This window comes from Streptomyces sp. CC0208 (assembly GCF_003443735.1).
GTDB classification, from domain to species: domain Bacteria; phylum Actinomycetota; class Actinomycetes; order Streptomycetales; family Streptomycetaceae; genus Streptomyces; species Streptomyces sviceus.
Window position 1 is genome coordinate 7986757 of the sequence record NZ_CP031969.1, and the last position, 57671, is coordinate 8044427.

Genomic DNA, 57671 nt, shown 5'->3' on the forward strand with positions numbered 1-57671 from the left:
TCGAGGTTGACGTACTGGTACCCGGCGTCCTTGAGGCCCTTGTCGACGAAGATGTCCGCGATCCCCTTGACCATGGACTCGTTGAACTCGGCGCGGCAGTGGGTGGAGTTCCAGTTGTTGAAGCCCATGGGCGGGGTGAGGGCCAGGCCGTCGGCCAGGGCGGGTGAGCCCGTGCCCTCCTCGCCCGCGACGGCGGGAGCCGCCCCGGGCACCGCGAACGCCAGCACCGTGAGTGCGGCGACCATCCTTCGGCGGGTCGTGCGGGTCGTGCGGGTGTGAAGGTGACGCATCATTACGTTCCTCCGAACCAGCGGAAGGTGCGATGACGACATGTACGCGTCATCATGTGGGCGTTTACGTTAGAACGTGTTGGACTCTGGTGGAAGGGAGCGGCACGGGCAGGGCAGCGTGACCCATTCCGTCCGGTGCCGTTGATCAGGTCATGAAGAAGCGCAGCATGCTCGCCATCGCCTCCCTCGCCACCGGCTTCGTCGTCGCGGCGGTCACTCCCTCGCACGCCCTGGGCGAGGAACTCGACCACCTCGACGTCGACAAGACCCTCAGCTCCCTCGATCACACCGTCGCCGACGAGAGCCTGGACGGCCTGGACGGGACCGCCCTCGGGTAGGGCGGCTGAGAGGATCGCACGGCTCCGGCCGCGGGGACCCGGCGGTGGCCGCATCCGGCGAGGCGGTCACGGCGGCCACTGCGCGCCGGGACGGTCGCGGACCTCCTCGCGGCAGTGGTCGTACGAGGAAAGGGCACGTGCGGCGGCGGGCCGCCCGGACCCCACGAACGGCGGCTCCGCACCACCGGCATCGGCGTGCAGGGCCAGGGCGCCGGGCATCCGCACGGCACCGGCGGCACCGGGGCCCCTCCGACGAGGGGCCCCGGTGCCGTGTTTGTGCGCCCTCATCTGCGGCTGGTTTCCGTGGCAGGGTGGAACGGGCAAGCCACAGGGGGCCAAACAGAAGAGGGGGAGTCCGTGATCGTCTGGATCAACGGCGCGTTCGGTGCGGGGAAGACCACCACCGCACGGGAACTGATCGAACTGATCCCGAACAGCACGCTCTTCGACCCCGAGGACATCGGCGCGGCGGTCGTGCGTCTGTTGCCGCCCAAGCACCTCGCCGAGGTCGGCGACTTCCAGGACCTGCCGATCTGGCGCCGACTGGTCATCGACACGGCGGCCGCGATGCTCGCCGAGCTGGGCGGGACCCTCGTGGTCCCGATGACCCTGCTGCGCCAGGAGTACCGCGACGAGATCTTCGGCGGTCTCGCCGCCCGCCGGATCGCTGTCCACCACATTCTCCTCGCTCCGGCGGAAACGATCCTGCGTGAGCGAATAGCCGGGCGGGAGACCCCGCCGACCCTTCCGCTCGGCGGAGTGGGGCAGGGGCACTGGGCGTACGACCACATCGAGCCCTACCGGGCCGCCCTCGCCTCCTGGCTCGCCGCCGACGCCCACCTGATCGACACCGGTGCGCTCACCCCGTACGAGACGGCCGCCCGCATCGCCGAGGACCTCGGCGCCGGGACGGTGCCCGTGTGCGACATCGTGCAGACCCCCGAGCCCACCGCCGAGACCGTGGCCGCCGGGGTCCTCCTCTTCGACGAGCAGGACCGCGTGCTGCTCGTCGACCCCACCTACAAAGCGGGCTGGGAGTTCCCCGGCGGTGTCGTGGAACGCGGTGAGGCGCCCGCGCGGGCCGGGATGCGCGAGGTCGCCGAGGAGACCGGCATCCGACTGGACGACGTACCGCGGCTCCTCGTCGTCGACTGGGAACCGCCCGCTCCGCCCGGATACGGCGGACTGCGCCTGCTCTTCGACGGCGGGCGGCTCGACTCCACCCGGGCGCAGGCGGTTCTGCTGCCGGGCCCCGAACTGCGCGGCTGGTGTTTCGCCAGCGAGGAGGAGGCCGCGGAGCTGCTGCCGCCGGTGCGCTACGAGCGGTTGAGGTGGGCGCTGCGGGCCCGGGAGCGCGGGGCGGCGCTGTACTTGGAAGCCGGAATTCCGATCGGTTGAGCTCCGGGGTCGGGCCCCGTCGGCACGCACCGCCGACGGGGCTTCGCCATGTTCGAGGCATGTTCGGTTCAGGCAAGCGGAGTGCGAGAACCCGCCAAGGGAATCGTCGCGCTCCCTCCATGGCAGAGCTAACGAAACTTCCCGCCCTCGTCAACCTTTGGCAAGGAGCGCAAACAATCCCCTTTTCGGTCATTTTCCGCCTTGACCGGCCTCTCGGCGTGTTGCGACAGTCCGCTCAGTTTGACGGCGCCGACAACGGCCGGCGACCGAAGCCTTTTCCCAGGAACAGCCCCATGACGAGACCCCGCCCGTCGGCGCCGATGAACCCCCCGCGCCGGCCCCAGCACATCACCGGGACGTCCGCACGATGACCACGCAACAGCAGCCGATGCCCGCCGACACCGGCACCACGCAAGCCGGTCGAACGTCGCCGGACCCGCGGAGCGACGGCACGGTCATCACCGGGCGCTCGCCCGCCCGGATGGCCTGGCGGCGCATCAGACGGGACAAGGTCACCCTGGCCGCGTTCGTGATCACGGTGCTCTTCATCCTGATCGCGCTGCTGGCCCCGGTCCTGACGGCGATCACCGGCTGGGGGCCGATCGCCCCCGACGGCAAGGCGATCGACCCGGACACCGGCAACTTCCCGCGCGGGGCGCTGGGCGGCGTCAGTCTCACCCACCTGCTGGGGGTCGAACCGGGCACGGGCTACGACCTGTTCGCCCGGATCGTCTACGGCCTGCGCACCTCGCTGTTCGTCGGCTTCGCCTCGGCCGTGCTGTCCACCGTCGTGGGTGTCGTGGCCGGCCTCGCGGCGGGGTACTCCGGCGGCTGGGTCGACTCCGTGCTGTCGCGGGTCATGGACGTGATGCTGGCCTTCCCGCAGCTGCTGTTCATCATCGCGCTCACCCCGGTCATCCAGAACGCGATGCAGACCAACAGCCACGGCGGCACCGACGAGAACCTGCGGCTGCTGGTCCTCGTCCTGAACATCGCGGTGTTCGCCTGGGCCTACACCGCCCGGCTGGTACGCGGACAGGTCCTGTCGCTGCGGGAGCGGGAGTTCGTCGACGCCGCGCGGATCATGAGCGCCGGGCGGTGGCACATCCTCTTCCGGCAGCTGCTGCCGAACCTGTGGGCGCCGGTCCTGATCTCCTTCGCGCTGGCCGTCCCGCAGAACATCACCACCGAGGCGGCCCTGTCCTACCTCGGCGTGGGTGTCATCCCGCCCAACCCGGACTGGGGCGCGCTCCTTTCGGACGCCTCCCAGTTCTTCCTCCAGGACCCCATGTACCTGTTCGTCCCCGGAGTCCTGCTGCTGATGCTCGTCCTGGCGCTGAACCTCCTCGGCGACGGCGTCCGGGACGCCCTGGATCCCCGCGCGGCCCGCGGCTGACGCGGTCCCCTCAACACCGGTGCGAGCGGCCCCACTTGAGCCGTCGTCGCCGAGCCGTAGAAGAACGGAGTGTTACCTCATGACGCGCAGAAGGCGCTCGATCGCGCTCGCGGCCACCGCCGTGGCGATCGCCCTGGGGGCCACCGCATGCGGGGGCTCCTCCAGCACCACCGGCAGCGGTTCCCCGACCAAGGGCGGCACGCTGACCGTCCTCGACCACGCCGACTTCGACCACCTCGACCCCCAGCGCGTCTACACGACCGAGGGTTCGAGCATGGACCAGGAGCTCGTGCGCACCCTGACCGGCTGGGACGAGACCGGCTCCCAGCCGAGGCTCGTCGGCGACCTGGCCACCGACACCGGAACGCCCAGCAAGGGCGACACGGTGTGGACCTTCCACCTGCGCAAGGGCGTCACCTGGCAGGACGGCAAGGCGGTCACCGCGCAGGACGTCAAGTACGGCGTCGAGCGGTTCTTCTCGCCCGACATCAACGGCGGCCCGCCGTACGCCAGTCAGTGGCTGGTCGGCGGCTCCTCCTACAAGGGCCCCTACTCGGGCAAGGAGCTCGCCTCCATCCAGACGCCGGACGCGTCCACGATCGTGTTCCATCTCGACCAGCCCGTCACCGACTTCAACCAGGCGACCGCCATGCCCGGCTGGTCCGCGGTGCCCAAGGCGCACGACACCGGCTCCACCTACGACACGCACGTCTGGTCCGACGGGCCGTACATGATCAAGTCGTACACCAAGAACAAGGAACTCGTCCTCGCCAAGAACACCGACTGGAAGCAGTCGACCGACCCGATCCGGCAGCAGAACGTCAACGAGATCGACGTGAAGCTCGGCCAGGACCAGTCGGCGATCGACCAGCAGATCAAGTCCGACGCCGGAACCGCCCAGACCTCGATCATGCAGTGGCCGATCGCGGGCTCCGACCTGACGACGATCGCCGGCGACCCGTCCCTGAAGTCGCGCCTCTACAACATCCCGGCCCCGGGCATCAACTACCTCGCGATCAACACCACCCGGGTCAAGGACCTCAAGGTCCGCCAGGCGATCGAGGACGCGATCGACAAGACCACCGCGCGCGGCGCGTTCGGCGGCAAGGCGTACGGCGGCTACGCGAGCACGATGCTCAGCCCCGGCATCGGCGGCTACCAGAAGTTCAACCTGTACAGCTCCAACCCCGCCGGTGACTTGGCCAAGGCCACGGCGCTCATGAAGCAGGCCGGCAACCCCAGGCTCACCATGTCGCTGGCGGTCGAGAACACCACCACCGAGGAGCACTTCGCCGACGCCGTGAAGACCTCGCTGGGCAAGATCGGCATCACGGTCAACATCACGCCGATCGACGCGGCGAACTACTTCAGCACCATCGACAACGTGAAGAACCAGTACGACCTCACCTGGGGCGACTGGATCGCCGACTGGCCGAACGCCTCCACCGTGCTGCCCGTGCTGTTCGACGGACGGCAGATCGCGAAGCTGCCGCAGTCCAACCAGGACCTGTCGTACCTCAACGACCCCGCGGTCAACGCGCAGATCGACAAGATCGCCAAGATGACCGACATCAAGCAGGCCGACGCCGCCTACGGTGCCCTGGACGAGCAGATCATGAAGGACGCCGCCGTGGTCCCGCTGATGTACATGAACTTCAGCGAACTGGCGGGCTCCAAGGTCGGCGGGGTCATCTCGGACCCCATTCTCGCCGAGCCCAGCCTGGTCCACGCCTACGTCAAGAGCTGACGCACCCTTCCCCGGCCCGCCGGCGGTCCCCGGCCGGCGGGCTCCCCCTCTCACGTCAGGGTCCAGCACGACATGCTTCGTTACCTCATCCGGCGCCTGCTGGCAGCGGCGGCGATCCTGCTGGTGATCACCGTGATCACCTTCTTCATCTTCTTCGCGCTGCCGTCCGACCCCGCGCTCCTGGCCTGCGGAAAGACCTGCTCGCCGTCCCGGCTGGCCGAGATCAAGCATTCGCTCGGGCTCGACCAGAGCTTCCTCACCCAGTTCTGGGAGTTCTTCAAGGGACTCTTCGTCGGCCGGGACTTCGGCGACCAGAGCGTGCGCGTGCACTGCGGCGCGCCCTGCCTCGGCATCTCCTTCCAGACCGACACCCCCGTCCTCAGCACCCTGCTGGGCGACTTCCCCGCGGACCTGTCGCTGGGCCTCGGCGCCGCGGTGTTCTTCCTGATCCTGGGCGTCGGCCTCGGCACGCTCGCCGCGGTCCGCCGGGGGAGGGCGGCCGACAAGGCGGCGGTCGGACTCGCCCTGCTCGGTGTCTCCGTGCAGATCTACTTCGTCGGACTGCTGCTGCTCTACCTGTTCGTCGACAAGTGGCAGATCCTGCCCGCCTCCGGCTACACCCCCATCACCCAGGACCCGGGCGCCTGGTTCCAGGGACTGATCCTGCCGTGGACCACCCTGGTCATCGTCTACCTCGCCCTGTACACCCGGCTCACCCGCTCCTCCATGCTGGAGGTCTTCGCCGAGGACTACATGCGCACCGCCCGGGCCAAGGGGCTGTCCACCGGCAAGGTCGTCCTCAAGCACGGGCTGCGGGCCGCGATCACCCCGATCATCACCATCTTCGGCATGGACGTCGGCTCGCTGATCGGCGGCTCCGCGGTCATCACCGAGTCGGTGTTCGGCATCAACGGCATCGGCAAGCTCGCGGTCGACTCGGTGCAGAACTCCGACCTGCCGGTCATCCTCGGCACCACGCTCTTCGCGGCCACCTTCGTCGTGCTCGCCAACGTGGTCGTCGACGTGGTCTACGGCCTCGTCGACCCCCGTGTCCGCCTCGTCTGAGCCACTCACCGCAAGGAAACCCCGTGTCCCTCCTGACCTCACCGCAACCGGCGGCCGCCGATCCCGCGGCCGCCCCCTTCCTCGACGTACGGGACCTGCGGGTGCACTTCCCGACCGAGGACGGGATCGTCAAGTCCGTCGACGGCGTCTCCTTCACCCTGGAGAAGGGCAGCACCCTCGGCATCGTCGGCGAGTCCGGCTCGGGGAAGTCGGTCACCTCACTCGCCCTGCTCGGACTGCACAAGGGCACGCGTGCCGAGGTCTCGGGCGAGATCCGGCTGGACGGCAGGGAGTTGGTCTCCCTGCCCGAGCACGACATGCGCACGCTGCGCGGCCGTACGGTCTCCATGATCTTCCAGGATCCGCTGTCCGCCCTGCACCCCTACTTCACCGTCGGCGCCCAGATCGCCGAGGCCTACCGGGTCCACCACAAGGTCTCCAAGAAGGAGGCCCGGGACCGGGCCGTGGAGATGCTGAAGCGGGTCGGCATCCCGCAGCCCGAGCGCCGGGTGCGGGACTACCCGCACCAGTTCTCCGGCGGTATGCGGCAGCGCGCGATGATCGCCATGGCGCTGGTCTGCGACCCCGAGCTGCTCATCGCCGACGAGCCGACCACGGCCCTCGACGTCACCGTGCAGGCGCAGATCCTGGACCTGATCCGCGATCTCCAGGAGGAGTTCGGCTCCGCCGTCGTCCTCATCACCCACGACCTCGGCGTGGTGGCCGACATCGCCGACGACATCCTGGTGATGTACGGCGGCCGCCGCATCGAGTACGGCACCGTGCACGACGTCCTCAAGGAGCCCCAGCATCCCTACACCTGGGGCCTGTTGGAGTCGATGCCGCAGATCACCGGGGACGTCGAGCGGCGGCTGAACCCGATCGCCGGGTCGCCGCCCAGCCTCATCAACCCTCCCGGAGGCTGCGCCTTCCACCCCCGCTGCACCTACAAGGGCTGGGTGCCCGGGGGGCGTTGTGCGGTGGAGCGGCCCGAGCTGGTGTCCGTCCCCGGCACCGGCCGGCATCTCGCCGCCTGCCACCTCACCCCGGAGACCAGGCAAGAGATCCGCGTGCGTACGGCCGCCGGGGCGGCGCAGTGACCGCGGCGGACGAACAGGAGCAGCCCGTGAGCACCACCGAGCCCACCGCCGGGGAGCACCTGCTCGAAGTCACCGGCCTCACCAAGCACTTCCCGATCCGGCACGGCATCGTCTTCCAGCGGCAGATCGGGGCCGTGCACGCCGTCGACGGCATCGACTTCACCGTCGGCGCCGGGCAGTCGCTCGGCCTGGTCGGCGAGTCCGGCTGCGGCAAGTCGACGACCGGCCGGCTGGTGACCCGGCTGCTGGAACCCACGGCCGGAAAGGTGGTGTTCGACGGCGACGACATCACTCACACCCCGGAGAACCGGATGAAGGAGGCCCGCCGGAACCTCCAGATGATCTTCCAGGACCCGTACTCCTCGCTCAACCCCCGGCACACGGTCGGCACGATCGTGGAGACACCGATGCGGCTCAACGGCATCAACCCGCCGCAGGGCCACAAGAAGCGTGCCCAGGAACTGCTGGAGACCGTCGGTCTCAGCCCCGAGCACTACAACCGCTACCCGAACGAGTTCTCCGGCGGTCAGCGTCAGCGCATCGGCATAGCCCGCGCGCTCGCGCTCAGGCCCAAACTCATCGTGGCCGACGAGCCGGTGTCGGCCCTGGACGTGTCCATCCAGGCGCAGATCGTCAACCTGCTCCAGGACCTCCAGCGGGAGTTCGGGATCGCGTTCGTCTTCATCGCCCATGACCTCGCGGTCGTACGGCACTTCTGCGAGCGGGTCGCGGTGATGTACCTCGGCAAGATCGTCGAGGTCGCCGACCGGCAGACGCTGTACACGAGGCCGCGGCACCCCTACACCCACGCCCTGCTGTCCGCGGTTCCCGAGGCCGACCCGGACGGGACCCGGCGGCGCGAGCGCATCCGGCTCGCCGGGGACGTGCCCTCACCGGTCGACCCGCCCTCCGGCTGCCGCTTCCGGACCCGCTGCTGGAAGGCGCAGGAGCGGTGTGCGAGGGAGGAGCCGCCTCTGGTGCGCCTGGCGGGCAACGGGGACGGCCATCTGACCGCCTGTCACTTTCCGGAGGAGCCGAGTGTCGAGGCCCGGGAGGAGGACATCGTGCTCGATCCGGCGCTGACGGCTTCGGGGGACAGCGCGTCGACTTCGTCGTGAGGGTACGGGGTGAGCCTGCTCTCCTGTTCCAGGCGCCGGTTGAAGTCCCCGACGACAGCTGCCAGTCGGGCGTGGCGTGAGATGAGCGCGGCGGCCGCCCCGGGGATTCCCTCGGGGCGTTTGCCGTCGGCGCACGCCCGGACGAACTCCTCGCGCTCGTCCCGGGCGAGGCCGTACTGGTCGACGACCAGCCAGTGGACGAGGTAGGAGAGGGCGTAGGCGCGGTCGTAGTGCCGGTGGCTGTCGTAGAAGTCGCGTTCCGGGGGAGCGAGTTCGAAGCGGCCCGACAGAGCGAGCCCGAAGTCGGCCAGGTAGAGCTGTTGTCCGTCGGTGAGGATGTTGCGGAAGTGGGCGTCGAAGTGGACGAGTTGCTGCTTCCGAAGGAAGTCGGTCAGCGTTTCGAGGCCGTGTTCCACGACGGCACAGGCCGAGTCGGCGCCATCCGAACGAAGCTGTTCGTGGAACCAGTCGTGGAGGGTGCGAGGCCGGTACTCCAGAAACAGTGCCAGGCTGGTGGACGCGGCGCCCAGGGCCTCGATGCGCTCCCGCCCGCCGCCCCAGTAGGCCACCGCCCGCTCCACATCGGCGAGTTCCTCGGGAAGCGGCTGACGCGCGTCGGGCAGGACACGCCAGTGGTGCAGCAGTGGAAAGCCCGAGAAGGTGTCGGCGCGTACCCAGTTGGTCGTCATTTCGTGGACGGCCAGTTCGCGCCAGGCGCCGAAGCCGGGGCTGCCGATCGCGCCGACGCCGTAGTGACAGTGGGCCGGCAGGTCGAAGATGTTCGCGGTGGACCGGACGTGGTCCGGGTGGAGTTCGGTGTCGGTGAGCGGCACCCGCTTCACGAACACCGTGACGCCGTCCACCTCCAGCAGTGTGGCCCGACCGCCGATCCCGTTGCCGGCGGGCGCGCCGGACGCCATGAGCTTCGCGAGGTCGCGGTCGCTCAGGAGAGCGAGGGCGGTGGCGGTGTCGGCGTGGCTGCCGAGACGATCGGGGGAGACCATGGCCCCATGATGGGTCCTCCGTGGCCGCAGCACGTGACGCTCGCTCCGACGGCCGCCAACTGAGCGAAGGAGTACAGCATTTGGGCCCGGTCGACGTTGAACACCCCGGGCATCACCTTGCCGTCCACCGGCGACGCGGCCACCGAGTCCCCGGTGAACAGCACCCCGTGCTCGGCCAGATGCAGGGCCACACTGCCCGGCGTGTGACCGGGGACGTGCAGGACCCGCGCCCCGCCGCCGAAGTCGAGCTGATCGCCGTCGCGCAGCTCGGTGACCTCGGACGGCCTCGTGAACCCGCCCTGCGGCAGGTGCCGTAGCGCTTCCGCGTGCAGCGGGCGCTCCCAGTCCTCGAACACCGGTGGCGGGCCCGGTACTTCGCCTCGCACCGCGGGCGCGTCCAGCCGGTGCGCCAGTACCTCGGCGCCGGTCATGGCGGCCAACTCGCCCGCCCCGCCCACGTGGTCCTCGTGGAAGTGGGTCAGCACGATCCGTCGTAGGCGCCCCGGTACGCGAGCGGCGATCCGCGCCGCGGAACCCGCAGGACCGGCGTCGATCAGGGTCGACTCGTCGCCGTCGCGCCACAGATAGGCCTGGCCGACCGGGAAGCGCAGGAGGCGGAGGCGGGGGAGCAGTTCGATGACGTCCATGGGGCGACCGTAGAAAGGCCCCCGTCCGGGGACGAGGGCCTTCTGCCGACAGCAGAGCCGTCGGATCAGCTCGCCGCGTAGTTGCGCAGGAACAGGGCCTCGGCCACCGAAAGGCGCTCCAGCTCCTGCGGGGAGACGCTCTCGTTCACGGCGTGGATCTGGGCCTCCGGCTCGCTCAGGCCGATGAGGAGGATCTCGGCGTGCGGGTAGAGGGCCGCGAGGGTGTTGCACAGGGGGATGGAGCCGCCCTGGCCGGCGTACTGCATCTCCTGGCCCGGGTACGCCACCGTCATCGCGTCGGCCATCGCCGCGTACGCCGGGCTGGCGGTGTCCGCGCGGAACGGCTGCCCCTGGCCGATCTGCTCGGTGCGCACCCGCGCACCCCACGGCGTGTGCGTCTCCAGGTGCGCCTGGAGCAGCTTGGTCGCCTCGGCCGCGTCGATGCCCGGCGGCACCCGCAGGCTGACCAGCGCGCGGGCGCTCGCCTGCACGGACGGGGTGGCGCCGACGACCGGCGGGCAGTCGATGCCGAGGACCGTCACGGCCGGGCGGGCCCAGATGCGGTCGGCGACCGTGCCGTCACCGATCAGCTCGACGCCGTCCAGGACCTTGGCGTCCGCCCGGAACTGCTCCTCGTCGTACTGGAGGCCGTCCCAGGAGGCGTCCGGCGTGAGCCCGTCGATCGTGGTCGTGCCGTCCTTCCCGCGCAGCGAGTCCAGTACCCGGATCAGCGCGGCCAGCGCGTCGGGGGCGGCGCCGCCGAACTGGCCCGAGTGGAGGTTGCCCGCGAGGGTGTCGACCTGGACGCGCAGCATGGTCATGCCACGCAGGGTGGTGGTGACCGTCGGCAGGCCGACGCGGAAGTTGCCCGCGTCGCCGATGACGATGGTGTCCGCCTCCAGGAGTGCGGGATGTGCCTCGGCGTACCGCTCCAGGCCCCCGGTGCTCTGCTCCTCCGAGCCCTCGGCGATGAACTTGACGTGGACCGGCACCCCGCCGTTCGCCTTCAGTGCGCGCAGGGCGAGCAGGTGCATGATCACACCGCCCTTGCAGTCGGCGGCCCCGCGCCCGTACCAGCGGCCGTCGCGCTCGGTGAGCTCGAAGGGCGGGGTCGTCCAGCCGGCCTCGTCCAGCGGCGGCTGCACGTCGTAGTGGGCGTACAGCAGGACGGTCTTCGCTCCCTCCGGGCCGGGCAGGTAGCCGTACACGGACTGGGTGCCGTCCGGGGTGTCGAGCAGTGCCACGTCCTGGAACCCCTCGGCGGTGAGCGCGTCCGCGACCCAGCGGGCGGCGGCCTCGCTCTCGCTCTTCGGGAACTGGTCGAAGTCCGCCACCGACTTGAAGGCCACCAGTTCGGTGAGCTCCGCCCGCGCCCTCGGCATCAGCGAGGCGACGGTCTCGGCGACCGGATTCGACGACATGGGCACGCTCCTGGTGGGTGCGACGTTGTACCTGTGAGTGCCGTAGATCCTCCCACAGTGGTCTGTGGGCGGGCCCGCCGTAGGATGCGGGAGACAGGTGCGGCAACGGCTTGATCGGGAGCAGCAGACCATCGTGAGCAGCGAGAACTCTTCGGCGGACGACTCTTCGGCGGACGGCGTGCAGGACGACGCGCAGCGGGTGTGGGACGTCGTCGTGGTGGGGGCGGGCCCCGCGGGCGCCTCGGCCGCCTACGCGGCGGCGGTCGCGGGACGGCGTGTGCTGTTGCTGGAGAAAGCCGAGCTGCCGCGCTACAAGACGTGCGGCGGCGGCATCATCGGTCCCTCGCGGGACGCGTTGCCGCCCGGCTTCGAGCTGCCGTTCCGGGACCGGGTGCACGCGGTCACGTTCTCGAACAACGGCCGCTTCACGCGGACCCGGCGCTCCAAGCAGATGCTGTTCGGGCTGATCAACCGGCCCGAGTTCGACCAGCAGCTCGTCGAGCACGCCCAGAAGGCGGGCGCCGAACTGCGCACCGGCGTCACCGTGCAGCGCGTCGAGCAGCACGGCTCGGCGGTGCCCGACCGGCGTACGGTCGCCGTGCTCCTCCAGGGCGGCGAGACGGTGCTCGCGCGGGCGGTCGTCGGTGCCGACGGCAGCGCCAGCCGGATAGGCGCGCATGTCGGGGTGAAGCTCGACCAGGTGGACCTCGGCCTGGAGGCGGAGATCCCGGTGCCGGAGACCGTCGCCGAGGACTGGAAGGGGCGGGTGCTCATCGACTGGGGCCCGATGCCCGGCAGTTACGGCTGGGTCTTCCCCAAGGGGGACACCCTGACGGTCGGGGTGATCTCGGCGCGAGGTGAAGGCGCGGCCACCAAGCGGTACTTGGAGGACTTCGTCGGGCGCCTCGGCCTCGCCGGGTTCGAACCGAGCATCTCCTCCGGCCACCTGACCCGCTGCCGTGCCGACGACTCGCCGCTCTCACGCGGGCGGGTGCTGGTGTGCGGTGACGCGGCGGGGCTCCTGGAGCCGTGGACCCGCGAGGGCATCTCCTTCGCGCTGCGTTCCGGGCGGCTCGCGGGGGAGTGGGCGGTCAGGATAGGGGAGGCACATGACGCGGTGGACGCCCGGCGCCAGGCGCTGAACTACGCGTTCGCCGTCAAGGCGGGTCTCGGCGTCGAGATGAGCGTCGGCAAGCGGATGCTGACGGCGTTCGAGCGCCGCCCCGGCCTGTTCCACGCGGCGCTGACGGGTTTCCGGCCCGCGTGGAACGCGTTCCGGGAGATCACCCAGGGCGCGACCTCGCTGGGCGAGCTGGTCCGGGGCCGGCCGATGGCCCAGCGGGCGCTGGCCGCGCTGGACCCGCGTCCCGCCGGGGCCCCCGAGGGCGGGGAGGTCAGCTCTTGACCGTGATGCGGAAGACGGGGTGGTCGGGCGCGATGCGGCGCAGGTCGGCGTCGGGGGAGTCGGGGCCGACTCCCTTGAAGAAGACGCCGACCTCGGCCTTCCAGCGCTTGAGGTAGGCGCGCAGGAGCGGGACCTTGTCGTCGTCGCCCACCTCGGTCGCGGTGAAGGCCTCCACGCGTTTGCCGAGGTGCAGTTCGCCGCCGCCGGCCGCGCGCATGTTGTGCGTCCACTGGACATGGCCGCGTGGCGCCACCAGGTACTGCCGGCCGTCCACCGTCAGCAGGTTCACCGGGGTGGTCCGCCACTCGCCGCTCTTGCGGCCGCGCACGGCCAGGACACGGGAGCCCCAGACGCTGAGACCACGGCGGGTGAGCCAGGCCACCATGCGGTTGAAGACGTTGACCGTGAACCAGCCGGGCTTCTGGACGTGCGTGGACACGACGACCCCCCTTGTTTGAGAGAGCGGTGCTCTCGCTTTCGGTGCGACCAGTCTGCACGGATCGGCGACCCAAAGCAAGAGCGGTGCTCTCGAATGTGTGCACTGCTCTGCTTCTGTGGAACACTGATCCGCATGAGCACCGCACAAGGCGCCCGGGCCCGCGCCCGGATCGAAGTCACCGCCGCCATCAAGGACGAGGCGCGCCGGCAGCTCGCGGCGGGGGGCGCGGCGAAGCTCTCGCTGCGGGCCGTGGCACGCGAGCTGGGGATGGTCTCGTCGGCGCTGTACCGCTACTTCCCGAGCCGCGACGACCTGCTCACCGCGTTGATCATCGACGCGTACGACTCCCTGGGGGAGAGCGCGGAACGGGCGCACGAGCCTGTCGCGCAGGCGGCCCCGCAGGAGCGCTGGGTCGCGGTGTGCGAGGCGGTCCGCCGCTGGGCGCTCGGCCATCCGCACGAGTACGCCCTGATCTACGGCTCTCCCGTCCCCGGCTACACCGCACCGCAGACCACCGTCCCGCCCGCCGCCCGCGTCGGCCTCCTCCTGATCGGCATCGTCCGCGACGCCCACTCCGGTCCGGGCGGCCTGGCGGAGCTGCCCGCAGTGCCCGAAGACCTGCACGGCGAGGCCGACCGCATCGCCGCCGACCTCGCCCCGGACCTCCCGGCCCCCGCGGCCGCGGCTCTCGTGGCGGCCTGGGCCCAGCTCTTCGGCCTGGTCGGCTTCGAACTCTTCGGCCAGTTCCACCGGGTGGTGGAGGAGCGGGAACCGTTCTTCCGGCATGCGGTACGGCAGCTGGGGCGAGGCGTGGGGCTCCGGTAGGAGGCATCCGGGGAGGCGGTGACAGGACCGGGTCCCGCTGCCACTGTCGTACTTCGCCGGGAGTAGGCGTGATCACCACGCTCGGGGGACGTCCTGGCCCGGCCGGGGCGTCTAGCGTGGCTGTCATGGACGGTGAGCAGGGCGTGCGCGGGGGAGGTTCGCCGCGCTGGTGGCACGGGCCGCCGTGGTGGCGCGATGCCGGCGGCGACGGGCGCGGCGCCCGGTGGCCGTGGCCGTCCACCCTGGTGCTCACGTTCTTCGTGCTCGGCGGGTCGAACTACGCGGCCCATCAGCAGGTCGGCGAGCGGGCCGCGCTCGATCCGTTCGCGCGGGCGCTGCTGGTGATCGGCTCCGGGCTGCTGCTGTGGCGGCATCGCCGGCCCGTGCTCGTCGTCTTCGGTACGGCGGCTGCCGCGATGCTGTACCTCGGGGCCGGGTATCCGTACGGGCCCGTGTTCCTCACCGTCGCCCTCGCCTGCTTCAGCGCCGTCGTGGCCGGACACCGCAAGGCCGCCTGGACCGCGCTCGGAATGCTGTGGGCCGGGCATGTCCTGGTGGCCCACTGGCTCTACCAGTGGCTGCCGCCGTCCAAGGACTCGGCCGCCCCCTGGGGGCAGGAGGGTGTGATCGCCGCCTGGGTCGTCGCCATCGTCGCCGTCTCGGAGCTGGCCCGGACCCGCCGTGAGCAGTGGGCCCGGGAGCGGGCCGAGCGGACCCGGGCCGCACAGCGGCGCGCCGACGAGGAGCGGCTGCGGATCGCCCGTGAACTGCACGACGTCCTCGCGCACAGCATCTCCGTCATCAACGTCCAGGCCGGCGTCGGCCTCGCCCTCCTCGACACCGACCCCGAACAGGCCCGCACCGCGCTCAGCACCATCAAGGCCGCCAGCAAGGAGGCGCTCGGCGAGGTCCGCCAGGTGCTCGACACCCTGCGCACCCCCGGAGACGCGCCGCGCGCCCCCGCGCCGGGCCTCGACCGGCTGCCCGAGCTGGTGTCCCAGGCGGCCGGCGCGGGCCTCACGGTCGAGGTGGAGGGAACGGCGCCGGGGTTGCCGCCCGGCGCGGACCTCGCCGCCTTCCGGATCGTCCAGGAGGCGCTCACCAATGTCGTACGGCACTCGGGATCGCGGCACGCGCGCGTGCGACTCGATCACGACACCGACGCGCTACGACTGCGTATCGACGACGACGGACCCGCGACCGGTGCCGACGCGGGCGGCAGCGGCAACGGTCTGGCCGGAATGCGGGAGCGGGCCGCCGCACTCGGTGGCACGATCGAGGCGGGGCCGCGCCCCGAGGGCGGGTTCCGGGTGCTCGCCGTACTGCCGCTCAAGGTGAAGGCCAAGGAGGACGACCGGTGATCCGCGTACTGCTCGCCGACGACCAGTCGCTCGTGCGGGCCGGTTTCCGGGCCCTGCTCGACGCGCAGCCGGACATCGAGGTGGCGGGGGAGGCCCCGGACGGTGAGGCGGCGCTGCGCAAGGTGCGTGAACTGCGGCCGGACATCGTCCTGATGGACATCCGGATGCCGCTGCTCGACGGGCTCGCCGCGACCCGGCGCATCACCGAGGACACCGCCCTGAAAGAGGTGAAGGTGGTCATGCTCACCACCTTCGAGCTCGACGAGTACGTCTTCGAGGCGATCCGTTCCGGCGCCTCAGGGTTCCTGGTCAAGGACACCGAGCCGGAGGAACTCCTGCGCGCCGTACGGGCGGTGGTCGACGGCGACGCGCTCCTCTCGCCGGGGGTGACCCGCCGTCTCATCGCCGAGTTCGCGGCCCGCTCCAAGGAGCCCGAGGCCGAAGGCGCCCTCGCCGGACTCACCGAGCGGGAACGGGAGGTGATGGCCCTGGTCGGCATCGGTCTGTCCAACGAGGAGATCGCCCGCCGCCTGGTCGTCAGCCCGCTCACCGCCAAGACCCACGTCAGCCGCACGATGGTCAAGCTGGGCGCCCGCGACCGCGCCCAACTGGTGGTCCTGGCCTATGAGTCGGGGTTGGTGCGGCCCGGCTGGCTGGGCTGAGGTCGCTCCCGCCGGAAGCGCACCAGCACACTGATCACCCGGGCGACGAAGACCACGGGGGCGATCGTGAGCCCGGCCCGCAGCAGCAACGTCTCCACGGTGCCCGGCAGTTCGAACAGCAGCGCCGGTCCCGCCACCGCCCCGAACAGCACCGCCGCCGCGAACAGCGCGCTGCACAGCGCGTATCCGGTCTCGACGGTGGCGGCGTCCCGCGCCGCCTGGTTCCGGCGTCCCCCGTACGTCTCCATCCCCCGAGTCTCACAGCCGGATGCCCGGCGGAGCAAGCAGGCTCCGCCGGGCACCCGGTGTCGGAGGAGGCGTCCCCCGGTGCGCGCTAGTCGTGTACGACCACGCGCTCCGTCTCCTCCAGGGAGGTGGACTTGGCGACGACCACGCTCTCCTGCCGACGCCTCACGCGCAGGCCGGTGAGCGAGATCAGCAGACCCAGGACCGCGATCCCGGTGACCACCGTCAGGGCGGGCAGATAGCTGTCGAGCACGGCCTGCGGGGACGCGCCCTCCCCGGGCGCGTTCGCTGTCAGGACCGCCGTCACCACGGCGAGGAACAGCGCGCCGCCCACCTGGACCGAGGTGTTGAGCAGACCCGAGACCATGCCCTGCTCGTGCTCGTCCACGCCGTTGGTGGCCTGGACGTTGAGCGACGGAAAGGTCAGCGCGAAGGCGGCGCCGACCAGCAGCATGGTCGGCAGGATCACCGCCGCGTAGACCGGGTCGAGGTCGATGCGCAGGAACAGCAGATAGCCGACGACCATCAGCGCGAAGCCCGCCACGATCAGCCGCGGGGTGCCGAACCGGTCGATGACCGTGCCGACCTTGGTCGCGGACAGGGCCACGAGCGCACCCGCCGGGAGGAAGGCCAGCGCGGTGTGCAGCGCCGACCAGCCGAGCAGTTGCTGCATGTAGAAGGTCACCAGGAACTGGAAGCCCATATAGCTGCCGAGGAACGTCAACGCGCCCAACTGGGCCCGTACTTGGGGTCCCGAGCGGAGCACGCCGAGCCGGATCAGCGGGTTCTGGCTGCGCCGCTCGACGGCCACGAAGGCGGCCAGCAGGGCGATCACGGCGACGAAGGACAGGAGCGTGCGGGCCGAACCCCATCCCGCTTCCGGTGCCTGGACCACCGTGAACACGAGCAGCAGCATCGAGGCGGTCCCGAGGACGGCGCCGGGGATGTCGTAGCCGCCGGTGCTCTGCTCGCGCTCACTGCGCGGCAGCAGCCTCAGACCGACGACGAGGGCGATCAGGGCGACGGGCGCGGGCAGCAGCATGGTGTAGCGCCAACTGGCCTCTGTGAGCAGGCCCGAGAAGACCAGGCCCATCGAGTAGCCGGTGGCGCCGCAGGTGGTGTAGATGGACAACGCGCGGTTGCGCAGGGGGCCTTCGGCGAAGGTCGTGGTGATGATGGACAGGCCCGCGGGCGCGGTGAAGGCGGCGCTGAGGCCCTTGATGAAACGACTGGCGATCAGCAGCGGGCCCGAATCGGCGAGGCCGCCGAGGAGCGAGGCGACCGCGAAGACTCCGAGGGCCACCAGGAAGACCTGGCGCCGGCCCAGCAGGTCGGCGGCCCGGCCGCCCAGGAGCAGGAGACCGCCGTAGCCGAGGATGTAGCCGCTGACGATCCATTGCAGCGTCGAGGTGGAAAGGCCCAGGTCGGCGCCGATGGACGGGAGCGCGACGCCGACCATGGAGACGTCGAGGGCGTCCAGGAACATCGCGGCGCACAGCACCAGCAGGGTGCCCCAGAGCCTGGGTGTCCAGCGGACCGCTGAGGACGGGTCCGCGGGGGTGGTGAGCGGAGAGGTCATGCCGAAGACACTACATGCGCATGCATCGAATGCAAGCGCATTTAATTCCGGTGCAATAATTCGTCTTCTCTGCTACGGTGCCGCGCATGGTGGCGAAGAAGCCCGAGCGGGCACTCGCGGAGCAGTGGCGGGACATCCTCGCGCTGCACGCGCGCACGCAGTGCGAACTGGACCGCGCTCTCCATCAACACGGCCTGTGCGGCAGCGACTTCGAGGTGCTGGACGTCCTGGCCGACGGCGGCTGCGCCTACCGTGTGCAGGAGATCTCCGAGCGGGTCCATCTGAGTCAGAGCGCGCTGTCGCGGCTGATCGCCCGGCTGGAGAAGGACGGACTCGTCGAGCGCGGGATGTGCGCGGAGGACCGGCGGGGTGTACGCGTCTCGCTCACGGCCAAGGGGCGCGCGCTGCACCGTGACGCCCTGCCGGTGCAACGCTCGGTCCTCACCCGGATGTTGGAGGCATCCTCCTAGACCACGTCGGACTTCTCCCGCCACAGCCCGGCGACCGACCCGTCCAGCCCCGCCCCCGCCCCCGGTCACCGACCCCGCGCGTGGCCGCTGCCGCCGCCGGGCTACCAGTCGCGGGCGGCTTGCAGCAGGTGGTCCCGGGTCAGTGCCACGTGGGGGTTGCCGGAGGTGCCGGGGCGTTGTACCAGGAAGGCCGTGTTGATGGGCGGGTCGTCGGGGTCGTGCAGCAGGGCCAGTGCGCCCGACGCCAGCTCCCCGGCGCACAGATAGCGGGGGAGCACGGTGAATCCGGATCCCCCGACCACTGCGGCCTTCACGCCGTTCAGGTCGGGCATGGTGAGGGCCGGCTGCCGTACCAGGCGTCGGCCGAAGACGTGCCGCCAATAGCGCCGCACGATCGGCAGGTCCTCGGCATAGGCGATGAGCGGGACGCCGTGCAGCGCGGCCGCGAGGTGTTCCGGTGCGCCGATCCGCCGGGCCCAGGCGGGGGCGGCGACCAGGACGAACTCCTCGTCGTTGAGCGGCAGGGCCGTGAGCGTGCGGCCGCGTGGCCGGAACGTGGCGATCACCAGGTCGTGGCGGCCCGCGCGCAGGTCGTCCAGGAGCGGTTCGGTCAGACCCGGCGTGATGCGCAGCCGTACGCCCCTTTCCACCAGGTGCGCGAGCCCGGGCAGGACGCACCGGGACAGCAACTCGGCCGGGCCGGCCAGGTGCACCGGCTCGGCCGGGCCGTCCTCCGCGCTTCCGGTGGCCCCCGCCACCGCGGCGAGCGAGTCCAGGGGCTGCACGATCCGGGCGGCGAGCTCGTCCGCGTACGGCGCCGGGGTCACACCCCGCGCCCGGCGCTCGAACAGCTCGCGGCCCAACTGCCGTTCCAGAGTGCGGATCTGCGTGGTGACCGTGGGCTGGGACAGACCGAGGAGACGGGCCCCGGCGGTGAAGGAACCGGTGCGGTACACGCTCAGGAAGGTCCGCAGCAGGTTCAGGTCGAGCGGCACCCCGACGGCCGGCCCCGACCCCGCGTCCTCGGAGCCATTGGTGTTCCTATCCCTCATATGCATGAGCCTATTGGATTTCTATAGCAGGGCAGGGCTACGGTTTCACCATGTCGAAGATCCTCTTTGTGATGACCGGTGCCGACCAGTGGACCCTGGCCGACGGCACCCAGCACCCGACCGGCTTCTGGGCCGAGGAGGCCGTCGCCCCGTACGAGGCCTTCAAGGCCGCAGGCCACGAGATCGTCGTGGCCACCCCGGGCGGGGTCGTGCCGACCGTGGACAAGGGCAGCCTCGCGGCCGAGGTCAACGGCGGGCAGGAGAACGCCGACCGTATCGCCGGGGTGCTCACCTCGGCCACCGAACTCCAGCACCCGGTACGGCTGGACGAGGTGAACCTCGACGACTACGCGGCCGTCTTCTACCCCGGCGGCCACGGACCGATGGAGGACCTCGCGGTCGACGCGGACTCCGGCCGACTGCTCACCCGCGCCCTGGAGAGCGGCAAGCCCCTCGGGGTCGTCTGCCACGCCCCGGCCGCGCTGCTCGCCGCCACCAGGGCGGACGGCTCCAACGCGTTCGCGGGCCGCCGCGTGGCCGCCTTCACCAACGCCGAGGAAACCCAGGCGGGCCTCGCCGACAAGGCGAAGTGGCTGCTCCAGGACCGGCTCACCGAGGCCGGCGTCCAGGTCGAGGTGGCCGAGCCGTGGGCCCCGCATGTGATCGTCGACGGCAACCTGGTGACCGGGCAGAACCCGGCGTCCTCCGCGCCGCTCGCCGCCGAACTGCTGAAGAAGCTGGGCTGAGCGATACGCGCGGTGCCTGACGGAGCGGCGGGCGGCCGAGCGGGGCCGAGTCTCTGAAGCTCCTCAAGTCGCTTGTCGCACACGGAACATGACGCCACGATGTTCCGCATGCCGGGAATCGCGGGACTGAACAAGAAACACGACTTCGTGCTGCTCGTCCGGGACTCGGACGTCGTCGGGGCCGCCCTGCGCCAGGCGCTGGACGAAGCCTCGCCCGAGGAACGCCCCGGGCTGGAACGCGCCGTGGCGCTCGTCGAGTCCACCGCCTCGGCCCACGAGACCGTGCTGCGCGCCCGCTGGGTCCGCTCCCGGCTGGCCGCCGTCGGTTTCACGGGCGACATCAGCTCGGTCGCGGCGGTGCGGGCACTGCGCAAGGCGGAGCCGAAGCTGAGCCTGTTGGCGGCCGTGCAGTTGCAGAAGGAAGCGGTGGCCCATCCCGGGTGAACCGGCGTGAACCGGCGTGATCCGGAGCGCTCCGGATGGGCCTGCCTGGCCCGTGCAACCCGGAGAGCGGGGTCGCCGGTCCGCCCCCGTCCGTGGTCAGCCCGCTGCCGCGCGTCGGGTCAGCGCTGCGATGACCGCGGCGGTGGCGGCGAGTGCCGCGACGCTGGTGAGGGCGGCGGGGAGAGAGAACCAGTCGGCCATGAAGCCGATGGCGGGCGGGCCGAGGAGCATCCCGCCGTAGCCGAGGGTGGAGGCGATGGCGACCCCGTCGGGCCCGGCCAGCCTGCCCGCACGCTCGACGGCGACGGGGAAGAGGTTGGCCAGCCCGAGCCCAGTGATCATGAAGCCGAGCAGCGCCACCCAGACGGAGGGGGCGAGGGCGCCGAGCAGCATGCCGAGCGCGGCGGTGGTGCCGCCGCCCACGAGCGTGCGGGTCTGGCCGAGTCGTTCGAGCAGCCTGGTGCCGGTCAGCCGGCCGATGGTCATGGCCAGCGCGAAACACGAGTAACCGACCGCCGCGACACCAGGCGTGGCGTCCAGGTCGTGCTCCAGATGCAGGGCACTCCAATCGGCCAGGGCTCCCTCTCCGTAGGCCGTGCACAGGGCGATCAGGCCGAAGGTGACGACGAGGCCGCGGGTGCGGGGAGGGGCGGGGGCGGGGTTGCCCGGGAGGTGACGTGCGGACATCCGCTCCGGCTTGTCCTGCGGGGGCGTCGGGGGCGTCGGGGGCGTCGGGGGCGGCGTGGGCGTCGGGGGCTCGATGCGCAGCAGGGTGCGGCCCGCGACAACGGTGACCAGCAGTCCGATCACGGTGAGACCGAACAGGTGCCACGTGGGGGACAGGCCACCGGCGACCAGCCCGCCGAGCCCGGCACCGAGCATTCCGCCCAGGCTGAAGGCCGCGTGGAAGCTGGGCATGACGGGCCGCCGCAGCGCGCCCACCAGATCGACGGCGGCGCTGTTGAACGCGACGTTGATGCTGCCGTACGCGGCACCGAAGACCAGCAGCACGGCGCCGAGTGCCGGCGCGGAGTGGGTCAGCGGCGGCAGGGCGACGCTGAGGGAGAGCAGAACCGCGCAGACGACGGTGACCCGGTGGGTGCCGTAGCGGCGGCACAGCCGTCCCGTGAGCATCATGGTGATCACCGCGCCGGCCGAGACACCGAGGAGGGCGAGGCCGAGGGCGCTGGCGGAGGCGCCGGTCTGCTCCTTGATCGCGGGGATGCGCACGACCCACCCGGCGAAGACGAAGCCGTCGAGGGCGAAGAAGACGGTGAGGGCGATACGGAGTCGGGTGAGGGAGCTGTCCGGCACGGCTATGCGTGGTCGCATTTTGTTTATCGGCGGCACAAACTCAGCGTAGGCGTGTGCTCGATTGTCGGCAAGGGTGTTCGGGTGAGCGGGGGGTGGGGGTGACCCTCATGATCGTGCGCGGTGGCGTTGGATGCTGGATGTCACGGAGCTGTCAGGCGGTGGGCTCAGGGCGGTTCCTTGTGAGTGGGAGGAGCGCTCCAGGTGGTTCTTGGCGCACGTGATGACATGGCGGGTGCGGGTGCGGGTGCGGGTGCCGGTGCGGTCGAGATCGCGCGGCTCGGTGGGCTGTGGCGGGTGACACGGCCCTGGCATCCGGGGTTACGGCCGTACTTACGCAGCTACGTCGGTTACTGGGAAGCGGTGGCCACCCCGTACGAGGCTCGACTGGTGCCGACCGGGCGGGCGACCTTGTTGATCAGTCTCGCGGAGCCGTTCTCGCAGGTGCGGCGGTTGGGTGTGCGGGGCGGGGGCAGCGGGCGTATCGGGTCGCTCGTGGTGGGGCTGGAGGACCGGCCGGCGATCTGTACCCATCCAGGCGGCCAGGAGGCGATCCGGGTGGAGTTCACGCCACTGGGCGCGTACCGGCTGTTCGGCATGCCGATGAGTGAGTTGACGAACCTGGCCGTCGATATACGGGACGTGCTGGGGCCCGGGGCCGGCGTGCTGGTGGAGCGGATGACGGCCGCGCCGGACTGGGCCGCCAGGTTCGACCTGCTGGACGCGGCCCTGCTCACCCGGCTCGAGGACGGCCCGCTGCCCGCGCCCGAGGTGGCGCAGGCATGGCACCTGCTCTCCGGGAGCGCGGGGGCGATCCCGATCGCCCGGATCGCCGCCGAAGTGGGCTGGAGCCAGGGGTACTTGAGCCGGCGGTTCACCCAGCAGATCGGGCTCGCTCCCAAGGCGTCCGCGCGGGTGCTCCGCTTCCGCCGCGCCGTTGCGTTGCTCGGTCGCGGGGCCGTGAGCCTGGCCGAGGTCTCCGCGGCCTGCGGCTTCTACGACCAGGCGCACCTCAACCGCGAGTTCCGGGCCATCGCCGGGACCACGCCAGGGCGGATGGTGGCCGCGCGCCGGGTGGAGGGGGCGATGGCTCTGTCCGGGAGTGCACATTCTTCCAAGACCGCGACGGCGGCGGGCCGATAACGTCCCCGCTGGCACCACCGAAGGCCGGTCGGATGGCGCGGGGGATCGTCCGACCGGCCCGGGCATCCGCAGAGCCCGAAGGAAGCACCGGCCGCGGCCGGGCCGTCTCCGCCGACTCGGGAACCGGATGGGCCGTCAACGGCGCCCGGCAGCGCAGGAGTTCGCCCGCTCTGTGCCATGGAGTCTCTCCGGGGCAAGGACCCGACGATGCCAGAACTGCCCATGGTGTGTGGTGGGCGACCGCATGGGCACAGCGTCCGGTCCACGGGCGCCCTCACCTTCACCCTTGGCCGTGCAGCAGCACCGCCGATTCGATCTTCGACCGCATCTCCCGCATCACGGCCACGATGCGCACCTCGTGGTCCCCCGTGAGCCGGGACACCGGCACCGAGCAGCTGATCGCGTCGACGGCAGGTGTCTCGTAGCGCAGGGCGAACCCGAACCCGGCGATCCCGGCGACCGTCTCCTCCCGTTCGGCCGAGTAACCGCGCGCCCTCACCTCGGCGAGATCGGCCAGCAGAGTGGCTCGGCTGGTATGCGTGTTGGCTGTGAAGGCGTTCAACGGACCGTCGCCGAGAGGGAGTTCGTCGTCCGGGCGCTCCGCGAGCAGTGCCTTCCCCAGCGCCCCGGCGTGCGCGGGCACCCGCCGGCCCACACGGCTGATCGTGCGCAGGTACTCGTGCGACTCGCGGGTGGCCAGGTAGACGACGTCCGCACCGTCCAGCCGCGCGAGGTGGATGGTCTCACCGAGTGCGTCGGACGCCTCGTCGAGATACGGCCGTACGGCGCGGACGCGCAGGTCGCTGTCCAGATAGCTCGTGCCGGTGAGCAGGGCGCGGATCCCGACGCTGTAGAGGGACCCGGTCGCGTCGGTGCGGACCCAGCCGCACTCCACGAGCGTCTGGAGGAGGGCGTACATGCTGCTCCGGGGGACGCCCAGCGCCTCGGAGAGTTCGCGCAGTCTCGCGGGCCGTTCACCCCGGGCGGCGAGCAGTTCGAGCACCGCGACGGTACGGACCGCCGACTTGACCTCGGGTACGCCTGGGCGCTGCGACATGGGCCGATCGTAAGGCGATTCGCGCAGACCCATTGACCGTTGGCGATTCATGCATCTAGCCTCCGTCCTCATATGTAGACGATGTCTTTGTATGAGGATCGTGTTCAGTGGGATGACTTCGCGGAGCACCCCGGTGACCTCTCCTCACCGCCCTGCCAGTTCAAGGGAGAACTGACACATGCCGCTCGTCGTGGTCGGGATCAGCGTCCTGGTCCTGCTCTTTCTGATGACGAAGCTCAAACTGAACGGCTTCGCAGCCCTCCTCCTGGTCGCCGTGGGGGTCGCCCTGGTCCGGGGCATCGGTCTCGAGGACATCCCGGACGTCCTCTCCGAGGGGATCGGGGACCAGATCGGCGACACCATGCTCACCATCGGGCTCGGTGCCATGGTGGGCCGCGTGATGGGGGACTCCGGGGCCGCCCAACGCATCGCCGGCAAGCTCCTCGACGTGTGCGGACCGCGCTGGGTGCAGGTCGCCATGGTGCTGTCGGCGATGCTCATCGGCGTCACGATGTTCTACGAGGTCGCCTTCGTGATCATCGTGCCGGTCGCCTTCACCCTCGTCAGGGTCACCCGGACGAACCTGCTCTGGGTGGGGCTGCCGATGTCGATCGCCCTGTCCACCATGCACAGCTTCCTGCCGCCCCACCCCGGCCCCACGGCGGTCGCGGCCACCTTCCACGCCTCCGTCGGACTCACCCTGTTCTACGGCCTGTTCATCGCCGTTCCGGTCGGTGCGTTCATCGCGCTGCTGTGGCCGCGCCTGCCCTTCGTCCGGCGGATGAACCCCGAGATCCCCAAGGGCCTGGTCAGCGAACGGGTCTTCGAGGAGGAGGAGATGCCGGGCATGGGCTGGTCGCTGGCGGTGGCGCTGCTGCCCGTCGTGCTGATCGCCGGTGCCGCGGTGACCGACCTGGCCACCTCGGGGGACAGCGCCGGACTGCACTTCGTCGCGTTCATCGGCTCCGCGCCCATCGCCCTGCTGCTCACCCTGCTGGTCGCCGCCTGGGTGTTCGGGCCGCGCATGGGGCGCAGCCTCGCCGACGTCAGCACCTCGTGCCGGGAGGCGGCCCAGGCCATGGCGATGATCCTGCTGGTCATCGGAGCGGGCGGCGCCTTCAAGAACGTCCTGGTCGAGGGCGGGATATCCGACTACATCAAGGACGTGTCCGACGGCTGGTCCATCTCGCCGATCATCCTGGCCTGGCTGATCGCGGCGATCCTCCGCATCGCCCTCGGCTCCGCGACCGTCGCCGTCGTCACCGCCTCCGGCGTCGCTCTGCCGCTGCTCGCGGGCAGCGGGGTCCACGCCGAGGTCATGGTGCTCGCGGTCTCCTGCGGGTCGATCGCCTTCTCGCACGTCAACGACCCGGGATTCTGGATGTTCAAGGAGTACTTCAACCTGTCCGTCATCGACGCGATCAAGGCGCGCACCACGTACACGACGGTGCTCGCGATCCTCGGCCTCGGCGGTGTACTGGTCCTGGAACAGGTACTGGACGCCCTGAAGGTCTGACGCCCCCACTCATCAGAAGACTCACCAGAAGGACACCGCACCGCAATGAGCCAGCCCGTCGTCACGAAGTTCTCCGTCCACCCGGTGGCCGGCCGGGACTCCATGCTCCTGAACCTCTCCGGCGCCCACGCCCCGTACTTCACCCGCAACATCGTGGTCCTGGAGGACTCCGAGGGACGCACCGGCCTCGGAGAGGTGCCGGGCGGTGACGGCATCACCCGGACCCTCCGCGACGCCGAGAACCTGGTCGTCGGTGCCCGCGTCGGCGACTACAAACGCGTCCTGCGCACGATCCACGACACCTTCGCCGACCGCGACTCGGGCGGCCGCGGCGCCCAGACCTTCGATCTCCGTACGACCGTGCACGCGGTCACCGCCGTCGAGTCGGCGCTGCTCGACCTGCTCGGACAGCACCTCGACGTCCCGGTCGCCGCGTTGCTCGGCGACGGCCGACAGCGGTCTGCCGTAAGGGTCCTGGGCTATCTCTTCTACGTCGGCGACCCGGACCGCACCGACCTCGGCTACGTCCGTGAGCCCGGCGCCGACGTCGACTGGTACCGCGTCCGGCGCGAGGAGGCGCTGACCCCAGAGGCGATCGTCCGCCAGGCCGAGGCCACCTACGACCACTACGGCTTCCGCGACTTCAAGCTCAAGGGCGGTGTCCTGCCGGGCGGCGAGGAGGTGAAGGCCGTACGCGCCCTCAAGGAACGGTTCCCCGAGGCCCGGATCACCCTCGATCCGAACGGCGCCTGGTCCCTGCGCGAGGCGGTCGAACTGTGCCGTCCGCTCGTCGGCACGCTCGCCTACGCCGAGGATCCCTGCGGGGCGGAAGGCGGTTACTCCGGCCGGGAGATCCTCGCGGAGTTCCGCCGGGCCACCGGGCTGCCCACCGCGACCAACATGATCGCCACGGACTGGCGGCAGCTGACCCACGCGCTCGCTCTGCAGTCGGTGTCCATCCCGCTCGCCGACCCGCACTTCTGGACCATGCAGGGCTCGGTCCGGGTCGCCCAGTTGTGCCACGCGATGGGCCTGACCTGGGGCTGTCACTCCAACAACCACTTCGACATCTCGCTGGCGATGATGGCGCACTGCGGTGCCGCCGCCCCGGGCGAGTACAACGCCCTCGACACCCACTGGATCTGGCAGGAGGGCATGGAGCGGCTCACCGTCGAGCCGCCGCGGATCACCGGCGGCGAGGTCGCCGTCCCGGACACGCCCGGCCTCGGGGTCCGGCTGGACCGCGACCGGCTCCAGGCCGCCGAGGAACTGCACGAGAAGGTGGCCTCGGCGGGCCGTGACGATGCCGTGGGGATGCAGTACTTGATCAAGGACTGGACCTTCGACGCCAAGCGTCCCTGTCTCGTGCGCTGAACGGGGCTGGCGAGGGTCCGTCGCCGGATGCCGGAATCGTTGAGTTCATGCGCACGAGCTCGGGCTGGTCCTCGCCAGGCCGGGCGACAGCGACCTCACCGAGGTCCACGTCCCCGGACGACGGTTCCTCGGCCAAGTTGTCCACCGGTGGCGGGCACTTCTGGCCCTGCGGCCCTCAACTACGAGAAGGAGTTCTCCAGTACGGCGGCCGAACGCCACGTGCGGATCGTCGCCGCGATGGTGCGTGACGGTCTGTGATCTGAGGGGTTGATGTCCGGGGGCCAAAAACCGCCCCCGGACACGGTGTTCGGGCGCAGGGCCGGTCCCTGAGGGGAAGGGCCCTTGTCGTCCGGCACCCCACCCGCGCGCACCGGAGGCCCCCTTGGACATCCACGGCACACCCGACACTTCCTGGCCCGGTCCCCTCTCCCGCCGCAGATTCCTCCAGGCCGCCGGCGTGACCGCCACCGCCGTCGCGGCGGTCGGTCCACCCGCTGTGGCCGCCTCAGGGGCCGCCCCCTCCCACCCGGCCACCCTCACCCTGACCGCCGCCACCGGCGGTTCCGCGACGCTCTCCCCAGCCGGTGACCGTCTCGTCGCCGAAGTGCAGAACGTGCTCTGGTCGATCCCGCGCACCGGTGGCACCGCCGTCGCGCTCACCCCGCCCGGCCTCGAACCCACCCGCCCGCAGTTCTCGCCCGACGGCAGCCGCCTCGTGGTGTGCTCCTACAGCGGCGGCGGCTTCCATCTGTGGACACTGCGCCCCGACGGCAGTGAGGTACGTCAGCTCACCGACGGACCCTGGGACGACCGCGGCCCCGCCTGGTCGCCGGACGGCACCCGGATCGCGTTCGCCTCCGAACGCGGCGGCGACACCGTGACCGGCAGCCCGTACCGCGTCTGGGTCGTCGACGTGCGCTCCGGAGCGCTGACCCGGCTCACCGGACGCCCCGGACAGCAGGGCCCGGCACAGGGCGGTGTCTGGGAGGACTTCGACCCCACCTGGTCGGCGGACGGCGAGCGCGTGCTGTTCGTGCGGGCGGCCGTCACCGCCGCGGGCACCCTGCGGGCCGACACCGTGGCCTCCGTCGCCGCCGACGGCTCGGGACCGGTCACCGTGGAGCACACCGACGACTCCGGCGCCCAGCTGATGACGCCGGCCGTCTCACCGCGCGGCCGCCTTGTATATCTGCGCACCACGCCCGCGCCCACCGCCTCCTGCACCCTCGTCGTGGACGGCGCGCCCGTCACCGTCGACGGCGACGTCCTGCCCGCCCCGCCCCGCTGGACCGACGGCGAACGGCTCCTGATCGCGGTGGACGGCCACTTCCGCCTCCTCGACCCCGAGGCGCCCGCGGCGGGGGAGGAGATCCCGTTCACGGCCACGATGCCGGTGGAACGGCCCCACTACCGCGGCAAGGCGTACGACTTCGAGGGCACCGGCATCCGGCGTGTGCGCTCACTGCACTTGCCCGCGCTCTCGCCCGACGGCCGCAGCGTCGCCTTCGCTGCTCTCAACTCCCTATGGACAGCTGGGACTTCGGGCGGGCGCCCACCCCGCAAGGTTCTTCAGGTCCCGCACACACGCTATGTGCTGGGACCCACCTGGACACCCGACGGCACGGGTCTCCTCTACGCGGACGACCGGGACGGACTGTTCGCCGTGCGGCGCCGCGACCTCGACTCCGGCGAGGAGACCGTGCTCGCCGACGGCGGCCGGGTGCTCCCCGCGCTCTCGCCCGACGGGACCCGGCTGGCCTGCCTGGACATGTCCGGCAACCTGGTCGTGCGCGACCTGCCCGACGGCAGCGAACGGACCCTCGTCGCCCCGCTCGGCGCGGGCGGTCTGCCCGGCCGTCCCAGCTGGTCTCCCGACGGACGGTACATCGCCCTGTGCGACCGCAACCGGCTCAACCAGCGCTTCCGTGAGGGCTACAACCTCATCCGGGTCGTCGACACGACCACCGGCACCGCCGCCCTGCACGCCCTCGCCCCGCACACCTCCCTGTCCGACCGCTACGACTCGGGCCCGGTCTGGTCGCCGGACGGCCGCTGGATGGCCGTCATCGCCGAGTCCGCCCTGTGGCTGCTCCCGGTCCGCGCGGACGGCACCCCCGAGGGGAAACCGCGCCGCCTCACCACCGAGCCCGCCGACCACCCCTCCTGGTCGGCCGACGCCCGCACCCTGCTCTACCTCTCCGCGGGCGCCCTGCGCCTGATCGACGTCCGCAGCGGCAAGTCCCGTACGGTCAAGGTGCCGTTGGACTACCGGCGTCCCCGTCCCGTCGACACCCTGGTGCACGCCGGCCGGTTCTGGGACGGCACCGGACCGGACGTCCGCGAGGACGTCGACGTCCTGATCCGTGACGGCCGTATCGCGGAGGTCTCCCCGCACCGCGCCGGGCGGCCGTCCGCACGCCGGTTCGACGCGAGCGAGCGCACCGTGCTCCCGGGACTGTGGGACGCGCACACCCACCCCTGGCAGAGCACCTACGGCGGCCGCCAGACCGCCCTCCAGCTCTCCTACGGCATCACGACCGCCGTCTCCCTGGGCGGCTTCGCCTACGAGCAGGCCCGCATCCGCGAGGCCGTCGCCGCGGGCGCCCTCGCCGGGCCGCGGCTGCTGGCCACCGGCGAACTGCTCGACGGGGCCCGGGTCGCCTACAGCATGGGCCGCGCGCACCGCACCCCCGAGGGGCTGCGGCGCTCGCTGGCGCGCGGGGCGGCGCTGGACTGGGACTTCGTGAAGACGTACGTCCGCGCCCCGGGCTGGGTGATGAAGGAGGCCACGGACTTCGCGCACGAACGCCTCGGGGTGCGCAGCGGCAGCCACCTCTGCACACCGGGCGTCCAGCTCGGACAGGACCTGACGACCCATCTGCAGGCCACGCAGCGACTGGAGTTCGGGCACGCGACCTCCGCCACGGGCCGCGCCTACCAGGACGTCCAGGAGATCTACACCGAGGCGGGCTTCCACCTGATCGCCACCCCGTTCACGGCGCTCGCCCTGCTGGGCGCCGACCCCGCGCTCGCCGCGGACCGCCGGGTCACCACACTGATGCCGCCGTGGGACACCGCGCTGGTCCGTCAGCAGTCCGGACAGCCGCCCACCGCCGCCCAACTCGCCACGCTCGACCGGGAGCTGGCCGTCTACCGACGTATCCTGGCCGACGGCGGGCTCGTCGCGCTCGGCACCGACCAGCCGCTCGTGCCGGTCGGTCTGCATCTGCACCTCGCCCTGCGGGCGCTGCACCGCGCCGGGCTCTCGCCGGCCGAGACCCTGCGCACCGCCACCGTGCTGCCCGCCCGCGTGTTCGGCGCGGGCGCCGACCTGGGCACGCTGGAGGAGGGCAAGCTCGCCGATCTCACGGTCGTGGACGGTGATCCCTTCACCGACTTCGACACCCTGATCCGCACGGTGGCGGTGCTGCGCGGGGGTGTGCCCTTCGAGCAGGCGGACCTCGTGGACGCCTTCGAATCCGCGCGGCGCTCCGGCGCGCGGTCCGATGCTTCGTCCGCTACGGATTGGCTCGAGGTGAGCCGGCAGCTGCGGCGCGAGGGCTGCTGCGACCCGGGGAGCGCGCCGTGAGAGAAGCGAAGGGACACGGAGAGACAGGCAGCAGTGCGATAGCGGTCTGACGCCTGCGTGCCCACGGGACGCCGGGTCTGACTTGTCCGATTCCGGTGCGGCGCGCAGTCTGGGTCTGTGAGGCACCTCACCGCGCGCGAATAGAGCAAGAATGGCCACATTCGATCAAGGGAACGGTCACAGCCGGTGGTCATCGGATGTCGCGACGGTCACCCTCGGCCTGGACGGCGTGGTCACAGGGTGGAGCGAAGGCGCTCGACGACTGCTGGGCCACCATGCCCCGGAGGTCGTAGGGCGCCCCGCGGTCGATCTGCTCCTCGGGGCGGGAGCTCCCGAGGCGACCGGGCTCTCCCTCACCGGCGCCCAGGAATGGCGGGGCACGGCGGCACTGCGGCATCGGGACGGCCACCGCGTCACCACGACCCTGCACGCCCAGCCCTCGCTGGACGTCGACGGCAGGGTCCGGTCCTTCGTCGTGGCTCTCTCCCCGGACCCGGGCCCGCCCCTGGTGCAGTGGGCCTTCGACCAGTCCTCGATCGCGCTCTCGACCCACGCCACGGCGTCCGGCGCATGGCAGCGGAACGCGGTCGCGCGGGGCGGCGGGGAGCGCGCCGCCCTGACGGGCGGTGAGCGGCGGGCGCCGGCCCTCGCCGACGAAGGCTTCCTCCGGTGCGTGCGCCGGGTCGCCGAAGAAGGGGCCCCGCTGCGCTACGAGTGTCTGGCCCCGGAGCCGTCCTGCGGCCCCGGAGCCCCGTCCGCCGTCCTCCTCAGCTCGGCCCGTCACCGTGCCTGGGTCATCGAGCTGTGGCCCGTCCGCGACCCCGGCACCGGTGAGGTCGTCGGGGTGGGCACCGCCGCGTTCGACAGCAGTGACCAGCACGCGGCCCGGCAGCGGCTCGCCCTGTTGCAGGAGGCCGGCACCCTCATCGGCACCACCCTGAACGTGGCCCGCACCGCCCAGGAGCTCGCCGACCTCGCGGTGCCCCGCCTCGCCGACTTCGTCAGCGTGGACCTGCTCGACTCGGTGCTGCGCGGCGAGGAGCCGGTACCGGGACCGGTCGACGCGGCCGTGGTGCTGCGCAGGGTCGCCCATCAGTCCACCGCCGAAGGGGAGGACGTCCCCGAGGCCGCCATCGACCTCGGCGACATGGACACCTACCCGCCGTTCTCACCGCCCGCCCGCTGCCTGGCCGACGGCAAACCGGTGCTCAGCGGCGTGGACGACCCCGACTTCGCCGCCTGGATCGCGGGGCACGAGCGGCGCACCGCCCGGGTGGCGGAGTTCGGGTTCCACTCCGTCATGGCCACCCCGCTGCGCGCCCGGGGCATCACCCTCGGCGTCGCCGTCTTCACGCGTAGCGGCGGCTCCCCGCCCTTCGAGCCGGACGACCTGATCCTCGCCGAAGAACTCGCCGGCCGGGCGGCGGTCGGCGTCGACAACGCGCGCCGCTACACCCGCGAACGCACCAACGCCCTCACGCTCCAGCGCAGCCTGCTGCCCCGGGACCTGCCCAAACAGGCGGCCGTCGAAGTGGCGTACCGCTATCTGCCCGCGGGGACCGGCGCGGGCGTCGGCGGTGACTGGTTCGACGTCGTGCCGCTGTCCGGCACCCGCGTGGCCCTGGTCGTCGGGGACGTGGTCGGACACGGCATCCACGCCTCCGCCACCATGGGCCGGCTGCGCACCGCCGTCCGCACCCTCGCCGACGTCGACCTGCCCCCGGACGAACTCCTCACCCACCTGGACGACCTGGTCGCACATCTCGCCACGGACCTGGAGGACATCCACCCGGACGAGCCCTACCTCGTCAGCGGCGAGATCGGCGCCACGTGTCTGTACGCCGTCTACGACCCGGTGTCCCGCGTGTGCACCTTCGCCAGCGCCGGTCACGTCCCGCCCGTCGTGCTGCTCCCCGACGGCACGGCCCGCGTGGTCGAGCTGACCCCCGGCCCGCTGCTCGGGGTCGGCGGGCTGCCCTTCGAGTGCACCGAGCTGGAGTTGCCCGAGGGAAGTCTGCTGGCCTTCTGCACCGACGGCCTGGTCGAGGCGCGGGAGCGTGACGTCGGCCTGGGGCTCGACCGGCTCTGCGAGGTCCTGGCCGGTCCCGTCACCTCCCTGGAAGCCACCTGCGACACCATCCTGAGGGCCCTGCTGCCCGCGAGTCCCTACGACGACGTGGCCCTGCTCCTCGCCCGCACCCGCGCCCTGCACGCCGACCAGGTCGCCGCCTGGTCGCTGCCCTCCGACCCGGCGGTCGTGGCCGACGCCCGGGCCCAGGTCACCCGCCAGCTCACCGCGTGGGGACTGGAGGAGGCGGCGTTCGTCACCGAGCTGGTGGTGAGCGAGCTGGTCACCAACGCCATCCGCTACGGCGCCGTACCGATCGGCCTGCGGCTCATCCGTGACCGCACCCTGATCTGCGAGGTCTCCGACGCCAGCAACACCGCCCCGCATCTGCGCCGTGCCCGCACCTACGACGAGGGCGGTCGCGGGCTGCACATGGTCGCCCAGCTCACCCAGAGCTGGGGCACCCGGCAGGGCCCCATGGGCAAGACCATCTGGGCCGAACAGCCCCTCCCGGCCGGCTGACCATGGCAGCGCGACCCGCAATCGACGACGCCGGCCGTGGCACCCACACGCTCGGGCTCCTCTATCCGCCCGCCGGCCGCCTCGGCGAGTACACCACCATGCAGCTCGCCTTCGTCGGCGGGGTGGCCGAGGCCGCCGCCGAGCAGGGCTACGACCTGCTGCTCGCGCCCGCCGGACGTCACGGCGACCCCTCTTTCCCGCGCATGGTCGACGACCGGCGGGTGGACGGCGTCATCGTCATGGAGATCCGCCGGGAGGACGACCGCGTCGCGTACCTGGCCGAGGCGGGCTTCCCCTTCGTGGCCATCGGCCGCAATCACCGGGCCGACGTGGCGGGCTGGGTCGACCTGGACTTCGCCGGTCTGGCCGGCGGCTGCGTCCAGCACCTGGCCGACCTCGGCCACCGCAGGATCGCCTTCGTCAACCGCTCCGAACAGCTCTTCAACAGCGGCTACGGTTTCGCCCGCCTCGGGGACGAGGGCTACACCGAGACGATGAAGAAACTGCTCCTCACCCCGCATGCCTATCTGTGCGGCGACGACCTCGCCTCGGGGGAGGAGGTCGTGGAACGCATCCTGAGCGAGGACCCGGCGACGACCTCGCTGGTCACCATGAACGAAGCGGCCCTGGAGGGGGTCTACCGCGGACTCACCCGGAACGGCCGCACCGTGCCGCGCGACTTCTCCGTCGTCGGCGTGGCGGCGAGCCCCTGGGCCGAACAGGTGAACCCGCCCCTCACCGCCGCCGAGATACCCGCCAAGGAGATGAGCCGGGTCGCCGTCGACCTGATGATGAGGCGGCTGCGCTCACCGGACTCGCCGCCCCGGCACGTCCTGCTGAAACCGCTGATCACCCTGCGCGGGAGCACGGGACGCTGCCCGTCGGTGCCGGGTTCGGAACCCGAGACCGAACTCCCCGATTTCCCCGATATCGACCTGGATTTCTGATACGTCCGTTTCTGTGCCCGATCATCGAACCACTGGGAGCAGACGATGTCGTACCCCGTCGACCGCCGTGATTTCCTGCGTGTCTCCGGCGCGGCGGCGGCCACCGCCGCCCTCGGTCTGACCTCCTGCAGCTCGGACACGTCGGGGCCGGTGACCCTGAGCTGGTGGGACTACTTCACCCTGGACAACTTCCAGCCCGGAATGAACCGGCTGATCAAGGACATCGAGGCCGGTGTCCCGGACGTGCGCATCGAGCGGCGGACCTTCCCCTTCGCCGAGCTGGAACGGCAGATCACCCTGGGCGCGATCTCCGGCGACCTGCCCGACCTCGCCATCGTCGACAACGTCTCCATGAACACCCTCGGCGGCAGCCGGCTGCTGGCCGACCTCACCGCCAGAGTCGAGAAATGGGGCCAGGCCGACCAGTACTACAAGGGACCGTGGTCCGGCTGCCAGGTCGGCGGAAAAACCCTCGGCATCCCCAACAACAGCAACTGCCTCGCCCTCTACTGCAACACCCGCCTGCTCAAGTCCGCAGGCGTCGAACCTCCCACCACCTGGGACGAACTGGCCTCCGCCGCCCAGAAGCTGACCAGCGGCGACCGCCACGGCCTGGCACTGAGCGCCATCAAGACCGAGGAGGGTGTCTTCCAGTTCCTGCCGTTCCTCTGGCAGGCCGGCGGCGACCTGGACACCTTCCGCACCCACGGCGCCACCGCGCTCGCCTTCCTCGACGAACTGATCGCCAAGGGCTCCCTGTCCGAACAGTGCGTGGGCTGGACCCAGCAGGACGTCAACACCCGCTTCCTCGACCAGCGCGCCGCGATGCAGATCAACGGCCCCTGGCAGATCCCGGCCCTCAAGAACGCCGACTTCGACTGGAACGTCGTCGCACTGCCCCGCGACAAGGAGGCCGCCACCTGCCTGGGCGGGGAGAACTGGGTCGCGATGGCGAGCAGCAAGCACGTGGACAAGGTGTGGGAGGTCCTGGAGTACACCCAACGCCCCTCGGTCCTGGTGCCGTACCTGGTGTCCTTCGGCGACCTCCCCGCCCGCAAGGACCTCGCCGACCGGGGGAGCTGGGCCTCCGACCCGGCCCTGCGGCTCTTCCTCAGCCAGCTGCCGCTCGCCCGGCCTCGCCAGTACGGACCCCACTACGCCGAGGCCTCGCAGGCCGTCGCGGACGCGGAGCAGGCCGTGCTCACCGGATCCGCGTCCGCGTCCGCGGCGGCCAGGACCGCCGCCGGAAAGATCGACAAAGCTCTGGGCGCGCCATGAGACAGCCCCTGTCGCCGTCCGCGCGCCGCCGCCGCACCGGCTACCTGTTCTGCCTGCCGGGCCTGGCCTTCCTCGCCCTCGTCCTGGCCTACCCGCTCCTCTACAACCTGTGGACCTCCGTCCACGACGTCGACCTGGGCCAACTCCTCGGCGGTGCCGCGCGGTTCAACGGACTCGACAACTACCGGGCGGTGGCCGACGACCCGGGCTTCTGGCACTCCGTACGCCTCTCCCTGGTCTTCACCCTGGCCTCGCTGCTGCTCCAGTTCACGATCGGCTTCGCCCTGGCCCTGCTCTTCGCCCGCCCGTTCCCCCTCAACGGCCTGTTGCGTTCCCTCCTGCTGGTCGCCTGGCTGCTGCCCCCGGTGGTCAGCGGCACCCTCTTCCGCTGGATGCTGGACGCCGAGTCAGGCGCCTACAACGCCCTGTTCCAGGCGGTCGGCCTGAGCGGTCTCTCCCACGACTGGCTCACCGACCCCTCCACCTCGATGGCGGGGGTGGTCTTCGCCAACGTCTGGGTCGGCGTGCCCTTCAACATGCTGCTGCTCCTGGTCGGACTGCACACCATCGACCCCGAACTCCACGAGGCCGCGGCCATCGACGGAGCCAACGCCTGGCAGCGCTTCCGCCACCTCACCCTCCCGCTGATGCGGCCCGTCTCGGTGACCGTCCTCCTGCTCGGCCTCCTCTACACCTTCAAGGTCTTCGACCTCGTCTTCGTGATGACCGGCGGCGGCCCCGTCGACGCCACCCGCGTGCTGTCCCTCTACGTCTACGAGGTCTTCTTCACGTTCTTCCGGTTCGGGCAGGGCGCGGCGGCGGGCCTGCTGCTGCTCGTCCTCCCCCTGCTGGCAGGCGCCTGGTACGTACGACGGCTGCGGCGCGAGGAAGAGGCGCCGGCGGGAGGTGCCGCATGAGACCACCGCGCCGGCCCTGGCTGCTGACCGCCGTCGCCACACTGATCACCGCCGCCTTCCTGCTGCCGGTGTACTGGATGCTGAAGACCGGCCTCACCCGGCCCGACCGCATCCAGACCCCGGACCCGCAGTGGGCGCCCACCCCGCTCACCGGCGAGAACTACTCGACGGCCCTGGGCTACGAGGGCCTGACCCGCGCCCTGTTCAACAGTGTCGTCATCTCCTGCGGGGTGGTCGCGCTCACCCTGCTGCTCGGCGTTCCGCTCGCCTACGCCCTCGCCCGGATCCGGATGCGCGGCTCGGGCGCGATGGTGCTCGCGCTCCTCGTCGCCCAGCTCCCGCCCGCCATCGTGCTGGCGGCCCCGCTGTTCATCCTCGAACGCCGGGCCGGCCTCACCGGCACGTATCTGGGCCTGATCGCCGCCGACACCACGCTCACGCTGCCCTTCACGGTGATCGTGCTGCGTCCCGTGATGCGCAGCGTCTCCTCCGAGCTGGAGGAGGCGGCCCTGGTCGACGGCTGCGGACTGCCCGGTGCGCTGCTGCGGGTCGTCCTGCCGCTCATGGTGCCCGGTCTGGTCGCGGCGGCCGGACTGTCCTTCCTGATCGGCTGGGGCGAGTTCCTGTTCGGGCTCACGCTCGCCGAGGGGCCCGACGTCCAGCCCGTCACCGTTCTCCTCAACGCCTTCATCGGGCAGCACGGGACGTCCTGGGGCGCCCTGATGGCCACCGCGACCCTCATCAGCATCCCGGTGGTCTGCGTCTTCGCCGTCTTCCAGCGCTTCATCGTCGGCGGGCTCACCGCGGGCAGCGTGAGGGGCTGAACGCCGTGCATCCCCGTGACAGCACACCCCGGGTGGCACCACCCCCACCCCTCGTCCCGGTCCTGCTGGATCCCCTGGCCGGAGCGTGTGTCGTCGCCGCCGAGGACGGCGTGATTCTCGACGTACGCACGACGGCCGGACGTACGGGCACGCTCCGCCTGCGCCCGGCGACGGACAACTCCCTGCGGATCACCCTGCGGTTGGACGGGGTACCGACGGCACCCAGGATCTCCGTCGTGACCGCACCGGCGGACACCGGCTGTCTGGTCGAGCGGTCACCCGACACGCTCACCCTCCGACTCGGCGCACTCGCACTCGACGTCCGTCTCTCGCCCCTGACACTGGAACTGAGGGGCTGTCACCTACGACAGGCGACCGACGTGAGCGACCCCGGCGACCGCACGATCGTCCTGCCCCTCGGGGTCACCGAACTCGCCGACGGTCAACTCATCTACCACGACAGCTGGTTCACCGAGCCCGACGAGCACTTCTACGGCCTCGGCGAACGCTTCACCGGCCCCGACCTGCGCGGGCAGCGCGTGGACTGCTGGGTCGAGGACGCCCAGGGCTCGACCGGCACCCGCTCCTACAAGGCGGTCCCGTTCCTGCTCTCCAGCCGGGGCTACGCCGTCCTCGTGGACACCACCACCGCGGCCTCCTTCGACCTCGCGCACAGCAACACCGGCGCCTGGTCCGTCACCGTCCCCGACGAGGAACTCGACTACTACCTGATCACCGGCACCCCCACCGAGTGCCTGCGCACCTACCGCGACCTGACCGGCCCCGCCCTGCTGCCCCCGCGGTGGGCCTTCGGACCCTGGATCTCCGGCGGCTTTTGCCGGGACAGCGCGGACGAGGTACGCGAGCGAGCCCGTCGTATCCGCGAACTCGGCTTCCCCTGCGAGGTGTTGCACATCGACACCTACTGGCAGCGGCCCGGCTGCTGGTCGGACATGGAATGGGACACCGAGGCGTTCCCGGACCCCCGCGGGCTGCTGGCCGACCTGGCCCAGCAGGGCTTCCACGTCTCGCTCTGGATGAACCCGTACCTCAGTGTCGACAGCCCGCACTTCGCCGAGATCGACCGCAACGGCTGGTTCCTGCGGGTCCCTTCGCAAGGGACGTGGATCGGGCAGGTGTGGAACGGCGCGCACCCGGACTCGGCCGTCCTCGACCTGACCCATCCAGGCGCCGCCGACTGGCTGCGGGGCCGGGTCCGCCAGGTGCTGGCCACCGGGGTGTCGGTCCTGAAGACCGACTTCGGCGAGGCGGTCCCCGTGGCGGCGGTCGCCCACAACGGGATGACCGGCGACCGACTGCACAACCTCTACCCGCTCCTCTTCAACGACCTGGTCGCCGAGGTCACCCAGGAGGTCGCCGGCCACGGCCTGACCTGGGGCCGCTCCACCTGGACCGGCGGCCAGCGACACGGCGCCAAGTGGACCGGAGACCCCAACGCGAGCTGGCAGGACCTGGCCTCGACCGTGCGCGCGGGCCTCTCGCTCTCCCTTTCCGGTCACCCCTTCTGGAGCCACGACATCGGCGGCTTCCACGGCACACCGGACCCCGAACTCTTCGTCCGCTGGGCGCAGTTCGGACTGCTGTCCCCCCTAAGCCGGTTCCACGGCATGACGTCCCGGCTGCCCTGGGACTTCGGCGAGGAGGTGTACGCGGCCGTCCTGCACGCGGCCCGGCTGCGCACCGGCCTGTTGCCTTACGTCCACCGGTCCGCCGCCGACGCGGTCCGCACCGGCGAGCCGCTCGCCCGCCCGATGGCCCTGGACCACCCCGACCGGCCGGACGCCCACGCGGCCGACCTCCAGTACCTGCTGGGCCCGGATCTGCTGGTCGCGCCGCTGTACGCGCCCGGTGGACGCAGACAGGTGTGGTTCCCGCCGGGGGAGTGGCTGCCGTACGCGGGCTCAGGAGGTCCGATCGACGGCCCGGCCTGGCGTCGGGTCCGCATCCCCCTCACCGCGGCCCCGCTCTGGCTGCGGGCCGGGGCGCACGTTCTGTGAGCGGGGCGTCGCACACCGCCCCGGTGCTGTGCGCCGACTGTCCGGGGCGCTCACGAGGTGGGACTCTGGGACGGGAGAGGTATCCGCCGAGGGGACTCGGGAGGGACCGATGGGACGTGACGTGCCGGCCCTGGTGTTCACGCGGGAGGACCGCCGACGGTACCGGGACAAGATGCACACCTGCCTCGACGTCCTCGCGCAGATGCTGCGCGAGTCCGGCTTCGAGAGCGAGCGGCCGCAGGTCGGGCTGGAGATCGAGCTCAACCTGGTGGACGAGGACGGGCTCCCGGCGATGCGGAACACCGAGGTGCTCCAGGCGATCGCCGACCCCGCCTGGTCGAGCGAGCTGGGCCGCTTCAACCTGGAGATCAACATCCCGCCCCGCCGCCTCCTGTCCGGCGGCCCCGGCTCCTGGGAGCAGGAGATCCGCGACGCCCTCAACCACGCCGAGGAACGCGCCTCGGCGGTCGGCGCGCATCTGATCATGGTGGGCATCCTGCCGACGCTGGGCGAGGCGGACGTCGGCGAGAGCGCCCTGTCCGGCGATCCGCGCTACCGGCTGCTCAACGAGCAGATCTTCGCGGCCCGCGGCGAGGACCTGCGCATCAAGCTGGACGGCGTGGACCGGCTCGCGATGTACGCCGACGCCATCACGCCCGAGGCCGCCTGCACCAGCACGCAGTTCCATCTCCAGGTCGCCCCCAAGGAGTTCGCGGACTACTGGAACGCGGCACAGGCCGTCGCGGGCGTACAGATCGCCCTCGCGGCCAACTCGCCGTTCCTCTTCGGCAGGGAGCTGTGGCGCGAGACCCGCATCCCCCTCTTCGAACAGGCCACCGACACCCGGCCCCAGGAGATCAAGGCACAGGGCGTACGGCCCCGCGTGTGGTTCGGGGAGCGCTGGATCACCAGCGTTTTCGACCTGTTCGAGGAGAACGTGCGTTATTTCCCCGCGCTCCTGCCGATCTGCGACGAGGAGGACCCGCAGGGGGCGCTCGACGGCGGCGGCGTGCCGGAACTCGGCGAACTGACCCTGCACAACGGCACGATCTACCGCTGGAACCGCCCGATCTACGCCGTCACCGACAGCGGCCCGCACCTGCGCATCGAGAACCGGGTGCTGCCCGCCGGGCCCACCGTGGCCGACATCATCGCCAACGGCGCCTTCTACTACGGCCTGACCCGCGCCCTCGTCGACGAGGACCGGCCGGTGTGGACGCGGATGTCCTTCTCGGTCGCCGAGGAGAACCTGCACACCGCCGCCCGTGACGGCATCGACGCCCGCCTGTACTGGCCGGGGGTGGGCGAAGTGCCGGTCACAGAACTGGTGTTGCGGCGGCTGCTGCCCCTCGCGCACCGGGGCCTGGAGCTGGCCGGCATGGACGCGGAATGGCGCGAACCCCTGCTGGGCGTGATCGAGCAGCGGTGTGTCACCGCCCGCAACGGCGCCCTGTGGCAGACGGAGACGGTCCACCATCTGGAGAAGGCGGGCTGCGACCGCAAGGAGGCGCTGCGCCGGATGACGCTGACGTACAGGGACTACATGCACCTCAACGCACCCGCGCACACCTGGCCCGTGGACTGATCACCGCCACTTCTCCGGAGGCGTCAGCGGGACCGGATCAGGCCGCTCGACCGACGTCGACAGCTCGATCCGCCGCCCCTCGGCCGAGGAACGGAGCAGGGCGGTCATCGTCTCCAGTACGTGCAGGGCGAGTTCACCGCTCGCGCGCGGTGGCCGCTGTGCGTCGGCGGCGACGAAGTCGAGAAGTCCGACGCCCCGGGCGGCGCCGACGTATCCGGCCGAGGGCGGAAGCGTGCGCCACTGGTCCGCACCGAGTTCGAGCAGCCGTACCTCGCCGTCGAAGGTGTTCGGGTCCGGGACCGTGAGGGTGCCCGTCTCGCCGTGGACCTCGATCGGTGCGGCCGTGGTGGTGACGCCGTCGAAACTCGTCGTGATCGTCGTCAGGGCCCCGCCCTCGTGTTCGAGGACCCCGGAGACATGGCTGTCCACCTCGACCGGGATCCGCTCGCCCGCGCGCGGGCCGGACCCGATGACCCGCTCGGTGCGCAGCCGGCTGGACGCGCCGATCACAGCACGCACCGGGCCCAGCAGATGCACCAGGGAGGACAGGTAGTACGGCCCCATGTCCAGCAGGGGGCCGCCGCCCGCCGTGTAGTAGAAGTCCGGCTGGGGATGCCACCGTTCGTGGCCCGGGGTGACCATGACGGCCGAGGCGAACAGCGGGCGGCCGACGGCCCCGGCGTCCACGGCCGACCGTGCCGTCTGGACGCCGGTGCCCAGGACGGTGTCCGGCGCGCACCCCACACCGACCGCCGCCTTCTCCGCGGCCTCCAGGACGCCACGGGCGGCGGTGAGTTCGGCGGCCAGCGGTTTCTCGCCGTAGACGTTCTTCCCGTGGCTCACGGCGCCGAGGGCGATCTCGGCGTGCGCCGCGGGCACCGTGAGGTTCAGTACCGTGTCGACGTCCGGGGCGGCCAGCAGTTCCTCGACGGACAGGGCCTGTACGCCGGGCAGTTCGGCGGCGACGGCGGCCGACCGGGAGGCGTCCAGGTCGGCGACCGCGGTGACGCGTACGGCGGAGCGGCCGACGAGTGTGTCCAGGTAGGCGCGGGAGATGACGCCGAGCCCTATGACGCCTATGCGGTGCGCGTCGCCCACAGCATGCCCCTCTCGATGACGGTACGGACGGCGGGGTGCTCCAGGACGTCGAGGCTGTGCCCGGGAGTCGTTACCACGATCCGACCGGCGCCCCACTGACGGGCCCAGACCGCCGGTGAGGTGACCGGGCGGTGCCAGGGCTGCCACGGCCGGGCGGGATGGGTGGTGGTGGCGAGGACGTCGATCAGGTCGTCATGGAGCACCCAGTACTGCTCGGTGAGCAGCTCGAAGTCCTCGATGCCCGCGGTGACGGGGTGTTCACGGCCGAGATCGGTGAAGGTGACGGTGTGCGGCAGGAAGTTGTCCTCCTCGCCGCCCCGTCGCTCGCACGGTTCCTTGCCCGGATGGGTCGCGAACTGGCCGCCCACCAGGTGGAGATAGTCGGACGAGGCCCGGAACGAGTCGGCGATCCCGCCGTGCCAGCCGGTCAGGCCGGTGCCGGCCGCGACGGCCGCGCTCAGTCCCGACGTCTGCTCGCCGGTGATCTCGGACATGGTCACGCACTGCACGACGAGGTCGGTGGCGGCCATCTCGGCGGCATCGGCGTAGACCTCGGTCGACTCCTCGATGCGGATGTCGTAGCCGTGGCTCTCCAGAAAGGGCAGGAACAGCTCGGTGGCCTTGACCGGCTGGTGTCCTTCCCAGCCGCCTCGGACCACCAGGGCTTTCTTCCGTGTCATTTTGTTCCTTCGCGGGGCAGGACAGGGTTCCTGGGGGAGATCCCCAAGCCGAGCCGGACGAAATCCCCGGGCGGGGGCGGGATTCCGACAACCTCGATACTTGGTATGGACCTGTCAACAGTCAGCGACTAGGCTCTGCCGGGCCATCCTGAGAGCGCTCTCAGAGAACTCTGCCATCCCGTTGAACGACGAAGGGCAATCTCCATGAGACGCAACCCCCTCCTGCGCGCGGGCCTCGCCGTGCTGCTCCTGCTCGGTGCCGGCGCGACCGCGGGCACCGTCCCCGCCGCCGCCGACGAGAAGCAACCCGCCTCCGCCGGTCTGCTCACCGCGATGCAGCGGGACTTCGGCCTCACGCCCGAGCAGGCCGTGGCGAGACTCGCCGCCGAGCGGAAGGCCACGGCTCTTCAGCCCAAGGTCCGCCGGGCCGCGGGCACGTCCTTCGGCGGCTCCTGGTTCGAAGCCGCCCAGGGCACGCTGACCGTCGCCGTCACCCCCGGCACCTCCGCCACCGCACTGCGCGAGATACGCGCCACCGGCGCCACGGTCCGCACCGTCGCCCACAGCGCCCGCGAACTCTCCGCCACCCAGGCCCGGCTCGACGCCCTCCCCGCACCGGACGCCGTCAGCAGCTGGCACGTCGACCCGAAGGCCAGCACGGTGGTGGTGAACGTCGTCAGCGGCCGACAGCGTGACAACGATGTCCAGGCGTTCGTCGCCCGCGCCCGGAAGGCGGGTCCCGTGACCGTGCGGGAAGTGGCCGCCGCGCCGACCACCTTCGCCGCCGGAACCGTCGGCGGCGACCCCTTCTACACCGGCAACGTCCGCTGTTCCATCGGCTTCTCGGTCTACGGCGGCTTCGTCACGGCCGGCCACTGCGACCAGCACACCGGCAGCGTCTACGGCTGGGACCGCAGCTACGTCGGCAATTTCCAGGGCTCGTCGTTCCCGGACAACGACTACGCCTGGGTCAACGTGGGCAGCGGCTGGTGGACCGTCCCGGTCGTGCTCGGCTGGGGCACCGTCTCCGACCAGCTCGTGCGCGGCTCGAACGTGGCGCCCGTCGGCGCCTCGATCTGCCGCTCGGGCTCGACCACCCACTGGCACTGCGGCACCGTCCTCGCCATGAACGAGACCGTGAACTACAGCCAGGGCGCGGTGCACCAGATGACCAAGACCAATGTCTGCGCCGAACCGGGCGACTCCGGCGGCTCGTTCATCAGCGGTGACCAGGCCCAGGGCGTCACCTCCGGCGGCTGGGGCAACTGCTCCAGCGGCGGCGAGACCTGGTTCCAGCCCGTCAACGAGATCCTCAACCGGTACGGCCTGACCCTGCACACCGCCTGAGCGGCTGAGTGGGTCCGGTCTTCGGGCCGGGCCCACCCGTGCGCGCCGGCTCAGGTGACGTCGGCCACCGAGAAGATCCCCGGGCCGCTGACCCCGTACAGCACCTTCCCCACCAGCAGCGGCGGCACCGAACTCGGCGACAGCTCCTCGAAGGAGCGGCCGCCCGTGTCGAAGGACGGGGCGGTACGGCCGATCTCCTTGCCCGTCCCCGGGTCGAGGGCCACGATGCTGGTGTCCGGCATCGTCACGTACAACCGGCCCGCGTGGTAAGCCGGTTCGCTGAAAACACGCAGGTCGCGCGAGCTGGACCACAGCGGCTTGCCGTGCTTCACGTCGAGGGCGAGCAAGGTCTCGTTGCCGTAGTCGAAGATGTACATGGTGTCGCCCTGCACCAGCGGCGGCGCCTCGGGCTCGACGCTCCAGGGGAAGTCGATCCGGCGGGTCTTCCCGCTGCTGAGGTCCTGGACGAAGAAGGCGGCGGACACGCCGGAGTCGTCCTCCCAGCGCGCGTAGTAGGCGGTGCCGTCGTGGACCGTCGCCAGCCACAGGTCGCCCTTCGGCGCGTCGACGCGGCCCAAAGTCCTGCCGGTCCGCGCGTCGAGGCGGGCGATGCCGCCCTTGCCGCCGCGCAGATCGGCGTAGAGCATGCCCTCGGGGCCTGCGTAGAAGGGGCTCGGAGAGGTGGTGGTCAGCTCGCGCCGCCACAACTCCTTGCCCGTGCGCGGCTCATAGGCCGCAAAGCGTGCCGTGTCGGAGGGGCCGAGCTGGTCAAGACGGACGAGTAGCACTCCGCCCAGGTACTCGAACTGGCCCAGCGGACCCTTCAGTTGCCACAACCGCTCGCCGGTCCTCGCGTCGTAGGCGTCGACGCCCTGCGAGCGGTCCGCGCTGTACACGAACACCACGCCGTCATGGACGAGCGGTTCGCGCACCGAGAAGCTGCTGACCTGCTTGCGGCTCATGGACTTCGTCCAGTCCACGGTGCCCGTCGCCGGGTTCAGCCGCGTCAGGGCGATCTGCTCGGAGGCGCAGAAGACGCCGAGCGCGTCCAGGGTGCACGACGGGCCGATGCTCATCGGCTGGTTCTTCCCGGCCGACCCGAGTGCGTTGTGCCAGGGCCGCCAGCCCGCCGGTGCCGTCCGGCCGGGCGTCGTCCGCGGAGCGCGGGCGTCGAACTCGTCGACCGTGCTCGCCGGTTGGTCGTCCACCACGGCGACCGCGGCCGCCCCCGCCCCGCCGAGGAGTGCCACGGCGGCGACGGCGGCCCACAGTCTCCGCCCGCGGCGCCCGTGCCGGACCGCGCCGGTGTCGCCGAGCTGCGAGGTCACCATGTCCGTCGACGGCGGCTGCCGGTCCGGGGGCGCCTCCTGGGCCGTTTTACCCGCGGGCAGTTCCTCCGGAAGTCCCGCAAGCCGCTCCAGGACCTCGCCCGACGTCGGCCGGTCCGCGGGTTCCTTCGCCAGGCAGCGCGAGACCAACGCGCGCAACTGCTCGGGCAGTTCGCCCAGCCGCGGCTCACCGTGCACCGTGTTGTACGCGGCCAGGTAGGCGTTCTCCGCCTCGAAGGGGCTGTGCCCGGTGGCCGCGTACACCAGCACCGCGCCCAGCGAGAAGACGTCCACCGCGGGGCCGACCTCGTGCGGGCGGCTGAACTGTTCCGGTGCCATGAAGGGCGGCGAGCCCATCACCATGCCGGTCTGGGTGCGGACGTCGCTGTCGGCCGCGCGCGAGATGCCGAAGTCGATGACGCGTACGGCCCCGTCGTCGCCCTCGCTCTCCAGCAGCAGGACATTGCTCGGCTTGAGGTCCCGGTGCACGACCTCGGCGCGGTGGATCTCCCGCAGTGCCTCGGCGAGTTCGGCGCCGAGGCGGCGCAGCGCGGGCCAGTCCAGCGGTCCCGACTCGTCGACCCGTTCCGCGAGGGTACGGCCCGGGACGAACGCGGTGGCCATCCACGGCCGTGCCGCCTCCGGGTCCGCGTCCACGACCGGCGCCGTGAACGCGCCGCTGACCCTGCGCGCGGCGGCGATCTCCTGCCGGAACCTGGCCCGGAACTCGGGGTTGTCGGCGTACCGCGTGTGGACGACCTTCACCGCGACGGCCCGCCCCGAGGCCGATCGGCCGAGATAGACGACGCCCATGCCGCCAGTCCCGATCCGCGATTCGATCCGATAGCCGCCTACGGACTCCGGATCGTTCTCGCGCAGGGTCACCGCGTCTCCTTCACCACTGCTGGCCAGGACGGCTGCGGTCCGGACTCTTCTGACAGGAACCCCTCACTTTAGAGGGGTGTCGGTCCGTGGGGGACGCCGATCCCGGCCTTGTCGTGCGGCCGGAACCCTGCGGCATCACGTTTCTCGGAGGGAACGCCAGGGGTCGATCCGGGCACCTGGCCCTATTCTGAGGAGGCATGAAGGGGGCTCGGGGCGGGAGTGCGTGCGGTGAACCACCGGAATCCGAGGGGTCGTTCGGTCCGCTTGTCGTCACCGGACAGCCGATGTATCTGAGGGCCGCGCATGTCGACCTTCCCGCAGAGAACCCCGACCCGACCGTGCTGCCCACGATCACGCTGCTGGGACGCGGCTGGGGCCCCGGCAGCGATCCCGGCGAACTGCCCCTGCCTCCCGGGCAGTTGCTCGCGGGCCAGTACCGGCTGATCCGACCCCTCGGCTACGGCGGCATGGGCGAGGTCTACCTCGCGCTCGACACCAAGGTCGACAACCGCGAGGTCGCCATCAAGATGCTGCACCCGGATCAGGCGGCGGCCGCGGCGGGTGCGCTGGCCCGGGAGCGGCGGGCCCTCGTCGACCTCGGCCACGACGACATCATCCGCGTCTTCAACTACGGCCATCATCCCGAGGTCGGCGACTTCCTCGTCCTGCAGTACGTGGACGGGCTCACGCTGGAGGAGGTGCGGGCGCGGGCGAAGCTGAACCCGGGGGAGTTCGGCGACCAGCGCTTCCACGAGTTCGTGCTCGCCTACGGTGTGCGGATCCTGTCCGCCCTCGCGTATCTGCACGCCGACCGGCCGGGCAAGGTCTACGGCGACCTCAAGCCGGACAACGTCATGCACGACGGCACCACGACGAAGATCATCGACGTGGGCAGCGTACGCCCGGCGGGGGCGCCGGGGATGACCACCGTCGGCTTCAGTGCTCCGACCGTGGGGCCGTACGGCGAGTCCAGACCCCAGGACGACCTCTTCAGCCTGGGCGAAACGCTGCGCCGCCTGAGCGGACTGGGCACGTCGGCGGAGGACTTGGGCCGCCTTGGGGATGTGGGGACGCTGGGGGCGGGGGAGGAGGGTGCGGGTGAGCCCACGGGGGTGGCTGCCGGGACGGCGTCGACCACCGGGCGGACACGGGCCGCCCGGGGTGCCCGGGGGGCCTTGTCCGCCGCCGGGCGAGCACGGATCGTCGAGGAGGCTTTGGCCACGGGCGAGACTCCGGCGGCCCGGAACGCTGGTGCGGCCGAGAAGACCTTCGGCGGCGGGGGAAGGCCAGACGCCCCCACCCGGGGAGCGGTGACCGCTGAGGGGGTGCTGAGCACCGGTGAGGCGTCGGGTGCGGCCCAGGGACCGGCCGGCCGGAAGGCGACTGGTGTGGGTCAGGGGGCGGGTGGCGGGGAGTCGCCTGGTGTGGGTCGGGGATTGGGCGCCCGGGCGGCACAGCATGTCGGTGGGTCTGCGGATGTGGCTCAGCCGCCCGCCCCTATGCCGCCGGAAGCGCAAGCCGAAGCCGGCCCTCCACGCCCCGTCCACTCGTCAGGTGCCGGTGAGGGAGGGGGCGTCGGCCACGTGTCCGTCCCGCAAGGTCCGGCGGTCGGTGGGGAAGTGACCGCCAAGGAACCGTGGGCGCCCGGCGACGCCACCGCTCCCGTTCCGCGCGGTCTCGGTCTTCTCTCGCTCGCCCGTGTCCTGCACCGCGCCACGCTGAGCGAGCCCGCGGGGCGGTTCGCCGACGCGCGGGAGATGGAGCAGCAACTGCGGGGAGTGTTCCGCGAGTTGAGGTCGCTCCGTACCGGTGCCGAGACCTTCGAGCCCTCGCCGCTCTTCCTGCAGTCGGCCTACGCCCTCGACGGCGCCCTCGGCTCCGCGCCACCCCTGGCCCACTGGGCAGCCCCCGACGCGCCGTCCCCGTTCGCCCCGCCCCCGCCCGCCGAAGTCGCCCAGCGCCTCCCCGTCCCGCGCCCCGACCCCCACGACGAGCATCACGCCGAGCTGAGCAGACTCGCCGACGCCGCCCCGGAGGCCCTGCTCCAGCACATCGGCGACTGGCGGGACTCCACGGAGGTCCATCTCCTGCGCTGCCGACTGCGGTTGCGGAACCCGGCCGACGGACCCGAAGCCGCCGAACGGGAACTGCGGGCGGCCGAGGCACGGATCGGCCCCCGCCGCGCCCCGTACGACTGGCGGCTGGACTGGCACCACGGACTCCTGGCCCTCGCCCGCGGCCAAGTGGCCGTGGCCTGGCGGCACTTCGACCGGGCGTACGCGGCGATCCCCGGCGAGTACGCGCCCAAGCTGGCCCTCGGACACTGCGCGGAGCGCCTCGGGCGCCGGCACGAGGCCCTGACCTTCTACGAGGCGGTCCGGCTGCGCAACCCCTCCCTGGGCAGCGCGGCCTTCGGTGCCGCACGGGCCCGGCTCGCGCTGGACGGCGAAAGGGCACGCGAGGAGGCCGTACGCGAACTGGACGCGGTACCGCAGCACTCGCGGCACCGGACCGCCGCGCGTACCGCGGCCGTTCGGATCGGCATCGAGTACGTGCGCAGGGCCGGTCACGACGACGAGGCGCCGCAGCGGCTGCGCGAGGTACTGGGGCGCCTCGCTCTGCTCTTCCACGCGCACGGCCTCACCGACGAGGAGGCCAGGGTCCGGATGACCGTCGAGGTCTGGGAGGCCCTACAGGGCGCCCTCGCCCGCGGCGCCCTCGATGCGGCGGACCTCGCGGCCCTGTCCGCCGGTGCGGACCCCCGGCTCGGCCTCCCGCCCGACGAACACGGCCTGCGCGAGGACCTGTCCCGCCGCTATGTCACCCTCGCCCACCAGGCCGCCCGCTCCGTCGCTCCCGAGGACGCGGCCGTGGCCGAAACCCTCCTGGACCGCGCCTACGAGGTCCGCCCGCTCGCCTTCCGACACCACAGGGACAGCCCATGGCTCGGCAAGAGAGTCGCCGACTGGCTCCGGACGGTCGCTTACGCGCCGTCACACAGGACACCCTCCGCCTCACGCGGGCCGTCGCCGCCGTAACCGCCGAACTCGTCCGCCGGGTCCACCGCTACGCCTGGCCCTCCGCCGTCGGCCACCGCAACCGGGCCTACCTGCGGGACCGGCTGGTCGCGCTGCCGCTGCTCGCCGTGGTGGCCTTCGGGGCGCTCGGCTGGGCCTACGCGGGCGTGCGGGGCGACTCCGCGTACATCCGGGAGCGCGCGGCGCCCGCGCTGGTCGACCTCGCGGACGCCCGGGCCTCGCTGCTCATCGCGCAGGGCGAGGCCGAGCGGAACATCGCCGAGGGCCGGGCGGCCGAGCTCAGCGGGCTCAGCGAGCGGTACCGGACCCGGATCGCCCGGGCCACGCAGAGCCTGAACCAGGTCACCCGCAGCGGAGCCCTCACCGTCGCCGAGGAACAGGAACTACGGGTGGTGTCCGCGCTGGTCGTCGACTACACCGGCTGGATCGGCCGGGCCCAGGGCCATGCCACCGACCCGGTCCTGCGTGACGCCGAACTCACCTACGCGCGCAGCATGCTCTGCTCGCGGCCCGTCGCGGCGACCGGCAGGAACCCGTATCCGGCCTGCCCCGCCGCGACCGGCTCCGCCGCCACCTCCATCGTCGACCGGGTGACCGGGCTGGAGGGGCGGCTGCGCGCGCGGCTCGCCGACCGGGCCGCCTGGGGCGCGGACACCATCACCGCGGCGGTGATCGCCGTCCTCGCCTTCGCCCTGCTCGCCACCGGGCTGTGGCGGACGGTGTCCTTCCTGCGCCGCCGCTTCCGGATCCGGCTGAGCATCCCCCTCGCGGCCGCCGCCCTGCCCTTCCTAGCCGTACCGTTCCTGACGGTGGACGCCCTGCTCGCCCTGGACGCCCAGCACGGGACCGTCCCCGTCGCGGACGCGCTGGCCGAGAAGACCTCGCCCCGGACGGAGACGGCCGCCGAGGAAAGCCCCTTCGCCGGACCGGAGCCGGAGGCCATCGAGACGCTGCGGGCCCGGATCGACGAGGGCCTGGCGGACGGGCGGCTCGCCTTCCTCGACGGCATCGCCCCGTTCGTGTTCCCCGCGGGCCTTGCCGTCGCGGCCGTGATCGCCGGCACACTGCACGCGTACCGCCGCGAGTACCTCGTCGTCACCCGCCCCGGAGCCGTCGCATGAGCCGTGTCCTGCGCGTTCTCCTCGTGGCGTGTCTGCTCGCCCTCGTCCCCGGCTGCGGGTCGGACTCCCGCGACCCGCTGGTCGTCCTCGGCCCGTGGACCGGCGAGGAGGGCAAGGCCTTCGAAGCCGCCCTCGACAAACTGGACGACGGGACCGGACGGACGTACACCTACGAAGGCACCCGCTCGCTGCGCGAGACGCTCGTCTCACAGCTGGAGGCCGACGATCCGCCGGACGTGGCGGTCCTCAACAGCATCGGCGAACTCACCGAGTACGCCCGCCGCGACGAGCTGAAGCCGCTCGCCGAGGCGAGCGCCGAGCGTGCCTATCCGCCCTGGGCGCCGACCCTGCTGGTGGACAGTCGGCGGCGCACCTACTGGGTGCCGCTGAAGGTCGACCTCAAGAGCCTCGTGTGGAGCAAGCGCGGCGCGTCGAGCGCACGGCCCACCTGGTGTGTCGGCCTCGCCTCGCAGGCCACCTCCGGCTGGCCCGGCACCGACTGGATCGAGGACCTCCTCCTCCACCAGGCGGGCCCGGCCCGCTACACCGAGTGGGCCACCGGCCGCCTCGACTGGCGGGACCCGGCTGTCGAGCGTGCCTGGACCACCTGGGCGACGCTGCTCGGCAAGCGCTCCCCGGCATCGGTGAAACGGTCCCTGACCACGTCGTTCGAGGGTTCGGCCGACCCGGGCGGACAGCCGCGCGGCCTGCTCGCCTCGCCCGGTTTCGACTGCACGCACGAGCACCAGAGCGCCTTCATCCGGTACGTCTACGCGGGCGACGACGTGACGGTGGAGCCGTCGGCCCCCTATCTGGACGGGCAGTCCGCGTACCGGGACGCCTTCGAGGTCGCCGGTGACATGGCCGCCGTCTTCAGCGACGACCCGGACGCCCAGCAACTCGTGGAACGGCTGTCCAGCCCGGCCGGGCGGGAGCTCTGGTGGGCCGAGGCCGACCCCGCGGTACGGCCGCTGTTCCCGGACACGGCAGGGTTGTCGCCGCCGGCCTCCGCGACACCGGTCGAGCGGGAGATCGACTCCCTGCTCAGCTCCCGCGCCCGCACCCTCTGCTTCGACGCCTCCGACGTGATGCCGCCCGAACTCCGGGACGCCTTCCACCGAGCGGTCCTGGAGTTCTTCCGCGACCCCACTCAGCGGCAACTCGACTCGCTGCTCCAGCAGTTGGAGACCGTACGCGTCCAGGTGAACACGGACTCCGGCATCGACCACACCTTCCGGCCACCGCAGGACATGTGCGCGTAGCGCGTCAGCGGCTCGCCCCGGTCCGGCCGCGCCGTGGCGGAGCGCACGGTCGTGGGTTGGGCCTGACATGGTGGTGTCATGTGCTGGAGTGCGACAGCGGACCTCGTGGCGGGCGCGGCCATCACCTCCGTCGGGGCGGCGTGTGTGATCAGGACCCGGCGCGCCGGCGACCTGCCCCTCGCCGCGCTGCCCCTGCTGCTCGGCGCCCACCAACTGGTCGAGGCCCAGGTCTGGCACGTCGGCGGAGGCACCGGCGCAGCCACCATGGCCTGGGCCGTCATCGCCATGCCCGTGCTCGCGGTGTGGGTGCCGCTGGGCGTGTGGTGCGCGGCCTCACGCCGAGCGGGCCGCCGGGCGACTGCGTTCGTGGCGGTGGGCGCGCTGACCGCCGCCTTCCTCGCCCACGGTCTCGCCACCCGCCCGGTCCGGGCCGAGATCCGCGGCCACACCATGGCCTATGTCATCGGACTGCCCTGGGCGGAACTGCTCGTCGCGGGCTATCTGATCGCCACGGTCGGCGCGTTGCTGTTCTCCGGCGACCGTCGGCTCACCGCGCTCGGCATCCTGGCGGGGGCGGGCGCCGTGGTGTGCCTGCTGCTGTGGCGGCTGGAGTTCGTGTCGACCTGGTGCGCGCTGGCGGCGGTCTGCTCGGTGGTCCTGTACGGATGGGTGAGCCGACGTCCCGCCCCGAGGTTGGCGCTCCCGGCGATCAGCCGTCGTTAGTAGGCCCGCCTGTCCCCCCTCCTGGAACGAGCCCGTCAGCGCGGCCGGTACGCCCTCGGCAGAGCCATGCCGCGCTCGGCCATGATCTGCCGTACGCGGTTCGGATAGTCGGTGATGACGCCGTCGACGCCCATGTCCATGAGCGCCTCCACGGTGGCCGGATCGTCGCAGGTCCACGGGATGACCGTCAGGCGCCGGGCGTGGGCCTCCTCGACCATCGTCCGGTCGGCGTAGAAACGGAAGCCGGGGTCGCCGACCTTGCCGCTCTGCGGGAAGCCGTAGTTGGGGGAGAGGGCTTTGACACCGGGGATCGTGGCGGCCGCCCTGACGAAGTCGCCGCCGTAGTCGTCGGCGTCGATCCCGCCGAGCCACGGCGACGCGCCGGGCTTGCCGACCTGGAGGAAGTCGTAGTTGGTGAGCGCGACGAGCGGCCACTTCGGGGCCAGCTTGTGCATCTGCTTGAGCGCGCCCCAGTCGAAGGACTGGATGGTGACCTGCCTCTCGATGCCCGAGCGGTGGATCTCCTCGTGGACGCGCCGTACGAACAGCTCACGCGGCGCGGTCTGTTCGGGCGCGCCGGCCTCGACCTTCGTCTCGATGTTCAGCTTGACCTGCCGCGCGCGGTAGCGCTTGACGAGGTTCAGCACGTCCTTCAGCTCCACCATCCGGAAGCCCTTGACCACCTCCTGCTCGGGGAATCCGGGCAGCTGCTGGTAACCGCAGTCCATGGTCCTGATCTGAGCCAGTGTCAGATCCTTGATGTACTTGCCGACATACGGGTACATCGGGTCGCCGGCCGTCACCGGCCCCGTGTCACGGCACTTGACCGCGCTGATCTGCCGGTCGTGGTTGACCACGACCTTCAGGTCCTTGGTGACATGGGTGTCCAGCTCCAGCGTGGACACCCCGAGACGCAGCGCCTTCCCGAAGCCCTCCAGGGACTCCTCGGTCGTCATGCCGAGGCCGCCGCGGTGGGCCTGGAGGTCGAAGTGCCGCTTCGGCGCGGGCCGTTGGTGGCCCTCGTACGCCGTCGCGGGCGTGGCGGCCGACAGGGTGAGCACCGGGACCAGCGCCAGGCCGGCGAGGACATGTCTTGAGGACATCGACACCTCACTCGTGTGGGTCGGGACGCCCACAGACGCTAGTGCGGTCGCGGGCCGGTTCAACCCCCCGGACGTGATCCCGCCGTGAATGTCCGAAGAACGCGTTCCCGCCGCCGTCAGGGCGTGGGGATGCCCGCGGGGCGGGCCGGGCGGCCGAGGCGGACCGGGACGCCGGGGGAGTACAGGACGCTGACCGGGGCGTCGGCCGGGGCGGGCAGTCCGGCCGCGCTGACGAGGTCCTGCTCGCAGGTGACCAGCTCGGCGCGGTACAGGGGCCAGCGCGGATGGTCGTTGGGCAGGTAGGCCAGCGGCTCGGGGCCGCCGAAGAAGGCGTTGTGCATGCCCCAGCGGGCGGTGAGGAAGTGCTCCAGGCCGGTCGGCTCCCCGATGCGCTCGCCGGTCCGTACCGTGAGGAGGCTGCGGGCGCCGCGCGGGCCGGGCCAGCGGCGTGAGCTGGTGTAGGTGACGGTGTCACCGGCCCTGCGGACGCTCATCCGGGACCACAGGTACGGCAGCCGGAAGCCGAGGCGTCCCATCACCACCGGGATCAGCCGGGAGGCGTCCATCGAGCGGAACACCACGCCACGCCGTCCGTGCGCGTCCACCGAGTACAGGCGCACATTGGTCTCCGGGAAGGTCCCGAGATACGGCACCCCCGGCAGCCCCAGCCAGCCGACCCGGTGCATCCGGAACGCGACAAGGCCGACGTAGGTGAGCCCGTCGTGCGTGTCGGGGACCGTGCCGCGCGGCAACAGCCCTGCCACGACCGCCGGTTCGACGGCCCAGTGGATGAAGGCGAGGTCGAGCCACCGCTGGGTCAGCAGCGGGACCCGGATGGGGGCGGGGGCGTCAGGGGTGACAGGAGTGGGGTTCGGCACGGGGTCCAGGGTGGCAGAGACCGCAGGCGTGCTGCCCGGCGGTGACGAAGGACGGCGTCTGCCGGGCCGTGCGGCCCGGCAGACGCCGTCGCGTCACAGCGGTGTCAGCAGCGTCAGTTGCGCCGACCTGCCGGATCCTGCACCGCGGTGTCCCGTTCACCGCCGGAGACCGGCGCGGGGGCGGCGGCCGGTGTCTCCTTCGCCCGGTCCGCGTGCCCGGGCCACCAGGCCGCGTGGCCGATCAGGGCGGTGAGGCTGGGAGTGAAGAACATCGCCATGACGAAGGCGGCGACGGCGATGCCGAAGGAGACCGCGAAGCCCATCTCGGTGAGCAGGGCGTTGCCCGCCAGCATCATCGTGGCGAAGGTCGCCGCCAGGATGAAGCCCGCCGCGGCCACCGTGGGTCCGGCGTGCCGCAACGCCATACCGGCCGCCTCGCGCGGCTCGCGGCCCTCGCGGGCCTCCTCCCTCAGCCGGGCGATCATGAGGATGTTGTAGTCGGTGCCGATGGCGACCACGAAGAGATACATGATCACCGGGAGCATGAACATCAGGCCCGAGTGTCCCTGTCCCTCCTGGAAGATCCAGACCGTGGCGCCGAGCGTGGCGCTGAAGCCGAGACCCACCGAGGCCATCAGGTACCAGGGGGCGACCACGCTGCGCAGCAGCAGCCCCAGGATGAGCATGATCAGCAGGGCGGCGACGGGGAAGACCGTCCGGTAGTCGTGGTTGACCGCGGTGTGGATGTCCTTGTAGATCGAGGACATGCCGCCGACCAGGGCCTCGGTGCCGTCCGGGGCGTCGGAGTGCGCGACGTCGCGGACCCGGCCCACCGTCTCGATGGCCTTGTCCGTCGACGCCTCGTACTTGAGGGTGACGGTGAAGTCGATCGTGGTGCCGTCCTTGTTCAACTGGGACAGCCGCGCGTTCGCCACGCCGTCCACGGCCCCCAGCTTCTTCACGTACGCGTCGAAGAGCTTGGTGTCGATCGGTTTGCCGTCGGTGCTGGAGAGATAGACGTCGGTCGGTGCGGCGGCACCCGCCGAGTACGCCTTCTGCATCTCGTCCTGGACGACCATCGACTCCTTGGTCTTGGGCATGGAGCCGGACGCCAGGTCGAACGTGGCGTTGTAGCCGAACGTCCCGAGCGACAGCGCGACCAGGACGAGTCCGGAGAGCCCGGCGGTGAGGGCCGGACGGTTCCGCACCCCGCGGCCGAGCGCGGCGAACCGCGCGTTCTCCGGCTCGCGTTGCCACGACTTGGACGGCCAGAAGACCTTCGGGCCGATGAGCGAGACGATGGCCGGGATCAGCGTCAGACCGGCGATCAGGGTGACGGTGACCGCGATCGCGAGCGCCGGACCCATCTGCTTGAGGAAGCCCAGCGTCGACAGGACCAGCGCGAGGAAGGCGATGATGACCGCTCCGGCGGCGGAGGCGATGGCCTCGCCGACCCGGTCGACCGCGTTGATCATGGCCTGCTTCGGTTCGTCGCCGAGTCGCAGACGTTCGCGGTAGCGGAACATCAGGAACAGGAAGTAGTCCGTGCCCACGCCGAAGAGCACGACGATCAGGATCGACGAGATCGAGCTGTTGGCCTGGAGACCGAAGAGCTTGGTGGCGTACGCGATCAGTCCGTTGGCGATCGCGGACACCAACCCGATGGTGATCAGGGGCAGGAAGGCCAGGATCGGCGCCCGGAAGATGATCAGCAGGGTCACCAGGATGATGAGGAAGGTGCCGATGCCGATCAGCGCCTCGCCCCGCTTGGACGAGTCCTGCTGGTCGAGGGCCTGGGCGGCCGAGCCACCGAGCTTGACGTCGAGGTTGGTGCCCTTGGCGAGTTGTTTGACGTCGTCGCGCAACACCTTGGCCGCGTCGGCCTGTTCGGGCTGGCCGGCGTTCCTGCTGTCCATCTGGACCAGGGTCAGGGCGTACCTGCCGTCCGAGGACGGCTGGCCGGGGACGACCTTCTGCACCTGGTCGATCTTCTTCTTGCCGAGCTCGGAGGTGATCCGGGCGACATCCTTCTGGTCGGCGGCGGTCAGTTTGCCGCCGTCGGTGCGCTGGTACAGCGCGATCGCAGACGGGGTGAAGGCGCTGGGGAACGCCCTTTCCTGGACCTGCGCCGCTTTGATGGACTCGTAACTCTTGGGGAGAAAGCTGCTCTCGTCACTGTTCGAGGGCAGGCTCGGAGCGGTGGCCACGATCGCCACAGCTGCGATCAACCACGCAACGATCGTCCAGACGGGATGTCGGACGACAGCGTTGCCAATACTTCGGAACATGCGGAAGGTCCTCCTGGGCAGGAAGATCACCGCAGCCCGGGGAGCGGTCCCTGGCATCGGCGACCCCCGGCGGTCCCCCAGGGTCCCCCCGTGAGACCGGCCGGATAGTTGTCTTGAGCTCTCATCGTAGTGATCACGAGTGAAGATTGCTTGACCGGGAGTCAGCCGAACCCCTCGCGAGGGCCTTCTCCGCGTCGAACCCGTAGATCCAGCCGTTGCCCACCAGCGGGTCGGAGTCGGCGAGTGCCGCGTCACGGGCCCGCTGCTCGGGGCCGTCGGGCAGGTGGTTGACGTCCCGGCGGGCGTGGCTGAGGCGCTGGAGCCGGGTGGTGCGGGCGAGGCGCGCGGACTCGTAGCGTTTCAGGGCATGTCGGAGGTCGTCGGGGGAGTCGGCCAGACAGCGGGCCAGTACCGCGGCGTCCTCGACGGCCTGGGCCGCGCCCTGCGCGAAGAACGGGAACATCGGATGGGCGGCGTCGCCGAGCAGCGTGACCCCGCCCCGGCTCCACCGCCGTAGCGGCGCCCTGTCCAGCAGGGCCCAGCGGCCAGGGGTGCCCCCGGCCGCGATCAGGGCCCGTACCCGCGGGTCCCAGTCGGCGAACTCGGCCCCGAAGTCCTCGGGGGAGGCCGTCGCGCTCCAGGACTCGCGGGTGTGGTCGCCGGCCGGGGCGACGGCGACGACGTTGACGGCTTCGCCGCCGGCGATCGGATAGTGCACGAAGTGCCGTCCGGGCCCCAGCCAGATGGTGTGGGTCGGCCGCCGCGCGAACTCCGGCGCCGCCGCGGCGGGCACCAGGGTGCGGAAGGCGCAGAGGCCGGAGTACTCCGGCGGCGCGGGCTCGGTGACCGCGCCGCGCACGACCGAGTGCATCCCGTCGGCGCCGATCACGACATCGGCCTCCACCAGGCTGCCGTCGGCGAAGCGGAGCACCACCCCGTCCCCGGCCGTCTCGTCGACCGACGTGCACCGGGCGCCCAGCCGGATCCACGCGTCCGGCACGGCGGACCTGAGGGTGTC

The 57671-nt window shown here is 71.5% G+C and carries 48 protein-coding genes and 1 pseudogene (2 of these 49 only partly in view); 31 read left to right on the plus strand and 18 right to left on the minus strand.

What is annotated here, in order from left to right; translation table 11 throughout:
* Positions 1-290, minus strand: the start of a protein-coding gene (locus D1369_RS36675) for an NPCBM/NEW2 domain-containing protein (RefSeq protein WP_202477293.1). It extends 1735 nt beyond the left edge of the window; only the first 290 of its 2025 coding nucleotides appear in the window; its start codon is at positions 288-290; its stop codon lies beyond the left edge, outside the window.
* A 152-nt stretch (positions 291-442) separates the two neighbouring features.
* On the opposite strand from D1369_RS36675, the gene D1369_RS36680 reads away from it, so the two are divergent.
* A complete protein-coding gene (locus D1369_RS36680) occupies positions 443-628 on the plus strand; it encodes a hypothetical protein (protein ID WP_007380166.1) in 186 nt (61 codons plus the stop codon).
* A gap of 66 nt (positions 629-694) precedes the next feature.
* Here D1369_RS36680 and D1369_RS43190 read toward each other — a convergent pair whose 3' ends face one another.
* Positions 695-916: a hypothetical protein gene (locus D1369_RS43190; protein WP_162951043.1), complete on the minus strand. Its 222-nt coding sequence runs from the start codon at positions 914-916 to the stop codon at positions 695-697.
* A gap of 69 nt (positions 917-985) precedes the next feature.
* On the opposite strand from D1369_RS43190, the gene D1369_RS36685 reads away from it, so the two are divergent.
* The 6 genes from D1369_RS36685 (at position 986) to D1369_RS36710 (ending at position 8452) form a co-directional block, all read left to right on the plus strand.
* On the plus strand, positions 986-2026 hold the full coding sequence (locus D1369_RS36685; protein WP_007380165.1) for an NUDIX domain-containing protein: 1041 nt from the start codon (positions 986-988) through the stop codon (positions 2024-2026).
* A gap of 367 nt (positions 2027-2393) precedes the next feature.
* A complete protein-coding gene (locus D1369_RS36690) occupies positions 2394-3422 on the plus strand; it encodes an ABC transporter permease (protein ID WP_007380164.1) in 1029 nt (342 codons plus the stop codon).
* A gap of 79 nt (positions 3423-3501) precedes the next feature.
* The gene (locus tag D1369_RS36695; RefSeq protein ID WP_037899053.1) at positions 3502-5169 is read left to right on the plus strand and encodes an ABC transporter substrate-binding protein; all 1668 of its coding nucleotides are present in this window, start codon (positions 3502-3504) and stop codon (positions 5167-5169) included.
* Between the two features lie 72 nt (positions 5170-5241).
* The gene (locus D1369_RS36700) at positions 5242-6234 is read left to right on the plus strand and encodes an ABC transporter permease (protein WP_007380162.1); all 993 of its coding nucleotides are present in this window, start codon (positions 5242-5244) and stop codon (positions 6232-6234) included.
* A gap of 23 nt (positions 6235-6257) precedes the next feature.
* Positions 6258-7334 carry an ABC transporter ATP-binding protein gene (locus tag D1369_RS36705; protein WP_007380161.1) on the plus strand — a complete coding sequence of 359 codons (1077 nt, stop codon included), beginning with the start codon at positions 6258-6260 and terminating at the stop codon, positions 7332-7334.
* Positions 7331-8452: a dipeptide ABC transporter ATP-binding protein gene (locus D1369_RS36710; RefSeq protein WP_007380160.1), complete on the plus strand. Its 1122-nt coding sequence runs from the start codon at positions 7331-7333 to the stop codon at positions 8450-8452. The genes D1369_RS36705 and D1369_RS36710 overlap by 4 nt, the downstream gene beginning before the upstream one ends.
* Here the strand turns inward: D1369_RS36710 and D1369_RS36715 are convergent.
* The 3 genes from D1369_RS36715 to D1369_RS36725 form a co-directional block, all read right to left on the minus strand.
* Positions 8353-9456, minus strand: coding sequence for a hypothetical protein (locus tag D1369_RS36715; RefSeq protein ID WP_007380159.1), 1104 nt, complete (start codon positions 9454-9456; stop codon positions 8353-8355). The genes D1369_RS36710 and D1369_RS36715 overlap by 100 nt on opposite strands.
* Positions 9396-10103, minus strand: a complete 708-nt coding sequence (locus tag D1369_RS36720) for an MBL fold metallo-hydrolase (RefSeq protein WP_007380158.1) — start codon at positions 10101-10103, stop codon at positions 9396-9398. Before D1369_RS36720 ends, D1369_RS36715 begins: the two co-directional genes overlap by 61 nt.
* A gap of 65 nt (positions 10104-10168) precedes the next feature.
* Complete coding sequence (locus tag D1369_RS36725; protein ID WP_007380157.1) at positions 10169-11524, minus strand: dipeptidase; 1356 nt, start codon at positions 11522-11524, stop codon at positions 10169-10171.
* 133 nt (positions 11525-11657) lie between these two features.
* On the opposite strand from D1369_RS36725, the gene D1369_RS36730 reads away from it, so the two are divergent.
* Positions 11658-12929 (plus strand): geranylgeranyl reductase family protein, encoded by a 1272-nt coding sequence (locus D1369_RS36730; protein WP_037903072.1) that lies wholly within the window; start codon positions 11658-11660, stop codon positions 12927-12929.
* On the opposite strand, the gene D1369_RS36735 is transcribed toward D1369_RS36730, so the two are convergent.
* Entirely contained in the window at positions 12919-13368 is a 450-nt protein-coding gene (locus tag D1369_RS36735) for a nitroreductase family deazaflavin-dependent oxidoreductase (protein WP_028807788.1), read from the minus strand. The two genes, D1369_RS36730 and D1369_RS36735, sit on opposite strands and share 11 nt — an antisense overlap.
* A gap of 132 nt (positions 13369-13500) precedes the next feature.
* On the opposite strand from D1369_RS36735, the gene D1369_RS36740 reads away from it, so the two are divergent.
* The 3 genes from D1369_RS36740 (at position 13501) to D1369_RS36750 (ending at position 16216) form a co-directional block, all read left to right on the plus strand.
* The gene (locus D1369_RS36740; RefSeq protein ID WP_037899048.1) at positions 13501-14193 is read left to right on the plus strand and encodes a TetR/AcrR family transcriptional regulator; all 693 of its coding nucleotides are present in this window, start codon (positions 13501-13503) and stop codon (positions 14191-14193) included.
* Positions 14194-14318: 125 nt separating this feature from the next.
* Positions 14319-15554, plus strand: a complete 1236-nt coding sequence (locus D1369_RS36745) for a sensor histidine kinase (protein WP_086023189.1) — start codon at positions 14319-14321, stop codon at positions 15552-15554.
* Positions 15551-16216 carry a response regulator transcription factor gene (locus tag D1369_RS36750; protein WP_007380152.1) on the plus strand — a complete coding sequence of 222 codons (666 nt, stop codon included), beginning with the start codon at positions 15551-15553 and terminating at the stop codon, positions 16214-16216. Before D1369_RS36745 ends, D1369_RS36750 begins: the two co-directional genes overlap by 4 nt.
* Here the strand turns inward: D1369_RS36750 and D1369_RS36755 are convergent.
* Entirely contained in the window at positions 16177-16464 is a 288-nt protein-coding gene (locus D1369_RS36755; RefSeq protein ID WP_007380151.1) for a DUF6332 family protein, read from the minus strand. The two genes, D1369_RS36750 and D1369_RS36755, sit on opposite strands and share 40 nt — an antisense overlap.
* A gap of 86 nt (positions 16465-16550) precedes the next feature.
* The gene (locus D1369_RS36760) at positions 16551-18041 is read right to left on the minus strand and encodes an MFS transporter (protein WP_007380150.1); all 1491 of its coding nucleotides are present in this window, start codon (positions 18039-18041) and stop codon (positions 16551-16553) included.
* 86 nt (positions 18042-18127) lie between these two features.
* On the opposite strand from D1369_RS36760, the gene D1369_RS36765 reads away from it, so the two are divergent.
* The gene (locus D1369_RS36765) at positions 18128-18511 is read left to right on the plus strand and encodes a MarR family transcriptional regulator (RefSeq protein ID WP_037899042.1); all 384 of its coding nucleotides are present in this window, start codon (positions 18128-18130) and stop codon (positions 18509-18511) included.
* A gap of 101 nt (positions 18512-18612) precedes the next feature.
* Here the strand turns inward: D1369_RS36765 and D1369_RS36770 are convergent, their stop codons facing one another.
* The gene (locus D1369_RS36770; RefSeq protein WP_007380148.1) at positions 18613-19563 is read right to left on the minus strand and encodes a LysR family transcriptional regulator; all 951 of its coding nucleotides are present in this window, start codon (positions 19561-19563) and stop codon (positions 18613-18615) included.
* Positions 19564-19613: 50 nt separating this feature from the next.
* Between D1369_RS36770 and D1369_RS36775 the strand changes: the two genes are divergently transcribed.
* Both D1369_RS36775 and D1369_RS36780 read left to right on the plus strand, forming a co-directional pair.
* Entirely contained in the window at positions 19614-20309 is a 696-nt protein-coding gene (locus tag D1369_RS36775; RefSeq protein ID WP_007380147.1) for a type 1 glutamine amidotransferase domain-containing protein, read from the plus strand.
* Positions 20310-20417: 108 nt separating this feature from the next.
* On the plus strand, positions 20418-20753 hold the full coding sequence (locus D1369_RS36780) for a hypothetical protein (protein ID WP_037903071.1): 336 nt from the start codon (positions 20418-20420) through the stop codon (positions 20751-20753).
* Positions 20754-20849: 96 nt separating this feature from the next.
* On the opposite strand, the gene D1369_RS36785 is transcribed toward D1369_RS36780, so the two are convergent.
* Positions 20850-22085: an MFS transporter gene (locus tag D1369_RS36785; protein ID WP_037899035.1), complete on the minus strand. Its 1236-nt coding sequence runs from the start codon at positions 22083-22085 to the stop codon at positions 20850-20852.
* Positions 22086-22292: 207 nt separating this feature from the next.
* Here D1369_RS36785 and D1369_RS36790 point away from each other — a divergent pair, with 207 nt between their 5' ends.
* Complete coding sequence (locus D1369_RS36790) at positions 22293-23207, plus strand: AraC family transcriptional regulator (RefSeq protein WP_007380144.1); 915 nt, start codon at positions 22293-22295, stop codon at positions 23205-23207.
* A gap of 280 nt (positions 23208-23487) precedes the next feature.
* Here the strand turns inward: D1369_RS36790 and D1369_RS36795 are convergent, their stop codons facing one another.
* Positions 23488-24264, minus strand: coding sequence for an IclR family transcriptional regulator (locus D1369_RS36795; RefSeq protein WP_037899033.1), 777 nt, complete (start codon positions 24262-24264; stop codon positions 23488-23490).
* Positions 24265-24442: 178 nt separating this feature from the next.
* Between D1369_RS36795 and D1369_RS36800 the strand changes: the two genes are divergently transcribed.
* The 11 genes and pseudogenes from D1369_RS36800 (at position 24443) to D1369_RS36850 (ending at position 40902) form a co-directional block, all read left to right on the plus strand.
* A complete protein-coding gene (locus tag D1369_RS36800; protein ID WP_037899030.1) occupies positions 24443-25780 on the plus strand; it encodes a gluconate:H+ symporter in 1338 nt (445 codons plus the stop codon).
* 45 nt (positions 25781-25825) lie between these two features.
* On the plus strand, positions 25826-27154 hold the full coding sequence (locus D1369_RS36805) for an enolase C-terminal domain-like protein (protein ID WP_118082865.1): 1329 nt from the start codon (positions 25826-25828) through the stop codon (positions 27152-27154).
* 53 nt (positions 27155-27207) lie between these two features.
* Positions 27208-27412: pseudogene (locus D1369_RS43195) on the plus strand (hypothetical protein); the annotation flags it as partial.
* Between the two features lie 124 nt (positions 27413-27536).
* Positions 27537-30743, plus strand: a complete 3207-nt coding sequence (locus tag D1369_RS36810; RefSeq protein ID WP_118082866.1) for an amidohydrolase family protein — start codon at positions 27537-27539, stop codon at positions 30741-30743.
* A gap of 151 nt (positions 30744-30894) precedes the next feature.
* Entirely contained in the window at positions 30895-33333 is a 2439-nt protein-coding gene (locus D1369_RS36815; RefSeq protein ID WP_118082867.1) for a SpoIIE family protein phosphatase, read from the plus strand.
* A 2-nt stretch (positions 33334-33335) separates the two neighbouring features.
* Positions 33336-34280, plus strand: coding sequence for a substrate-binding domain-containing protein (locus D1369_RS36820; RefSeq protein WP_118082868.1), 945 nt, complete (start codon positions 33336-33338; stop codon positions 34278-34280).
* A gap of 45 nt (positions 34281-34325) precedes the next feature.
* Entirely contained in the window at positions 34326-35558 is a 1233-nt protein-coding gene (locus D1369_RS36825; RefSeq protein WP_118082869.1) for a sugar ABC transporter substrate-binding protein, read from the plus strand.
* Positions 35555-36475 (plus strand): sugar ABC transporter permease, encoded by a 921-nt coding sequence (locus D1369_RS36830; RefSeq protein ID WP_037899027.1) that lies wholly within the window; start codon positions 35555-35557, stop codon positions 36473-36475. The genes D1369_RS36825 and D1369_RS36830 overlap by 4 nt, the downstream gene beginning before the upstream one ends.
* Positions 36472-37299, plus strand: a complete 828-nt coding sequence (locus D1369_RS36835) for a carbohydrate ABC transporter permease (protein WP_007380135.1) — start codon at positions 36472-36474, stop codon at positions 37297-37299. Before D1369_RS36830 ends, D1369_RS36835 begins: the two co-directional genes overlap by 4 nt.
* A gap of 32 nt (positions 37300-37331) precedes the next feature.
* A complete protein-coding gene (locus D1369_RS43200; protein WP_050789670.1) occupies positions 37332-39317 on the plus strand; it encodes an alpha-xylosidase in 1986 nt (661 codons plus the stop codon).
* 109 nt (positions 39318-39426) lie between these two features.
* Positions 39427-40902 carry a glutamate-cysteine ligase family protein gene (locus D1369_RS36850; protein WP_007380133.1) on the plus strand — a complete coding sequence of 492 codons (1476 nt, stop codon included), beginning with the start codon at positions 39427-39429 and terminating at the stop codon, positions 40900-40902.
* Here D1369_RS36850 and D1369_RS36855 read toward each other — a convergent pair whose 3' ends face one another.
* Together D1369_RS36855 and D1369_RS36860 are read right to left on the minus strand one after the other, a co-directional pair.
* Positions 40903-42000 carry a Gfo/Idh/MocA family oxidoreductase gene (locus D1369_RS36855; RefSeq protein WP_007380132.1) on the minus strand — a complete coding sequence of 366 codons (1098 nt, stop codon included), beginning with the start codon at positions 41998-42000 and terminating at the stop codon, positions 40903-40905.
* On the minus strand, positions 41979-42680 hold the full coding sequence (locus D1369_RS36860) for a ThuA domain-containing protein (protein ID WP_118082870.1): 702 nt from the start codon (positions 42678-42680) through the stop codon (positions 41979-41981). The genes D1369_RS36855 and D1369_RS36860 overlap by 22 nt, the downstream gene beginning before the upstream one ends.
* A gap of 204 nt (positions 42681-42884) precedes the next feature.
* Between D1369_RS36860 and D1369_RS36865 the strand changes: the two genes are divergently transcribed.
* Positions 42885-44027, plus strand: coding sequence for a S1 family peptidase (locus D1369_RS36865; RefSeq protein ID WP_007380130.1), 1143 nt, complete (start codon positions 42885-42887; stop codon positions 44025-44027).
* Between the two features lie 50 nt (positions 44028-44077).
* On the opposite strand, the gene D1369_RS36870 is transcribed toward D1369_RS36865, so the two are convergent.
* The gene (locus tag D1369_RS36870) at positions 44078-46240 is read right to left on the minus strand and encodes a serine/threonine-protein kinase (RefSeq protein WP_118082871.1); all 2163 of its coding nucleotides are present in this window, start codon (positions 46238-46240) and stop codon (positions 44078-44080) included.
* A gap of 284 nt (positions 46241-46524) precedes the next feature.
* On the opposite strand from D1369_RS36870, the gene D1369_RS36875 reads away from it, so the two are divergent.
* From D1369_RS36875 to D1369_RS36890, 4 genes are all read left to right on the plus strand, one after another.
* The gene (locus D1369_RS36875) at positions 46525-49278 is read left to right on the plus strand and encodes a tetratricopeptide repeat protein (RefSeq protein WP_007380128.1); all 2754 of its coding nucleotides are present in this window, start codon (positions 46525-46527) and stop codon (positions 49276-49278) included.
* The gene (locus D1369_RS36880; RefSeq protein WP_118082872.1) at positions 49182-50399 is read left to right on the plus strand and encodes a hypothetical protein; all 1218 of its coding nucleotides are present in this window, start codon (positions 49182-49184) and stop codon (positions 50397-50399) included. The genes D1369_RS36875 and D1369_RS36880 overlap by 97 nt, the downstream gene beginning before the upstream one ends.
* On the plus strand, positions 50396-51661 hold the full coding sequence (locus D1369_RS36885) for an alpha-glucoside ABC transporter substrate-binding protein (RefSeq protein WP_037899024.1): 1266 nt from the start codon (positions 50396-50398) through the stop codon (positions 51659-51661). The genes D1369_RS36880 and D1369_RS36885 overlap by 4 nt, the downstream gene beginning before the upstream one ends.
* A gap of 78 nt (positions 51662-51739) precedes the next feature.
* Positions 51740-52384 (plus strand): DUF6629 family protein, encoded by a 645-nt coding sequence (locus D1369_RS36890; RefSeq protein ID WP_007380124.1) that lies wholly within the window; start codon positions 51740-51742, stop codon positions 52382-52384.
* 35 nt (positions 52385-52419) lie between these two features.
* Here the strand turns inward: D1369_RS36890 and D1369_RS36895 are convergent, their stop codons facing one another.
* The 4 genes from D1369_RS36895 to D1369_RS36910 all read right to left on the minus strand — a co-directional run.
* A complete protein-coding gene (locus D1369_RS36895) occupies positions 52420-53487 on the minus strand; it encodes a glycerophosphodiester phosphodiesterase family protein (protein WP_037903067.1) in 1068 nt (355 codons plus the stop codon).
* Positions 53488-53603: 116 nt separating this feature from the next.
* The gene (locus D1369_RS36900; protein ID WP_007380122.1) at positions 53604-54365 is read right to left on the minus strand and encodes a DUF2071 domain-containing protein; all 762 of its coding nucleotides are present in this window, start codon (positions 54363-54365) and stop codon (positions 53604-53606) included.
* 113 nt (positions 54366-54478) lie between these two features.
* Positions 54479-56653, minus strand: coding sequence for an MMPL family transporter (locus D1369_RS36905; protein ID WP_007380121.1), 2175 nt, complete (start codon positions 56651-56653; stop codon positions 54479-54481).
* A gap of 133 nt (positions 56654-56786) precedes the next feature.
* Positions 56787-57671: the 3' portion of an FAD-dependent monooxygenase gene (locus D1369_RS36910; protein WP_007380120.1), read on the minus strand. It continues 348 nt past the right edge of the window; 885 of the gene's 1233 nt are visible here — the last part of the coding sequence; its start codon lies beyond the right edge, outside the window — the gene reads right to left on this strand; the stop codon is at positions 56787-56789.

Bases quoted from the DNA above. Each gene is read 5' to 3' on its own strand.
- D1369_RS36680 (WP_007380166.1), top strand. From the start codon at position 443: ATGAAGAAGCGCAGCATGCTCGCCATCGCCTCCCTCGCCACCGGCTTC.
- D1369_RS43190 (WP_162951043.1), bottom strand. From the start codon at position 916: ATGAGGGCGCACAAACACGGCACCGGGGCCCCTCGTCGGAGGGGCCCC.
- D1369_RS36690 (WP_007380164.1), top strand. From the start codon at position 2,394: ATGACCACGCAACAGCAGCCGATGCCCGCCGACACCGGCACCACGCAA.
- D1369_RS36695 (WP_037899053.1), top strand. From the start codon at position 3,502: ATGACGCGCAGAAGGCGCTCGATCGCGCTCGCGGCCACCGCCGTGGCG.
- D1369_RS36700 (WP_007380162.1), top strand. From the start codon at position 5,242: ATGCTTCGTTACCTCATCCGGCGCCTGCTGGCAGCGGCGGCGATCCTG.
- D1369_RS36715 (WP_007380159.1), bottom strand. From the start codon at position 9,456: ATGGTCTCCCCCGATCGTCTCGGCAGCCACGCCGACACCGCCACCGCC.
- D1369_RS36720 (WP_007380158.1), bottom strand. From the start codon at position 10,103: ATGGACGTCATCGAACTGCTCCCCCGCCTCCGCCTCCTGCGCTTCCCG.
- D1369_RS36725 (WP_007380157.1), bottom strand. From the start codon at position 11,524: ATGTCGTCGAATCCGGTCGCCGAGACCGTCGCCTCGCTGATGCCGAGG.
- D1369_RS36740 (WP_037899048.1), top strand. From the start codon at position 13,501: ATGAGCACCGCACAAGGCGCCCGGGCCCGCGCCCGGATCGAAGTCACC.
- D1369_RS36745 (WP_086023189.1), top strand. From the start codon at position 14,319: ATGGACGGTGAGCAGGGCGTGCGCGGGGGAGGTTCGCCGCGCTGGTGG.
- D1369_RS36755 (WP_007380151.1), bottom strand. From the start codon at position 16,464: ATGGAGACGTACGGGGGACGCCGGAACCAGGCGGCGCGGGACGCCGCC.
- D1369_RS36760 (WP_007380150.1), bottom strand. From the start codon at position 18,041: ATGACCTCTCCGCTCACCACCCCCGCGGACCCGTCCTCAGCGGTCCGC.
- D1369_RS36765 (WP_037899042.1), top strand. From the start codon at position 18,128: ATGGTGGCGAAGAAGCCCGAGCGGGCACTCGCGGAGCAGTGGCGGGAC.
- D1369_RS36770 (WP_007380148.1), bottom strand. From the start codon at position 19,563: ATGAGGGATAGGAACACCAATGGCTCCGAGGACGCGGGGTCGGGGCCG.
- D1369_RS36775 (WP_007380147.1), top strand. From the start codon at position 19,614: ATGTCGAAGATCCTCTTTGTGATGACCGGTGCCGACCAGTGGACCCTG.
- D1369_RS36780 (WP_037903071.1), top strand. From the start codon at position 20,418: ATGCCGGGAATCGCGGGACTGAACAAGAAACACGACTTCGTGCTGCTC.
- D1369_RS36785 (WP_037899035.1), bottom strand. From the start codon at position 22,085: ATGCGACCACGCATAGCCGTGCCGGACAGCTCCCTCACCCGACTCCGT.
- D1369_RS36790 (WP_007380144.1), top strand. From the start codon at position 22,293: ATGGCGGGTGCGGGTGCGGGTGCGGGTGCCGGTGCGGTCGAGATCGCG.
- D1369_RS36795 (WP_037899033.1), bottom strand. From the start codon at position 24,264: ATGTCGCAGCGCCCAGGCGTACCCGAGGTCAAGTCGGCGGTCCGTACC.
- D1369_RS36800 (WP_037899030.1), top strand. From the start codon at position 24,443: ATGCCGCTCGTCGTGGTCGGGATCAGCGTCCTGGTCCTGCTCTTTCTG.
- D1369_RS36805 (WP_118082865.1), top strand. From the start codon at position 25,826: ATGAGCCAGCCCGTCGTCACGAAGTTCTCCGTCCACCCGGTGGCCGGC.
- D1369_RS36815 (WP_118082867.1), top strand. From the start codon at position 30,895: ATGGCCACATTCGATCAAGGGAACGGTCACAGCCGGTGGTCATCGGAT.
- D1369_RS36820 (WP_118082868.1), top strand. From the start codon at position 33,336: ATGGCAGCGCGACCCGCAATCGACGACGCCGGCCGTGGCACCCACACG.
- D1369_RS36825 (WP_118082869.1), top strand. From the start codon at position 34,326: ATGTCGTACCCCGTCGACCGCCGTGATTTCCTGCGTGTCTCCGGCGCG.
- D1369_RS36830 (WP_037899027.1), top strand. From the start codon at position 35,555: ATGAGACAGCCCCTGTCGCCGTCCGCGCGCCGCCGCCGCACCGGCTAC.
- D1369_RS36835 (WP_007380135.1), top strand. From the start codon at position 36,472: ATGAGACCACCGCGCCGGCCCTGGCTGCTGACCGCCGTCGCCACACTG.
- D1369_RS36850 (WP_007380133.1), top strand. From the start codon at position 39,427: ATGGGACGTGACGTGCCGGCCCTGGTGTTCACGCGGGAGGACCGCCGA.
- D1369_RS36860 (WP_118082870.1), bottom strand. From the start codon at position 42,680: ATGACACGGAAGAAAGCCCTGGTGGTCCGAGGCGGCTGGGAAGGACAC.
- D1369_RS36865 (WP_007380130.1), top strand. From the start codon at position 42,885: ATGAGACGCAACCCCCTCCTGCGCGCGGGCCTCGCCGTGCTGCTCCTG.
- D1369_RS36875 (WP_007380128.1), top strand. From the start codon at position 46,525: ATGTATCTGAGGGCCGCGCATGTCGACCTTCCCGCAGAGAACCCCGAC.
- D1369_RS36880 (WP_118082872.1), top strand. From the start codon at position 49,182: ATGGCTCGGCAAGAGAGTCGCCGACTGGCTCCGGACGGTCGCTTACGC.
- D1369_RS36885 (WP_037899024.1), top strand. From the start codon at position 50,396: ATGAGCCGTGTCCTGCGCGTTCTCCTCGTGGCGTGTCTGCTCGCCCTC.
- D1369_RS36890 (WP_007380124.1), top strand. From the start codon at position 51,740: ATGTGCTGGAGTGCGACAGCGGACCTCGTGGCGGGCGCGGCCATCACC.
- D1369_RS36895 (WP_037903067.1), bottom strand. From the start codon at position 53,487: ATGTCCTCAAGACATGTCCTCGCCGGCCTGGCGCTGGTCCCGGTGCTC.
- D1369_RS36905 (WP_007380121.1), bottom strand. From the start codon at position 56,653: ATGTTCCGAAGTATTGGCAACGCTGTCGTCCGACATCCCGTCTGGACG.